We start from the raw sequence: 43,471 nt of genomic DNA, 5'->3' as shown, positions 1-43,471 counted from the left end.
TTATGTAATCGAATTTTACCATGAAGGAGAAGTTACGATAGGCTTAGCTAACGAAAGATAAGATATATTGATGAACCCCCAACGAGTAACCAACACTCGTCTGGGGTTTTTTCGTGTAATAGGCTTGTCTCCCCCTGCAAGGGCATGGTTGGCTGAGTGTCAAACACAATAAGAAATGATTATTGACGGTTGGGCAGAAGCATTTGTTTAACCACTAATTTTAGGTATAAGTATAATCTTAGTAAGAGTTATTTATTAAATGAGTTGTAAAAAGGAGGAAGAAAGTGAAAAAACACATAAGGCTCACATTCCTGGTAATATTACTCGTCATCGGAAGTCTGGTTGTGTATGAGTTTTATCAGGTGAAGCACAATACATCATTATTGGTGAAAAATATACAATTACAATTAACCAAGCACGACATTGGCCAATTTACAAAAGTAACTGTTCACATTATTGGGGAGATACCCAAGGGGTCCACAAAACTAACGATATTCGCTGATAACAGATATCTTGAATTTAGTCCGAAATCTTTTCAAGAGGAAAACGGAATTACATACGAAGGACAAAAGGCAGGAGGAGCAGATACAATATTTTCCCTTACGCCCGATTTTGATGGAGATCTGACCATAAGCTACCTGAGAAAGGGAGAGATATACAATCCTCCTCTCATCTACGCTTATATCGAATCGCAAATTGACAGTTTCCTATTCCGAGATACGAAAGTTTGGAGTAAAATCTTTGAGCTTAAGGGCTAAGACTTCTTAATTTGAAAGAGTAATAACCAACAAAAAGCGTACGAAAAGAGCATCCTGGTGCCAGTAGTTAAGATTTTTATAACTGCCTTACTGAAACGCTTAACCAACGAGTTGCGCAATAATAGTAAAATCCAACTGGAGTGAGAAAATGAAAAAAGCCACGTATTTTCTTACTGCGATACTATTGATACCAGTAGCCATTATTGGATATCTTGCATTTACTCAAGAAAAGAAATACTACAAGATATCTGATTTTGCCCCTGCTGAATTTGTTGACATGCTGAAAAGGAACGAGCTGGATTTTAAGGTGGAACAAGATGGTTCCCTCTGGTTAAATGTAAACGATGAGGCTGATTATGTGGCTTGTTGTACCTAAGCTGGCTGACTTTCGAACAAGCACGCTAATTTGTTTACAGCATATCCCCGATTATATCTCCCTCAAGCCCAACAAAATCTGTAACAATTGATAAACAACTGGAAATGTGTGAAAATGGAGGGGGAGGAGGCGATTCCCGTGGAAAATATTGTGTTGTGGATCATAATCGCTGCTGTCCAATTCCTTATCCTGTATTGGGTTGTAAAACGCGCAATCGATCGTTCGGAAACCAGTTATGGATTGAAACGAATATATCAAGTGCTAATCGAAATTAGGGAGGAACTGAAAAAACGGAATTAGCAAGTACTATGATTCAGCTATGCAGCGATAAAACAGCCATGAAGCAGGGTGTTTGCATGAACGACTTTGCCAGCGTAGTCGTGTCCATGTTTCCGGATCATTGGAACATAAACGAAGATCCAAAAAGAGATTCCGACGCAAGTACGTTGTTAGTAGAACATTTCGACCTCATTTCTTCGCGGTTTCGAGCACAATCATTTATCCTCGACAGATTCCCGAAAACCATTGAAGACAACAACAAGGCCGCTTCCCTTGCCTTATCAAGGAAAAGATCGCGACTGCGATTCTGAATAAACTTCATCAGCATGACCGTGATCATGTATATATCGAAGAACTCGCTGACCTGGAAGTATTGCTGGAGCTGGGTCTGCGGGAAGCTGTTTCGACTGTATTTGTTTTTGAAAAGATGCAGGTATGTATCTGGTCAAACTATGATTTGAACATGCCGATGTTCATCGGAAATCCAGAAAGTATGGAAATGATTGGAGCCGTTGTAACAACAGAAGGTTTGTACCTGCGCGATTCGCATGGAGAATCGCGCTGGACTGTCAGCAAATGAACCGGCGTCCGCGGCCGCATGTGGTCCCATACGCCGGTTTTCCTTTTTCGGACATGCTTTTTTCGGCTGAGATGCCGGCTCCGACGATCAGGACGCGTTCAAAGAAATGACAAGGAATGCATGGTGAGATGTGCGCCATATAAGTGGACAATCATGTATAATGATCGTAAAAAATTTCCGTTTTTTGGAGTTTTGTAACTTCGAGTCGTGGGTGAGAGCAGATGAAAACGTTGACTGACCATCAACTGGAGTACCTTCTGTCTAAAACAGACGAGAAGCTGACACGTGTTGTCAAAGAGCTGGCAGATATCAAATATGCGTTGGACCAATCTTCCATTTTGGCCATTACCGATCATCGCGGCATCATTATGCACGCCAATGATCAGTTTTGTGCCATCTCGAAATATACACGGGAAGAACTGATCGGCCAGGATCATCGCATTTTGAATTCGGGGTACCATTCGAAAGAGTTCTTCAAGGAGATGTGGGCGACCATTGGAGCGGGGCAAGTCTGGCGCGGCGAAATACGCAATCGGGCAAAGGACGGTTCCTTTTACTGGGTGGACACCACCATTGTGCCGTTTGTAAACGAACAGGGGAAACCGTATCAGTACGTCTCGATCCGAAATGATATCAGTCTGCGCAAGAAAGCCGAAGAAGAGGCGAGGCAAAGTGAAGAAAAGTATCGCGTGATTGCGGAAAACTGCTCCGATTTAATTGCCATCATTGATTGCGAAGGCACGTTTCTGTACCTTTCTCCATCGCATCAGACCTTTTTCGGCGATGATGCAGGCGAGCTGGGGACAAGTCATTTGCTGCAATGGGTGCATGAAGAAGATCGCGAACTGGTGACGAATTATCTCAAGGAAATCTGTGCAGCGCGAAAAGCGTCATCTCTACTGGAATTTCGTGTCCGCACCAACAGCGGACGGGTCCTCTATCTGGAAACAAAAGGGAACCCGATCCTGGACTCGTGCGGCGATGTAAAGAACCTGGTGCTCGTCATGCGGGACGTAACGGAAAGAAAACAATGGGAACAAACCATTTTCCATTTGGCCTACCATGATACGTTGACGGATCTGCCCAACCGCAGGCTCTTTGTTGATCGCTTGCGAAAAGAAGTGTACCAGGCGAAGCGATTCCAGTCCCAATTGGCGGTCATGTTTCTCGACGTGGACCGGTTTAAGCAAATCAACGATTCGTGGGGACATGAAGTGGGCGATGTCATCCTCGCAGAGATTGCGAAAAGAATCAAGCAGTGCCTCGGGGAAAACGATGTGGTCGCTCGTTTGGGAGGAGACGAGTTTACCATCTTGCTGCCCCACATATCGGGCAGAGACCAGGTGGATCAAATCGCCCAGAGAATTCGCGAGCGGCTGGAAGAACCGCTGGAGGTTAATGGCCGACAGCACAATCTTTCCTGCAGCATGGGCATTGCTGTCTTTCCTGCAGATGGACGAGAGGCCGACGAGCTGCTGAAACGGGCGGATATGGCGCTGTATTTTGTGAAAGAACGCGGAAGGAATGGATTTGAATTTTTCCATCCGTCCATTGAAGAGAAATCGTTGGAACGCATCCTGTTGGAAAATGAACTGCGTAAAGCGATGGAGCACGAGCATTTCCACATTGATTATCAACCCAAATATGAGCTGCTGACCGGAAAGCTGGTGGGAGCGGAGGCGCTTGTCCGCTGGAATCATCCGGAATTGGGAAGAATCCCGCCCAACAAGTTTATTCCGATCGCAGAAGAGACAGGGCTGATCGTCCCGATCGGGGAATGGATTCTGCGCCGTGCTTGCGAGCAAAATCGAGCCTGGCAGGCAGAAGGGTACGCCCCTTTTCGCGTATCGGTCAATCTGTCCGTACGGCAGTTTTTTCAACCCGATCTGGTGGAGAGAGTCAGGGAGATTCTGGAGGATACCGGACTGGAACCGCAGTGGCTGGAGCTTGAGATTACGGAGAGCATCTTCGCGGAAACGGACAATGCGGTCCCGATCCTGCAATCGATTCGCGATCTGGGCGTCCATATTTCGATCGATGACTTTGGAACGGGCTACAGCTCGTTCAGCTACGTCAAACATCTCCCGGTCGACACGATAAAAATTGACGCTTCCTTTATTCGGGATGTGCACACGAACAAGGAAAGTCAGGCGATTGTCCGGGCGATCTTGACCATTGCCCAAACCCTGCACCTGAATGTGATTGCCGAGGGTGTGGAAAGGGAAGAGCAGTTGGCTTTCCTGCATGCAGAAGGCTGCCGCGAAGGACAAGGCTATCTGTTCAGCAAACCAATCCCGCGTCAGGAAATAGAAACCTTGCTGAAAGCGGCTGAGGCGTGACCACACACGTCGAACTCGTCAGGTTTATTTTCCGAACGATCAGGGTATCTGCAGGAGAGAGGTGAAATCATGGAACTGCATATACCCAATTTCAAGGCGCTGCAGAAGGAACGTGCCAAACAATTAATTGAAGAAGTCCTGGCGCTGAACAATTCAGCCGACAGAGTGACTGTGAAACAGTTCATTTTCATCCTGAACGAACTGTTGCGAATAAAGGGGATCGTCTCGCCGGTGTCGGAAGTGATGATTGTCGTTTCACAGAAAAAGCCCGATCTGTATCATGCGGCACGACTGTCGATCTCGCAAGCCAGCCATTTGAAAATGCTGTTTGAAATCAGAGGAGATGCAGCGTTGGCTGAAGAACGGTTGCTGGCATTTTGTTCAGGCATCGCAAAAGCGACATGACAGCAGTCACTCGGAAATCGAGTGGCTGTCAGCGTGTAGTCAAAGTTCGCGGCGCATGGGAGATCGGGCCCGCTCGCTCTCTTGACGCCCAGTACAGAAGCGGATGAAGTTCGCTCCAAAACGAGACGCGGGCAGGGGACAAACATCTGGGTGTTTCGATGAAGTGAGACTTGTGTCCCCTGTTGATTCCCGCGTCTTCGTTTTTCCGCTGAGTCGGTCGTCAAAGGAGCTCGCTTGGCCCATCCCGCCATGCGATGCCCATTGTCTTCCGCTTCGGTTGATGAATGGGCAGGCCTTTCGGCCTGGAAATCATTTTTTGTGGACGCTAACTCAATGAACCGTTTGTCTTCAGTCTGGCAGTCACTCGGAAATCGAGTGGCTGTTTCTTTTGCAGCGGCCACGTACTCTCAATCACTTATCCACAGTTTGTTAATAACTCTGTTGGTAAATGTGTGAATACTTTTATTTCATGCACAATCAAGTCGTTGGAATCGAGCGGAACGGTTTTCTTGTGCCTGTTGTTGGTCTGTCACTGACCGAAAGCAGTCCAGAGCGTATGTGGTATAAATTGTTGATGGCCAATATAATTGACTGGTGCCATAATACGAGACAGCATGATATCAAAGTCATAGAATCGGGAAAAGAGTCATGAAACGAAGCATTGGTATTGCCGCATTAACGCTGATTCAAATCGCGCTGACAGTCTGGCTGGTCATGCAGGTGCCTGTGAGCGTCGCCTGGCTTGTATTGGTAGCCGCTGCCCTGCTGTACGGTCTGTTCCTGTACTTGTCCCCACTCGGCTCCTTCACCTTGCTGGTCGCCGTCATTTTGCTACACGCCTTTTTTGCTGTGGCACAGGGATGGAAATTGGGGTGGGACATTGGTACGCAATCCCAATCCATCGTATATCAGCTTGCGGTGTTGGTGCTGATGGCTGCGTCATGGGCGCAGGCGACTGAGCTGCGCAGGTGGGCACGTCAATATGAGGAAGCGCAGCGGCAGATTGCCGCGCTGCGCAAAATGGACGAGGCGGTGTCTGTGCTCAGTGCAAATGAGTTTAAGGACCGCTTGAAAGCGATCATGGTCTCCCTGCGCCGGCGAAACGAACCGGGCATGATTGTGTTTGTGCCCGTTCCTTCATACGTTGACGGGTTTGGCGGTCAGCGCTACACGCCGGAAACGGTGCTGCAGGTGGTGGGAGAGGCGGCGCTTAAGTCCGTGCGCGATCAGTTTGACATTGTGGGACGCATTTCGCCCTCGACGATCGCGATTGTGCTGCAGCGCTGCGACCGGGAAGGGGCTCATCGCATGCTGCGGCGGTTTCACCGGCTGCTGCACCAGCAGCGCAGGATTCGCGCAGACCTGGTCATGTCGTGGGTGCGGCTTGAAGACTTGTTCGTGTTCCAGGACTGGTCTGCGGTGGAGGCCCTGCTGGAAGAATGGAGTGCGGATTATGACGCATCCGTGCAGCGGAGAGGAGTTCCTGAACCGTGTCAGTGATCCTGCCTGTTATTGCGGCCTTGTTTTGGCTGCTGCTTCTCTATTATTCGGTGCTGTGTGTCGCCGGTCTTGCGTTCCGGTCAAAAACGGCTCCATCCCCTCCGCTTGACGAATACCCCAGCGTCGCCATTCTCATCGCCGCCTACAATGAGGAAAAGGTCTTGGCCCAGACGCTGGATGCCATGGCGAGACTAAAGTATGACGGGCCGCTGACGGTGTATGTACTGAACGACAGTTCCTCCGACGCCACCGGGGACATCGCCGACTATTACGCGTCGATGTTTCCCCACATTCGTCATGTCAAAGTCCCCCCGGGAACGCCGAAGGGAAAGGGACGGGTGCTGAACTACGGTCTGACGCTGGCGCGGGAACAATACATCGCCGTGTATGACGCCGACAACCAGCCGGAGCCGGACGCCCTGCGGCTGTTGATCGAGGCGGCCGTGCAGACGCCGGGGGCGGCAGGGGCTGTCGGCTACGTGAAAACCCTGAACGCGGAGAAAAACGGGCTGACGCGAATGATCGCCCTGGAGTTTGCCGTCTTCCAACTGCTGATGCAATGCGGACGGTGGTATTTGTTTGGCTTGGGAACGCTGACCGGAACCAATCTGGTGGTGAAGCGCGAGGCGATTGTCGCCGCTGGCGGCTGGGATTCGTCCGCCCTGGCCGAGGATGCCGACCTGTCGATCTCGCTTGCCGCTTTGGGAGGGAAGCTGCCGATTGTACCGCAGGCGCGCTCATGGGAGCAGGAGCCTCAGACATTTGCCGTGTGGCTGAGACAGCGAACGAGATGGATGCAGGGCAACTTGCAGTTGATCGGTAAAATGTTTGAACAGCCGGCGTGGCGCGAGCGGCACGTTGTTTTGCACGCGGTTCACATTTTGTCCATCTACATTGTGTTTGCGGCTGTCTTGTTCATTTCCGATGCGTGGTTTCTGTTGGGCGTGCTGGGGATCGTCCACACGTCGTACACGGTCCCCCTGCTCCTGCTGTGGTTTGAGGCGTGGCTGATCTACGTGATCCAACTCTTGAGCGCGGAAGTGGCGGACGACATGGCAAGTCCCGTCAATCTGGCCGTCTCCTTTATCATGTATGTTACCTATTCGCAGCTGTGGCTGTTCCTGCTGGTGCGCGCCGCTGTCCTGGAGTACAAGCGTCGGCGCGTGAACGTGGAGCCGGTATGGGACAAGACCCTCAGATTTTAGACAGGCGATATTACTGGCCCTTCGTCGTTTACCGGCGAAGGGTATTTTTTTGGACACAGTGGTGAGCCGGGCGAGCGCATGACAGGGGGCATTGACCATTACGCGTTCTCGTGGTAGTTTGATACTATCTTCTCTTTGGTATTTTTTCCTATCTGACAAGGTCGTGAGCGAACAGTCTGAGACGCAAGTCCCTATCAATCGGAGGAGTAGAGACATGAGATGGACGATTGGCAGAAAAGTAACCGCCGGATTTTTATCAGTCGTACTTCTTTTGGTAATGGTAAGCGGCCTGTCACTTTACTTCCTCAATAAAGTGGACAGTTCGTTCTCTGAAGTCATGAACCGAAGAGCTGTCATTCTCTTGAACGCGAAGAACATTCAAGTGAACGCGACCCAACTGAACAACAGTTTGCGAGACTATTTGCTGACCCACAATGCAGCATCGCTGCAGCGAGTGGAGGATACAAGCAAGACGTTGTCGGAATTGGTCTCAATCTCCATGGAACTGGCCGATACGCAGGAAACCAAAGTGTATCTCAGCCAGATTGAACAACTGAACAAGCAGTTCCAAAAATCGAAAAGTCTGATCGTTTCAGTAGGGAACGAGCAGGCTCTGGCCTTTGCCACGACCTCATTGTTTCCGATTTCACGGGATATGCAAACCATCGCGGAACAGATCAGTGAACGACAGCAGAAGCTCATGACCCAGGCCACTCAGGAAAACGCCGCGATGGTAAACAGCGTGGAGATAACGGTATGGGTGATCAGCGGGATCGCGGTCATCCTGGCGATTGGCATTGGCTACGTGGTATCCCGACTGATTTCGCGGCCCGTTGTGCGGCTCAAGTCCTCGGTTGAAACGATTGCGTCCGGCGACCTGACGGCAGACGATCTTTCTGTAACCAACAAAGACGAGATCGGGGAACTGGTTCATTCCTTTACGGTCATGAAAAACAATTTGCGCGGCTTGATTCAGCAGGTGCGCATCAGCGCCGAGCAGGTGGCTGCTTCCGCTGAAGAGCTGACAGCCAGTGCGGAGCAAACAAGTAAAGCTACGGAGCAAATCGCCTCCACTGTGCAGGAAGTCGCCTCAGGCTCCGAGCAGCAGGCCGTCAGTGTGGGGCAAAGCGCCCAGATTGTTCAAGAGATGGCGCAGGGAATCCAACAAATTGCGGCAAACGCCCAGCAGGTATCCGCCTCGTCCATACAGGCAGCCCAGGTGGCAGAGGAAGGGAATCGGGCGATCCAAACCGCCGGCGAACAGATGGGATCGATTCACGACAAGGTGAACGATCTGGCAGCAGTCATCAAGGAATTGGGCGAACGTTCCGCAGAAATCGGCCAGATTGTTCAGGTGATCTCCGACATCGCCTCTCAAACCAATCTGTTGGCGCTGAACGCAGCCATCGAAGCGGCAAGAGCGGGTGAGCACGGGCGGGGATTTGCGGTCGTTGCCGATGAAGTGCGCAAACTTGCGGAGCAGTCGGCGGCGTCTGCAAATCAAATCCACGACGTCATTTCGTTGATCCACGGGCAGATGGAGAAGGCGGTCACTTCCATGGATCAGGTAAAAGATGAAGTGAACGAAGGAATGGACGTCGTGACCCAGGCAGGGACGTCTTTCGCGCACATCCAGCGCTCCGTGAATGATGTAGCCGTGCAGATTCAGGAGGTTTCCGCCAGCGCGCAGCAGATGTCGGCGTCTGTGGAAGAAATCGTGCGTTCCATCACCTTGATCCGGGAAGTGGCGAATGAAACGGCCGCTGGAACGCAGAATGTGTCTGCCGCTGCGGAAGAGCAGTTGGCCTCGATGGAAGAAATCTCGTCTTCCGCCCTGGCGCTGGCAAAAATGTCTGAGGACTTGCAGCAACATATTTCGCGTTTTCGGGTGTAGAAAAACGTGTTGGAAAAGAACCTCATCGTTATTGATGGGGTCTTTCTGTTGAGTCTGCCTCTTGACATCTTGAAGCACTCGGACAGCTTCGTGATAAAATTGAGAAAGAGTCGCATTAGCTACCCGCTTTCGAATACTTTCTCGGGAGGGAACGAAGATGAATTACCGTCGTCTCGGAAACTCGGGATTGAAAGTGAGCGAAATCAGCCTGGGAAGCTGGCTGACGTACGGAGGCTATGTCGGCAGGGAGGAGGCGATCTCCACCATCGACAAGGCCTATGAACTGGGAATCAACTTCTTCGACACAGCCAACATTTACATGAAGGGGGAAGCGGAGAAGGTGGTCGGTGAGGCCCTGCGGAAGTATCCCCGCGAGTCGTACGTGTTGGCGACCAAAGTCTGGGGACCGATGGGCGATCGACCCAACGACCGGGGATTGTCCCGCAAGCACATCATGGAACAGTGCGAAGCGAGCCTGAAGCGGCTCGGTCTCGATTACATCGACGTGTACTACTGCCACGCCTTCGACAACGACACCCCCATGGAAGAGACGCTGCGGGCGATGGACGATCTCGTCCGGCAGGGCAAGGTGCTGTATGTCGGTATCAGCAACTGGACAGCGGCGCAAATCGCCGAAGCATTATCGATCATGGACAAATACCTGCTGCACCGGATCGTGGCGAATCAACCGCTGTACAACATGTTTGCAAGAGAGATTGAGAAGGAAATCATTCCGCTGTGCGAGCGAAACGGCATCGGACAGGTCGTCTATTCGCCGCTGGCGCAGGGCGTGCTTGCCGGCAAGTACCGAACGGTGAATGAGGCACCTGCGGGCAGCCGGGCGGCCGACAAACGCGGCAATCAGACAGTGAAATCGTGGTTGAAAGAAGAGAACCTGCACAAGGTGGAGCGTCTGCGTCCCATCGCCGAAGAACTGGGGCTTTCCTTGGCCCAGCTTGCGTTGGCCTGGACGCTGCGCCAACCGAACGTCTCCAGCGCGATCATCGGAGCGAGCGTGCCCGAGCAGGTGGAACACAACGTGAAAGCCTCCGGGATGACGATTCCGGACGAGACGCTGGCCACTATCGACAAGATTCTGGAACAGGCATGATGCCATAACCCGGCGCCCCATTTCCGTGGGGCTTGCTGTTTTTTAGCCGGCCCTCTTTCCTCTATCAAGTTCCCGCCGATTTGCCGATATGGTAAACAGAGCATGTATTACTTCTGGTGCAAGCGGGAGGGACATTCGATGAAAAGATGGCTGTCTGCAAGTTTGGTGCTCACCCTGCTGGCCTGTACGCCGCTGGCCGCGGTCCATGCGGAAAAACCGGTAAAAGAAGTCCAAAAAGGGAACGGTGGCGGTCAAGTGGACAAAGACGCCAAGGGAAAGGGCAAGGACAAGGGAAAACCGGATAAGGACAAGCCTTCCGGTTCGACCGCAGGAGGCGTGTCTCCAAAAGAAGCCGTCCAGCAAGCTGTCAAGACCAAGAAGGAACTGATCGAACTGCGTCAGCAGTTGAAGCAAGTCAAAGAGGCAACGGAAGAACTGAAAGCGAAATACGAAGAGCTGACCAGGATGCTGGAGCAGCAGTCCGAACTGAAGCAGGCGCTGGACGTTCAAAAAGAACTGCTCAACCGCTTCTATAAACCAGGCGATCAGAAACTGTTCGACAAGCTGGGCGAACTGTACGAGAAAACGGGCGACACGTCGCTGAAGACGTTTGTCAATGGAAAAGAAGTCGTGATGGACACCGCCCCGTTCGTGGAAAAGGGACGCGCCCTGGTGCCTGTGCGTGCCATCGGCGCTGCGCTGAAGGCCGAGGTGAAGTGGAACGGGGAGACCCGCACCGTCGAAGTGGTGCGCGGCGACAACAAGATCACGCTGTATCTCGATTCCGGCGAAGCGGAAGTGAACGGGGAGAAGATCAAGCTGGAGACCCCGCCGGTGATCAAAAAAGGCCGCCTCTTTTTGCCGCTCCGTTTTATCGGGGAAACGCTGAAGGCAAAAGTCGGTTATCAGGAGAAAGGGGATCTGATCATCATCGAGGATGGCAGCCTGACGGGAACCGACGATATTGACACCACACCGGAGACACCGGCACCAAGCGGAGAAGGGGAAGAACCAGCGCCCTCACCGGCAGCAGACGCGAGCGAAGCGTCAAACACATCGGAATCCGCTGCCTCAGAAACGGCACCAACCGGCGAGGCTTCCGAATCGGCCGGCTCCGGCACACAGACGGTGACGACGCCGTAAAGACAACACTCTGAGTCGAAACGAGAGGGCGAACCATACGCAGGTTTTGCCCTCTCAATTTGTTTTAGAAGGCACCGTGCCCGCATCCAACACGCGTTCCAACGGATACCAAGTTTTCGATGTTGCATTAAGGGCTCACTGTGCTATAGTTGAGTACGAACAGCATCTCTATAAACCTTTACATATAGATGTAGAGAAAAGTTGGGAGAGACGTTATGTTATCCTTTTTGAAAAACATATTGGGGAAAACGCCGACGCCGGAAGATGTGAAAAAACAGGTGCAGGAGGAGTCGGTATTGCCGGTAGCGGATACCGACGTGTCCGAGAAGGCGCCGGAGCAAAAAGAGACGGAGTCCAAGGCGGCTGGCGTGACTACATCCCTGTCGCTGCACGAGTCGTGGGAAAAGCGGCTGACTACGCAGGAGAAATACGCGTTGTCGTTTATGGCACAGGAACTGCCGCCGCTGCAGGAGGGGAATATTTCCCTGGCCGGCATTTCGCTTGTCCCGCACGATGACGGTGTTCAGGTGACGGCTTTCCTGCGCAACGGCACCAACCGGCCTCTGCGCCTGGGGGAGATGCCGCTGGTCGTGTTGTTTGGGGATCAGCAGTTGTTCACCCGACAGACGTTTGACCTGGGAGAGCTGGGCGAAATTCCGCCGTTCGCGGCCAGACCGTGGACGTTTGTGTTTAAGCGGGAGTACTTCCTGCAGGTAAACGTTTTGCTCACCAACTGGAAGATTGCGTTTGAGCTGGCACAGAAAAAATTGGTGCTGCCTCAGCAGTTGGAACTGGAAGAGTCGTGGATCAAGGCGCTGACGGACGAGCAGAAACAGTCCCTGATCGAACTGGCCAAACGGCTGCCGCCGCTAAAGGAAGGGGAAGTCAACATTCAGAGTGTACAGCTTCGCCGGGCGGAGGATGGTGCACTGCACGCGATGCTTTTGATCCGCAATGGGTCGACGCAATCGCTGTCCATCGAAAAGCTGCCGCTCGCCCTTTACGACGCGGCAGGAGACAAGGTGGCGGAAGGGCTGTTTGAACTGGGGGGGTTGACCGTCAACGCCAATACCAGCAAACCGTGGATGTTTATCTACCCCAAAGAAAGTGTGTTGAAGGATGACGCGGACTTCTCTCGCTGGAAGGTGGGCGTGCCGCAGGGGTAAAGCGGGCGTTTAATCGCTTGCGGCCATTTGACCCCGCCCGCCGAAAAGTCTTATCATAGAGAGAAGCTTCATATGTGCTGCGGTCAGGAGAGGAGGATGCAGATGTTTTCCTTTTTTAAGAATTGGTTGAACAAGGAGCAGGGAAAAACGCGCTCCATGGAAGAGTTGAAACAAGAGATTCAGGAAGATGCGGCTGTCGATTTTGCCGAACTGAGCGAACAGGAGGCGGAGGTTGAAGCAGGGGAGTCCGTGCCGGCTGCGGAGGCCGGGAACCAGAAAGTGAGGACGGACCTGTCCCTTCACCCGGCCTGGGAGCAGCAGTTGGACAACGAGAAAAAGTACACCCTCCGTTTTCTGCAGGCACAACTGCCGGATGTGCCGGCCGGAAGCATCAGCGTGACCGGATTCAGCCTGATTCCGAATCCGGAGGGCCTTACTGTGGCAATGTTTGTCCGCAATGGTCTGGATCAACCAGTGCGGTTTAAAGACATTACCCTGGCGATCTATCTGGATGACAAGCCGTTTGCTCGTCAGCGGGTTGACCTGAGCGGAATGGGATCGATCCCGCCGCGCAGCAGCCGTCCGTGGGAAGTATTCTTTCCGGAGGGCACGTACCTGCATGAGAATTTCAGATTCTCACGCTGGAAAGTGATGATGAAGGCGCAGGCCAACCCTTACGTCTGGCCCAAACATCTCGACCTTGACCCGCAGATGGAAGCACGCATGACCGAACGGCAAAAAGACCGCCTGGAGCTCTTGAGCCATTCGCTACCGCCGATTGAAGCCGAAACCGTTGAGGCTACCGGCTTTGACATCGGCTGGACGAAAAGGGGAGAGCTGGTGGTGGCTGTACTGTTCCGCAATGGCTTGCCGGTAGACTATCGCCCGGGTAAATTGACGATCACCGTATCCGACACGGAGGGCGATGTGGTCGCAACCGGGATCATCGACGGCAGCAGCATTCGGGTCCGTCCGCGGACAAGTCGACCGTGGCTGTTTGTCTTCCCGGAAAATGCGGTGAAAAAGAAAAACGCCAGCCTGAAACGATGGATGCTGGAGGTTACCTGACCGCCCCTGCATTTGTTACCTGTATCCGCTGGTCGGGAAATGAGGAGGTTTTGACATGAGTTGGTTGCTGGAAAACTGGTTTGGCTCCAAAGAGAGCCTGGAGCAAGTGCGCGAAGATGTGCACAATCACCTGCAAAAGGAGTCTTATCTGGGCGTGTCCGGGATCGACAATCCGGAGCAGTCGTCCAATCGCATCCCGTCCAAGGAAATGGTCTTGAACCTGCACGGCCCCTGGGGCGATAAGCTGGATGAGCAGGAAGCCGAGCTGATGCAGTACATTCACGACGAGCTGCCGCCCGTGGTGCGGGACGAAGTGGGGATCTTCCCGTTCTTTACTCAGGTGACGCAGGAAGGGTACCTGGTGCTTACCTTTATCCGCAATGCCACCAGCCGCAACATGCTGTTTCAACGGCTGCCGCTGAGACTGGTCACTCCGGATGGAAAAGTCGTCGCCCGCAAAACGTTCCATCTGCTGGAGTTTGGGCCGGTCGGCGACAAGTCGAGCCGTCCGTGTGAGTTCCTGTTCCCGTGGAGCGAGTTTGAGGAGCTGCCGGATAAGGAAGTGCCGCTCACACTGGAATACAAGAAACCTGAGAAAACAGCCGAGCACCCGGAAATGCTGGGCGGAGAGCTGACCGAAGAGGAGCAGCAGCAGTACCAGGACAAGGCAGCTGCTCTGCCGGTTGAAGATGACCTGGTGGACCTGCAGGTGCTGGACATTTTGGATGGAACCAACAACGGCCTGAAGGTGGTCGTGCTGTTCCGCAACGGGCTGAACAAGCGTCTGGAATTTACGGAAGTGCCGATTATCGTGCACGACAAGGCTGGAGATGCAGTGGCCCGCGTCCACTACACGCTGGAAAACCTGAAGGTGGAAGCCAAGGGCAGCCGGATGTGGGCGTTTGAAATCCCGGCAACGTCGATCAAGAAAGAAGGCGTGAAAGCCGCTGATTGCACCGCTTTCATCCCCAAAGCCAAGCAGCAGAAAAAAGGACCGGCTGCGCCTAAAACTTCGCAGCCGAATGGCTTATTGCAATAACGAAACGTTTTAGAACCACCCCCTTTTGCCGCAGTGGCAGAAGGGGGTATTGCTGTTTGGGTGGATGACGTTCCAGGTATTGGATCAACAGGGTTGCGTTTCATCTGTTTGTTCCGCTATGCTAGATAGATAGAAATGGTAGAAAGTACAGAGAAGGGCATGTGACCCGCCACTACCTGATTCCCTGTGTTTCGCCGTCATGGGAAAAACAGGGGAGGAAGGACTGTCATTTTCATGAGGAGAGTTATCATTTTGGGGCTTGTGGTCGCCATCGGATTGGCGGCGGTGATCGCGAATGTCAGAACCGTGTCAGCGGCCGGAATCACGTCGGACCGGTACATCAACAACCAGACCCATCTCAAGCAGATCAAGGCGGACCAGGCGTGGAAAACGGTCAACAGCAACAATTCCATCATCATCGCCGTCCTGGATACAGGGGTGGATGCCAACCATCCCGATTTGAAAGGAAATGTACTGCCGGGGATCAATCTGGTGAATCCGGGAAAGTCTGCGCATGACGACAGCGCAAACGGACACGGCACGGCGGTGGCAGGGATTATCGCGGCCAAGGGGAACAACGGCATCGGGGTGTCCGGGGTGTTGTGGAACGCCCACATCCTGCCGATCAAGGTGCTGGACAAATACGGCCAGCAGGACAATATTGACGTCATCGCCAAGGGGATAAACATGGCGCTGGACCGGGGGGCCAAGGTGATCCTCATGTCGGTCAGCAGCATGTCGTACTCCAAAGCCTTGACGGAGGCGGTCCAGCGGGCGGAAGCGAGCGGAGCGGTGCTGGTGGCGGCCAGCGGCAACGAGAGCGACCGGGTCGCCTATCCGGCTGCGTATCCGACCGTGATCGCTGTCGGGGCGGTCAAAAGCAACAACCAACCGCTGAGCGAGTCCAATTCGGGGCCGGAGTTGAATCTGGTGGCTCCCGGCATGAACGTGTACACCACCAAGCCCGGAGGCAAATACGGCACGTTGAGCGGCACGTCGGCCGCTGCTCCCCAGGTAGCGGGGGCCGCAGCGCTGGTGCTGGCCCGCCGTCCCAACATGTCGCCGTTCGATGTGCGACAACTTCTGTACCAGACCGCCACGGATCTGGGCGAGCGCGGCTGGGACCGGCAGACGGGCTACGGCCTGCTCAATGTCGACCGGGCCGTCCGAAGCAACCCTTCGACGGATTTTCACGAGCCGAACAACAGCATGGGACAAGCCAGTCCGTTTCCCATCGAGTCGCAGATTCGCGGACGGCTCAACCAGTCCGACACGATTGACTGGTACAAGATGGATATTCCCTACGATGGCAAAGTGACGCTGAGGGGTTCTATATCCACTTCGATATCGTCCCCCATGGCCGCCACGTTCTATTCGGAAAATCGTACGCCTGTCACGTATTACATGGGCAACGGCGATACCCTGACGGTTCCGGCCAAGGCCGGACGCATGCTGATCAAACTGGAGCGAACCGGCGGGGTCAACGCGTTTACCTACGTGCTGACCAGCTCGTTTTCGATCAACCCGGACCGCTACGAGCGAAACAACAACATGGATACGGCGCGACCCCTGGTCGGGAATCAGATCAGCGTGACCGGCAATTTTCACGAGGAAGGCGATCAGGACTGGTTTTCCTACTACGTGCGTGAGTATGGCCGGCTGAACATTACGGTTACCCCTGACACCAAGCGAATGGATCTGAACATGCGCATCGGCAAACAGGGGCAGGGATGGGAAGAGTACGACACCTGGGACCGGGACAACCCGGTCGAGCGGGCACAAAAAGATGTGTCGCCGGGCAAGTATTACATACGCATCAGCGAATACTGGGGCAATCAGGTAAACGGGGAGTACCGGCTGGATTTGTCCTTCACGCCGGTTCGCAAGGACGTCAATGAACCAAACGATACGTATCGCCAGGCCTCTCAACTGGCCAACGGCACATTGATGACCGGCACCTTGCCGACCCATACCGATTCAGATTGGTTCCAATTTACCGTGGATTCGGAATCCTACGTCAGCGTTCGTGCGCCGTTTGTCCCCGTGTCCAAGGGGATGCGCATCGAGATCTACGGGTCCCATACCTTTAACTATGCGCTGGCTGCTACCGATCAGGTGGCCCAGTTGTCCGATCAAGGCAAGGAAGTCATCGGATTAAAGCTCAAGCCTGGGAAGTACTACATCCGATTGAGCAGTACGGTCCCGTTCAAATACGATGCCTACCGCCTCACACTGCACAAGGAGAAGCTGGTGGACGGCTATCGGGACATTGCCGGTCACTGGGCTCGCGCCGAAATCGCCCGGCTGACTCGAAAAGGGGTCGTCAAGGGATTTGACAATGCCACGTTTCAGCCGAATCAGCAGGTGACGCGGGCACAATTTGCCACCATGCTGATCCAAGCCATGCGGGCCAAAGGGCTGCCGGTGGGGGCGTATACGGGCCGCAATCCGTTTGGCGACCTGTCCAGCTCCCATTGGGCCTACCAGCCGCTTCTAATGGCGTATAAACTGGGGATTATGCAGGGGTACCCCAACCGGACGATCAAGCCGAACCAGCCCATCTCCCGGGCGGAGATGGCCCAGATGACCGCCCGCGCCCAGAACTTGCTTTTGACCAAGCACTCAAGGTCGTCATACCGTGACGTACCGATCAGCCACTGGGCGTCTCCGGCGATCGAGGCGCTCACCTCCAGAGGTTGGCTGAAGGGCTACGGGAATCTCTTCAAGCCGCAGGGACGCGCGACCCGAGCCGAAGTAGTCGTTCTGTTGGCCAGAGTCTACAAATTGTGATCAACAATTAAAGGAGAGGACATCGAGATGAACAAAGCGACAAAAGGATTGATTGCAGCTGCAGTTGTCGGCACGGCCATTTTTACTTCCCAAGCGATGGCTGACGGCGGAAGCGCCGGCGTGCCGGGTTCTGCAGACGACCCGGTCGTGACGAAAAGCTACGTCGATCAGCAGATTCAGCGAGCGCTGGGCAGCGCAGGCGGCGGGAACAGCGGATTGACCGTGGTGGAGCTGAATCCGGGCCAGACGCTGTACGGCTTTGAAGGGACGGAATTCATCGTCCGCACCGGACAGGTGCAAGCTGTCGCCGGCAACAATGGAGACGGTCTGACCGACATTACACAGGGGGCGGATCTCCGTGCCGGTGCACCGGTTTCCCACAATCACCTGCTCCTGATCGCCCGCTCCGACAACCGCGGATTGCGGCTGGATCCGAACTACAGCGGCGTGGCCTACATCATGGTGCGCGGCAAATACGAAATCCGCTAAGTGCATATTGACACCGAAGAGAAAAACCAGTATTCTATTATGCGAATGGATACTCTTATCCAGAGTAGGCGGAGGGACTGGCCCTATGAAGCCCGGCAACCGACTTGAGCGGTGCTAACCAGCAGAACGGAAATCTGTTCTGGCCGATAAGAGGTAAGGAACGCATCAAAACAAGCACCTTTTCCTCAAACGGAAAAGGTTTTTTTTTGCATGTGCCTTCGACTGATAAGAACCTGTTTCGGCCACCACACTATTTGTATGAGTCTAAAGGAGGTCGTACACATGGCATTGCAAAAAGGTCGTCGCCTGTTCACTTCTGAATCTGTCACCGAAGGTCATCCGGATAAGATTTGTGACCAAATTTCCGACGCCATTCTGGATGCGATCCTGGCAAAGGATCCGAACGCTCGCGTTGCTTGCGAAACGTCCGTAACCACCGGTCTCGTGCTCGTGGCGGGTGAAATTACCACCAACACCTATGTGGACATTCAAAAGCTGGTGCGCGACACGATCCGCGAAATCGGTTATGATCGCGCCAAATTTGGCTTCGACGCGGACACCTGCGGCGTCATCACTGCAATCGGCGAGCAGTCTGCCGACATCGCCCTGGGGGTTGACCAGGCCCTGGAAGCGCGCGAAGGCAAAATGACCGACGAGGAAATCGAAGCGATTGGCGCTGGCGACCAAGGGTTGATGTTTGGGTTTGCCTGCAACGAAACGCCTGAACTGATGCCGCTGCCGATCAGCATGGCGCACAAGCTGGCCCGTCGTCTGACCGAGGTGCGCAAAAACGGCACGCTCAGCTATCTGCGTCCGGACGGCAAAACCCAGGTGACTGTGGAATACGACGGCGACAAGCCGGTTCGCATCGACACCATTGTCATTTCCACCCAACACGCTCCGGAAGTGACGTTGGAACAAATCAAAAAAGACCTGATGGAACACGTCATTAAGCCAATCGTTCCTGCAGAACTGCTGGATGACGAGACCAAGTATTTCATCAACCCGACCGGCCGTTTCGTGATCGGCGGTCCGCAGGGCGACGCCGGCTTGACCGGACGCAAAATCATCGTGGATACTTACGGCGGCTACGCTCGTCACGGCGGCGGCGCGTTTTCCGGCAAAGACCCGACCAAGGTGGACCGTTCCGGTGCATACGCTGCTCGTTACGTAGCGAAGAACATCGTCGCAGCAGGCCTGGCGGACAAGTGCGAAGTGCAGGTAGCGTACGCCATTGGTGTGGCACAGCCTGTGTCCATCAGCGTGGATACGTTTGGCACCGGCAAGATCGCCGAGGAGGAGCTGGTGAAGCTCATCCGCAAGCACTTTGACCTGCGCCCGGCAGGTATCATCAAACAGCTTGACCTGCGTCGTCCGATCTACAAACAGACTGCGGCATACGGTCACTTTGGGCGTAATGACCTGAATGTGCCGTGGGAGAAGACAGACAAGGCAGAAGCGCTGAAACAGGACGCTGCCGGTCTGTTGAAATAACAACCGAGTAGGGAGAGCCTAGTGCACGCACTAGGCTTTTTTTCTTGGATAGGAATGGTAATCTGGTCATAAAGGAATCCGTTCTCTGGTGTCGAATCACTATGTAGGCTTAAGGAGGGATTTTGTTGCCGAAAAGGTGGCCCTTCTTCCTTTTCATTCTGGTGTCGTTCGGTCTGGTCGTGACTGCCGGACTGCTCGGGGGTGTGCATCTTCCAAATACCTACATGCCGAAAGTGCAACATTTTCCCCCGGTTCCTACGTCTATAAGCACAAGCGGGGATGATACTGCTGCAGCGCGGGAACGAACGGTAGAAAAAGAGGATGCCGTCGTACCCAGGCAGTGGTATCGAAATCGGGTGGTGGTGCTGACTTACCACCATGTGTCGAATCAATCGAACCAACGCTATGTGATTGACCCGGACCAATTTGCCCGGCATATGGCGTTTTTGCGCGAGAATGACCTGCATCCGATTTCGTTGTCGGAGTTTTTGCGTTTTGTCGACACTGGCGTGCTGTCTACCGACAACGCCGTGCTGATTACGTTTGACGATGGATACGAGAGTTACTACACGCATGCGTTTCCCGTGCTGCGGCAGTACCAGTTTCCATCCGTCAATTTTGCTATTGCAGGTCGGCTGCGGGACACCGCGGAGCGCAAGCGAGAAAATATGACGACACCGTTGACTCGCCAACAGATAAACGAAATGCTCGTTTCCGGGCTGGTGGATATCGGCTCACACACATACAGTCTGCATGAACAAGCCGCCAGCAACGAATGGGGAGAATGGGGGCCCGAGACTGCTCCCGTTTACATGGAGGATCTGCAGCGCTTGGAAAACGAGCAGGAATACCGGAACCGATTGTACGTTGACTTTACCATGTCCCGTGTCGGCCTGAGCGATCTGGTGGGCCGACCGGTGGAAACCATATCCTTGCCGTTCGGCTTTTTTAATGACATCGTTCTGCAGACCGCCCAACAAGCAGGCTACCGTTACGTGTTCAACTCCAATCCGGGAGTGGTGACACCCGGCGTCAATCCGCTTAAGATCCCGCGTTTTGACGTCGGCTCGCGCGAGATGGATACTGCCCAACTCCACCAGCTGTTTACGAAAGCGAAAAACGGATTTGAAGGAGAGCAGGAATGAACCAGGCAATCAGCATCAGCATGTTGGATGGAGTAATTAAACGAACGATTGAGACGGTGGAGGCAAGCAAGGCGCAAATCTTTGAGATTTCCGAACATGCACGCCAGCAGGGTAACACGTTAAAGCTGGAATTGCATGAATTGCGACAAGAAATTTCCAAAGTGATTCAGAAGGTGGATGCGCTGGAGCTCGCCTACCGCAAGTCGCGCAACCGGCTGGTGCTGGTGAGCCGCAACTTCCACACCTATACGGAAGAAGACATCCGCATCGCGTACGAGGAAGCGAGCCGGATCCAGGTAGAGTTGTCCATATTTCGGGAACGGGAAAACAACCTGAAGCGCAGGCGCAATGATCTGGAGCGGCAGCTTCGCAACCTGGAGGAGACGATCGAGCGGGCAGAAAAGCTTGTCACGCAGATGGGCGTTGTGCTTGGATATCTGACTGGCGACTTGAGCAAGGTCGACGAAGCACTGGAGACGGCCAAACAGCATCAGATGATGGGATTGAAAATTATTCAGGCCCAAGAGGAAGAACGGAAGCGCGTCGCGCGTGAAATTCACGACGGTCCAGCCCAATCGATGGCAAACGTGGTGCTGCGCTCGGAAATTGTAGAGAAGATGCTGAAAAATGACCGCATTCTGGAAGCGCAGATGGAACTGCACGAACTGAAAGAAATGGTCCGCATGAGTTTGGCCGATGTGAGGCGGATCATTTTTGACTTGCGGCCAATGGCGCTGGACGATTTGGGGCTGGTGCCCACGCTGCAGAAATACATTCAAACTTACGAGGAGCGAACGCAGGTTACCGTCGACTTGGTTGTGTTTGGAGTAGAGCAGCCGCTCAAAAGCTCCGTCAAAGCCGCCATCTTCCGTCTGGTACAGGAATGCCTGAACAACGTGGAAAAGCATGCGGGGGCCAACAAGGTCCAGGTGAAACTGGAGTTTTTGGAGGATGCACTGGTTCTCGTTGTCAAAGATGACGGGATCGGCTTTGATGTAGACCAGCTCACAGCCAAAGGAGGGTCTTTTGGGCTGTTGGGCATGAAGGAGCGGGCGCAACTGCTCGAAGGTACGATGGAGCTGCAGTCGTCGCCTGGAGAAGGAACGAAAGTGATGTTTCAAATACCGGTTAAATATTGAGTGCGAAATCGTACATAGGGAGGATGAACATGGAGAAAAGGCAGCAAGAAATCCGGATTGTAATTGTGGACGATCACCAATTGTTCCGTGAAGGCGTCAAACGAATTTTGGAAATGGAGAGCGACTTTCGGGTAATCGGCGAAGGCTCCGACGGGGAAGAGGCGTATCGCCTCGCTGAGGAGCACAAGCCGGATGTGATCCTGATGGACATCAACATGCCCAATGTCAACGGTGTCTCCGCCGCGGAACACGTCATTTCCGTAAGCCCGGATACCCGTGTGATCATCCTGTCCATTCATGACGACGAAGGTTACGTGTACCGTACGCTGCGTTCCGGCGCGTCCGGCTATCTGTTGAAAGAGATGGGGACGAACGATCTGGTGGAAGCCGTTCGCGTGGTGGCCGGAGGCGGCGCATATATCCATCCGAAAGTAACAGGCAAGCTGATTGAAGAATTTCGCCGCTTAAGCGAACAGGAAGGAGTGGCGGAACGGACGTTTGCGGCAGAGGATTCGGAGCCGGTCGATCCGAAGGTGATCGAGTCGCTGACCCGCCGCGAGCGCGAGGTGCTGCAGCTGATGGCAGAAGGGAAAAGCAACCGGGCCATCGGGGAGTTTTTGTTTATCAGTGAGAAGACGGTGAAAAACCACGTCAGCAGCATTTTGCAAAAGCTGAGCGTGCAAGACAGGACACAGGCTGTAGTCATTTCCATTAAAAACGGCTGGGTGAAACTGTAAAGAGGGAAGGCGGCTGCACCATATACAAGCCATCTGGCATACCTTGATTGCAAGAGGAGGTATGACCGTGATGGAAGAGTTGGTGGTGTGGCTGTTGGCGGCATATGGCTGCTCCTCTCTGCTGGTGACACTTGCAAACCGCTGGATCAGCCGCATGGCAGTGCGAGCGGACCAATCATGCGTGCATTACCGGCTGCTGCTCGGCAACTCTGAGCAGGTGCTGGAATACGCAGTCCGGCGGCTGCATGCCCGTTCGTATTGGAGCGGTACACCGATTCGCATCTCGTATGTCGATTACGGATCGACTGATGATACATGTGGGATCACGGCTGTGTTGAAACGGGCCGGCTGCCTCTGCGCCGACGAGGAGGAAGAGGTGGCCGACGCCCCGGCCGTGATCGTAGACCTTCGCCATACAGACGAGTGGGAGCGCGTGATATAACGCGCTTTTTTCTTTTGTCGTGCTGCTTCACGGTCCCGAAATATTTGCAGACAGCTGCTGTCTTTTTGCACACTGGTCTTGCAGAGACAAGGGGGACGGAGGCGGTAGTGTGCGAGAGTACCTGCTCTATGTAAAAGTGGGCGACGAGGCGGCGCACGTGTATGTGACGCCGTGTTTTACGGTGGATCAGATGTATTGGCGGGAGCGGGACGGCTGCAGGCTCCACGTCATTGGCAAAAGCCCATCGCTGGCGCTGGCCTTTTACCTGAGAGGGATGCTGAACGCGCGACTGCAGGGTCGGGATGTCGGGGAAGAGGAGATTGCCGCCATGCGGGAATGGGCGCTGGCACACGTCAGGGAAACCAACGCCTTGTACGGCCGGGAAGCCGGGGACATGCAGCCGCTCAGGGGAGAGTGGTTTTCGATTGAGGTGACCGGGGAAGACACGGAGGATTCCGATGGCCGGCAAACTGATGAGCGAGCAGATGCCGAAGGAAAGGCTCCGCCAAGTCCTGGAGCATCTCTGTCCGCCGGTGCCCTTCCCGATCTGCGCGCAGACAGTGAGCGGCTGCATCTGCTCTTGCAGGGGCGCGCTTTGCTGTTGGAAGAGCTGGACGGCTTTCTGCATCGGCGCGGCTGGACGGGAAGTCTGCGCACGGAATGCTTGCAGTGGCTGGTACTCGACGGGAAAGCGGAGTGGCGGCCGGGCATTGAGCTGTTCGTGAGACGCGACATATGGCGCCGGCGTTTGGCGATGCGGTGCGGACGCTGCGGCAGCGAGCGGGGGATCGCGCTCACGCTCTGCCACTCCTGCGGGCAGGGCTGCGCATACTGCACGACATGTTTGGACATGGGCAAAAGCAAATGCTGCACGCCGTATCTCTGCGTTCCCGGCAGACGCACCCGCTTTCGCCAGGACGGCGCGGCGGCTGCTCTCCAGTGGGAGGGGCGGTATTCGCAGATGCAGGCGGCTGCGGCGGAACGGGCCAGACGCTTCGTAGCGGCCAGCAGACCGGGGCCCGCGGCGTTTTTGATGTGGGCGGTCTGCGGAGCGGGGAAAACCGAGCTGTTGTTTCCTGCCATCCGGGAGACGCTGGCGGATGGCGGACAGGTATTGATCGCCACGCCGCGCAAGGATGTGGTGCTGGAGTTGGCCCCCCGCCTGCAGCGCGTTTTCCCGGCAGCGCGCGTGATCGCCGTTCACGGGTCCAGCCGGGAAAAATGGGAGGACGCTGACATTACTGTTGCCACCACCCACCAGGTGATGCGCTACTATCAGCGCTTTCCCCTGGTCGTTTTGGATGAGGCAGACGCGTTTCCGTACCACAACAACCCTGTCTTGTACCGGGCAGTTTCCCGCGCCGTTCAGCCCGGCGGGAAAACTCTGTATTTGAGCGCCACGCCGCCCCGCTATCTGCGAAAGCGGCTGGTCCCATCCGCCTTTCGGTTCCCGACCCACTCCGCTACTCACGTGCTGCTGCCGGGGCGGTATCACGGATATCCCCTGCCGGTGCCCAGGGTGTGCACGGTAGCTGCCCTGGACAAGCGGATGCGGCTGGGGCGTGCTGTACCGCCGCTGCTCGATGGCGTCAAGGCTTCCCTCGCGGCCGGCCGTCAGGTGTTCGTCTTTGTCCCGCGGGTGGAGGACGTTCCCCGGGTCCTGCAGTATTTGCAGGCCCGGCTGCCGGATCACGCAAACGCGCTGGCGGGCGTCCATGCCGCCGATCCGGAGCGGGAGCAGAAGGTACGCCTCTTTCGGGACAGGCGTTTTGCGGTGATGGTGACCACTACCATTCTGGAACGGGGAGTCACCATTCCGCGCAGTGACGTGATTGTCGTCGGGGCGGATGCCCCCGTTTTTGACGAGGCTTCCCTCGTCCAGATTGCCGGACGCGTGGGCCGTTCCGCTGACGCGCCGGAGGGAACCATACTGTTTATCCAGTCTCATCGTTCCACCGCCCCCTATGCTGCCATCAGGCAGATTTGCAGGATGAACCGTTTGGCGGAGCGGCTGCGGGAAAAGGAGGCGCGTTCATGCTGCGAGAGCCGTGTGTAAGCTGCGGCGGCCGGGTGACCTCGCGGGAGGAGACAGTCCGGCGCTTGTCTCTGGCCATAGCGCGCAGCGGCCGCTACCCGGCGGTCTACCGGCTGCTGGACGGACTGGGTCTGTGTGCCGATTGTCTTCGGCTCCTGCCGATCGTGGGCGAGCAGATTTGCGTCCAGTGCGGACGGGACATGGGCGGCCCAACGCTTCCCCTGCTGTCAAATCAGCAGAAGTGCGGGGACTGCGCATCTGTCGAGGAAGAACCGTTGTCCGGCAACCGTGGGCTGCTGGTCTACAACGAGTGGGGAAAAGAGATGCTCAGCCGGTTCAAATACAGAGGAGACGAACGCATGGCCGGCTTGTTTGCCGCTTTGCTGGCGCTGGCCTTTTACCGCTACTACGGATCAATTCGATTCCGGTGTGCAGCCGCTGTTCCCCTCCATGACAACCGTTTGCGGGAGCGCGGCTTCAACCAGGTGGAGCTGATGGTGCGGGGGCTGAGCAACCACATTGGCGTAGATGCTGTCCCCCTGCTGGCGCGGACGAGGCATACCCCGAAACTGAGCAGGCAGGGCGGGCGTACCGCGCGGCAGGAGAGCATGCGGGGAGCGTTTGAGTGGGTGGGTCCTGTGTCCTGTCGCAGCCGCGAGATGGAGATCACTGCGGATGGCGGCGGATCAGGTGTCCGTGTACGCGGGGATGCGTCGTACTGGCGGCAAAGAGTTGGCCCGGCATTACTTGGGCGTCTGTTCAAGGCTTCCGACGCCATTCTGCTCGTGGACGATATTTACACCACCGGCACCACGCTGCGTGCCTGCGCAAAGACAATTAGGGATCAGGTGGGGCATGGCTGCCGCGTCTATTCACTGACGGTCTTTCGGTAGCATCGAGCCTGCCTGTTTGCGACTGCCATCAAGGGCATCGACTTTAAAGGAGAAGATTTTCGTTACGGTTTTTCATATGGTTTTTCCATGCACCGCGCAGCCGGCAGCTCCGTTTTATTAATTTAAGAGACGGCCAACCCTCTCCATGTTTTTATTCTCTTCATAGCCATCTTGGAAAAAATGCGCTATGATGGAAGTACAACGGGTTGAACATCAAGAGCAAGTACGGGGAGATCAAAGGAGTTGTGCTTATGTCACTGGGCAAACTGTCTAACTGCTCACGCTGCGGTACCCTGTTTGTGCAGGTCGTTCGCGATATTTGCCCTTCATGTCATCAGGTGATAGAAAAAGAATATGAACGGTGCGCCTCTTTTCTGCGCAAGCGGGAGAACCGGGGGGCGACGATCTATCAGCTCAGTGAAGCAACCGGAGTTTCCATTAAGCAGATTACCCGATTCATCAAAGAGAGACGAATTTCGATTGCCAACAACCCCAACATGGGCTATCCCTGCGATCGATGCGGGTTTTTGATTCGCAGCGGACAGTATTGTGCCGACTGCACCAAGCATCTGCAGCGGGACATCGTGCTGGATCTCGACGTCGAGCGGCGTCTGGAAGAAGAAAAGCGGGCTCGCTTGTTAGAAGCTACATATCGAAGAAAGCAGAATCGTGACGAATAGTTTTCGCGGAAAAAACTAATCGTTTGCCGGTATTTTGCCGATGATACTACTAAAGAAGTATCATCGGTTTTCTTGTTATGATGAGGATGTGGAGCGATCCTGCTCCCAGTCTTTTATGTCTGTTTGGATTGAGAGGATGGTTTTTCAGATGCGTATTCAGGAACCGAACCGCACGGGAATGATAAATGCCTACAATAAAACGGGGCAGACGCCGGTTGGCAAAGGGCGCAAGCTGTCCATGGGCAAGGATGAAGTGAACATTTCAGCGGAAGCCCTGGAGATGCTGAAGCAGGTGGAGGACCCCGACTCTCCCGCGCGACGGGAAAAGATACAGCGCTTGAAAAAACAGGTGGAGGACGGGACGTATCGCGTTCCCAGCGACAAGCTCGCCGACAAAATCCTGTCCTTCTGGCGCAAGCTGTAAGGGACGCGTATGACGACCTCGAGGGGAAAGCTGAGGTGTCCTCATGACGAAGTGGCATGAACTCTACGAACTGCTCGACAACTTGATTCAACTGCACAAGGCGCTGTATACGCTTGCCGTACAAAAAAAGGACGTGCTGATCAAGGGTGACGTCGACGAACTGGTGGCCATCACCAAGCAGGAACAGAAACTGATCCAGGCTGTCGGCAGCGCCGAGGAAGCCCGCCAGGCTGTGGCAGCTCACTTGTTTGCTTCCCTGGGTTTCACCCGGGACAACGGCACGCTTTCTGACCTGATCAAGCTGACGACCAGCGCGGAAGAGAAGATGCGTCTGACCACGTACCGCGATGAACTGATGCGGATTGTCTCTGAACTGCGGGATGCCAACGAGCTCAATCAGCAGTTGTTGGAACAGTCCCTTTCTTTTGTCAACATGACGCTCAACCTGATCACAGATGCGCCGGAGGATGACTTTATCTACGGAAATCCGACGGCGGAGGCGTTCCGCGGAAGCCATCGCAGTTTTTTCAATACCAAAGCGTAAAAGAGGTGCAATCATGCGTTCAACATTTCATGGGTTGGAAGTGAGCAAGCGCGGGCTTATTGCCCAGCAAGCGGCATTGAATACCACCGGCCACAACATCGCCAACGCCAATACGGAAGGCTACACCCGGCAGCGCGTTAATATGGTTGCGACTACTGGCATTCCGTATGTCGGCCTGAACATGAGCAGAGAGGCCGGCTTGTTGGGTACTGGTGTGATGGTGTCAGATATCCAGCGTCTGCGTGAGGATTTTCTCGATCTCCAGTTTCGAAACGAAAACAAAATCCTTGGCTATTGGGACGAAAGGGTTGATGCCCTAGCCAAAATAGAGGCGATTTTGCAGGAGCCTTCCGAGACGGGGTTGCAAAAGGTCATGGACCAGATGTGGCAGGCGTGGCAAGATCTGTCCAAAGACCCGATCAACCCGTCTACCCGTGCTGTCGTGCGGGAGCGGTCCATTGCGGTAGCCGAAACATTTGCCAATCTGTACAGGCAGCTTCAGCAAGTCCAGCAGGACATGGATCACGTCGTCGGTGTCAAAGCGCTTGAGGTCAATTCGCTGGCCCAGCAAATCGCCGCTGTTAATAAGATGATCAACGACGTCGTGCCGCACGGGTATGTGCCAAACGACCTGTATGACCAACGGGACGTGTTGATCGACAAGCTGTCCAAGCTGGTGCCGGTAAAAGTTAGCTATGTGGAAAACGGCATGGTGGACATTCAGGTGGACGGCCGGGACTTGGTAAACGGGTATACCTCGGTTCCGGTGGCAGCGGTGAGAAATCCGCAGACCGGTCTCAATGAATTTACCATTGGCGGGGTCAGCTTCAAACCGACATCTGGCGCAATCACTGCCATATTGGAATCGCGGGACGTGCTGATTCCCGGCACGATGGAGCGTCTCGATCTCCTCGCCATTAATCTGACCAGGGAAATCAACAATGTGCACAAGTTGGGATACAGCATCAACGACATTAACGCCGGTGGCGGTTCGTCCCAAATCCCGTTCTTTGTTGACAGGATAAGTGGCGGCACTGCGGATCCGACCGGAGCTGCCAACATCGCGATCAACCCGGCCATTTTGGCCAGTCTGGATGCCATCGCCGCAGCCAGACCGGAGCCGGACGGCAGCGTAGTGGCAGGCAATAACGAAAACGCCTTGGCCATCGCTCAGATCAAATTCAAGATCATCCCTGCAGGAGCAGGTCCCACTGACTTCAAAGAAGCGACAACACTGGACGATTATTACCGGTACACCATTGGCGAACTGGGCGTAAAAGGACAGGAAGCCATCCGCAATCAGAAAAACTCGGAAACCATTGTCAACATGGTGGCGGCACAACGCGAATCGGTGTCAGGCGTCTCCATCGACGAAGAGATGTCCAATCTGGTCAAGTACCAACACGCCTACAACGCCGCAGCGCGTTCCATCACAGCTGTTGACGAAATCTTGGACAGGATCATTAACGGCATGGGCCGAGTCGGTCTGTAACGTCGTTAGGGAGGGTAACACATGGCTGTTCGCGTAACGCAAAACATGCTTAACCGCAACATGCTGCGAAATCTGTACAATTCGATGGGCAACATGGATAAACTGCAGGAACAGTTGTCGTCGGGGAAAAAGGTCTCCAAACCTTCTGATGACCCGGTGATTGTGACGAGGGGAATGTTTTACCGCTCCTCGCTGATTGAAAACGACCAGTTCGCAAAAAATACGACGGAAGCGCTCAACTGGCTGGATACCACGGACCAGGCACTGGATGAAGTGGGGAACGTGTACAAGCGCGTTCAGGAATTGGTGGTGGCCTCCGGCAACGGCACCCTGTCCAATGACGACTTGAAAATGATGGCCATGGAAATCGCTGAACTGAAAAACCACCTGGGCAATATAGCCAACCAGACGGTGAACGGGCGGTATATTTTTGCCGGGACAGATTCCACCAGACCGCCTTACGATACCGCGTCTGGCCAGTTTACCAACACGAACAGCTCGCTGATTAGACTGGAAATCAGCGAGAATACGTATGTGCCGATCAACATCAACGCGCAGAATGTGTTTAACAATCCGGCCGGGAACAACATTTTTACCCTGCTGGACAACATAGTCACGGAGTTGAACAATGGCAACGCTGCGACGGCATACACTGACCAATTGAAACAGCAGGCTGATTTTGTACTGACCGAACGGGCCGCTCTGGGGGCACGAGTCAACCGGCTGGAACTGGTGGAAGACAGGCTGTCCAAAAGCGAGGTCTCCATTACCGGGTTGATGTCCAAAAACGAGGATGCGGACATCGCCGAAGTAATCACCCAACTGAAGGCACAGGAGAATGTTCACCGGGCCGCGCTGTCTGCCGGGGCGAGGATCATCCAGCCGTCGTTGGTTGATTTTCTGCGATAATATCAAGGGGTAGACGCACATGCCCATTGCTTCCTTGCGAATGGAGAGCACGATGGCGCGGATCGGAATCTCCGTTCAAAAACCTGTGCAGGAAATTCAGCAGCCGCATGCTGACCTCCAGCTTCGACAAAGGCCGGCCATCCTGCAGATCAGGCAGGACCCCGGCGAAATCACAATCGACTCCAGCCGCGCCCGATACAGCCTCGGGCTGCGAACACCGCTGCAGTTCAGCGACGACAACGCCGCTTTCGGCAAACAGCAGTGGCTGGAAGCGATCGCCCGCATCAGTCAGGAGGGGGACCAACTGCGGGCGATCGAAAACCGGCAGGACCCCATCCCCGAACAGGCGGCTGACAGGTTCGGCATTACCCCCACACCCTTGCCGACCCCGCTCTATCCCGACGAAGGGGTGGACATTGGGTTTCGTCATGGCATTACGTTGATCAATATCCAAAAACAAGGATTTGAGAACCATACCCAAATCCGACCACCCGTGTTAAAATACACGCCGGGAAAAGCGCAGATATACATGCAGCAGTACAATCGGCTGAAGATAGAAGTCGTCGGCCTGCAGGTTGATCGGTTGATGTGAAAAGGAGAAAGGCATATGACAACTGGCCGTAAGATGGAGATTGGAAAAGTATACTTTGAAGAAGGGGTGCCAGGTTTTCCGCACCTGCAATTTTTTCAGATCGTCCAGGAAGACTCCGAAATTCCCTTTCTCCAGCTCTTGTCCATGGAAGATGAGAAGGTAGGATTTTGGATCATTGATCCCTTTCTGTTTTTCGACAACTATGAATTTGAAGTAAAAGAGCCGATCAAGCAAGCGCTGCATATTACAGACCAATCTTCCGTAACCATCTTTACCATTGTTACTCCTCGTGAAAACGGAATCACTGTCAATCTCAAGGCCCCGATTGTCGTTAATTTGGATAATCGAATGGCCAAGCAAATGATACTGGATGAGGACTATGAGGTGCGCGCTCCTCTATCCAGAAGAGAAAACCCTCCGGGAGGTAGATAACTTATGTTGGTACTATCACGGAGGAAGAATGAGTCCATCATGATTGGTGACAGTATTGAGGTTACAGTCGTGTCTGTTGACGGTGATGTCGTCAGAATTGGAATAAAGGCGCCGCGAGACATAGACGTTCACAGGAAGGAAATCTATACTGCCATCCAGGAGGAGAACAAGGAAGCCTCGCACATAAAACATGATTTGTCAGCAATAGTAAGTTTGCTTGGAAAAACGGATAAAGATAAATATGAATAATTTAAAGAAGGAGAGGCTTTGCCCTTTATGAAAAGCCTCTCTTTTTTTGTTAATTTTTTATAAAAATCGCCATTCCGGCCAGGGAGTTTACGTCTAACGTATTCAGAAGTTCCAAACAATAGCTTAGATATTTATTATTATGCTCTACGACCCTGCCAATTGATTGGATGCAGGTGATGACGTGAGATTCATTGAAGGAGTCTCGGTAGTGACCGGCGATCCCAATTAGATGCATTTTAATAATACCGTAATGAAGAATGAGTTTTACATAATCCTCCATGCACTTATTATTGGAACCAAGCGGGAACAGATTTTTAAAGATATAATTGACAAGATAGTTTTCTAGAATATATTCGTGTTGATCCATGAAAGGTTTGTAGTAATTGTGATAAGCAGATTGATAACGACTGGAAATGTCCTCCAACGGGGCATCATCAGAAAATCCGATACCGGAAAGAAAGTCAGCATGACATTGCAAGTACCTCTTGTGGTGCAAGCCTAATAGCAAACGAATGTCAATAATTTTTTTCAGAAATTTAATTTGCAGGGTGGGTTCAATTGGAATTTGGTTCAGGCTATCGATCAGACTCCCTTGTTCGATCAATGTATGATAATTGTCAACCAGAGTGGGAATGGCAGTGTGCTGCTGTTCTTCGACAAGGCGGTCGACATCCTTCAAAAAAATGCCCAATAATATAAGCCGGTCAGCCAAACTGTAGCGTCGCTGTTGGATGAGGCTGATCGAAAAGATACGTAAATTCCAGAAATAGCTAGAAAGATTATAGGCCTCATTGCCGACTTTTAGGACGCCATTTAAGGCCATTTTCTTGTCTGCTTCCTCTATTATTTCGTCGAATTCCATTTTTTCGGGGTTCAATAGGGCCAGCCGCGCCGCTTCAGGACAAGACAAGGTCAAGGACTTTTCAATCGTGCCGTTTACAATATTGGCGACACGGGGATAGGAGCTGCAAACGTTTGATAAGTATTCTTCCCCGAGCTCTAGTTGAATCTGACAAAGCCTGTCTTTGGTTAGCATAGGGCAGGAGTGGTTGTCGTCGAGTTTAATATGGGCATAGTTTTTTTCTGTAGCATTTTTTCGAGTTCTTCTGATACTTTCATTCAGTAATGTTTTTACAGAGGCGTTTTTTACCTGCTTGTACTTCAGATAGGTTCGCTTGTCGATATCTACTCGCCACCCGACACAGCAGGTATCTTCACACTCAGAGCCAATGCATGAAAACTTCCGCAAGTATTGGGGGACAAGGGTAACGTTTTTGTGTTCCTTCATGGTGCAGGCCTCCTTCTTCATCCATATGTATTGTATCGGCTAAAATAAACAAACTGCTAAGTTCAAAGATATGAAGTACGAGGAAAACATTTTTTGAAAAAACCTCTAAATCTTTTGTCGAAGCTCGCCGATAACACTAGTGTAGGGGAAATGGGCAAGCGCGCGATTGCTTCAAATCCCGTCAATTTAGAGTCACATGGATGTGACTGTCACAATCAAGGAGGAAAAAGCAGATGATTATCAACCACAACCTGTCTGCAATGAACACCCATCGCCAACTGGGCATCAACACCGGCAACCTGGCAAAGAACGTAGAGAAGCTGTCTTCCGGCTACCGCATCAACCGCGCCGCTGACGACGCTGCCGGTCTTTCCATCTCCGAGCGCATGCGTTCCCAAATCCGCGGTATGGAGCAAGCTGCACGCAACGCGCAAGACGGTATCTCCCTGGTTCAAACTGCGGAAGGTGCGCTGCAAACGGTAAACAACATCCTGGTACGCATTAAAGAGCTGACTGTTCAAGCTGCTAACGGTACCTATGACCAAACTAACGATTTGGCTCGTATCAACGAGGAAATCGCTGAACTGGCAAAAGAAGTGGATAACATCAAGACCAACACCAAGTTCAACGGAATCACGCTCCTCGATGGTTCCCAAGACATCACCCTGCAAATCGGTATCGAATCTGCTCAAACATTGACCTTGACGGCAGTTAGCTTTAATATCACTTCTATTGCAAGTGATCTCAATAGTGCCGCCTATGTCTATGCTGACCAAAATGCAGCCAATGCCAAACTGCAAGACATCGAGGATAAGATTAACCTGGTGAGCGCAGCTCGTTCTTATCTGGGTGCAAACCAAAACCGTCTGGAAAACACCATTAACAACCTGAACATCACTGCAGAAAACCTGCAAGCTGCTGAATCCCGTATCCGCGACCTGGATATGGCGAAAGAACAAATGGCGTTCACGAAGAACAACATTCTTACTCAAGCAGCTCAAGCCATGCTGGCGCAAGCCAACCAACTGCCGCAAGGCGTTCTGCAACTGCTGCGCTAATAGAATCAAAAAAAGAGAGCAAGTATTTCTTGCTCTCTTTTTTCCTAATTGACGAAAGGAACGGGAATATGAAGCTGTCAGCTTGTGTCATTGTGAAAAACGAAGAAAAATGCCTTTCCACATGCCTGGAAAGTGTGAAAAACGTTGCATCCGAAATGATCGTTGTCGATACCGGCTCGACAGACCGGACGGTGGAAATTGCCCGACAATGTGGTGCGTCTGTCTATCATTTTGAATGGATTGATGATTTTTCTGCTGCCCGGAATTTTGCACTTTCCAAGGCAACGGGCGATTGGATCATCTTTCTGGATGCAGACGAACAGCTTGCAGCGGAGAGTGCCCCCCAACTCCATCAGGTCATAAAACAAGCACAACGTGAACAATACGACTTGATTGCCGTTATGTTAACCAATTACGATTTGTCCAACAACCAGCCTATCAGTGCCTCCCCGCAAGTACGTCTTTTTCGCAATGATCCGGATATCCGCTATGTAGGTGCTATCCATGAGCGAGTGGTAAGTGATAAAGCCCCTTTGAACGTACTGTTTGCGACTGACCGTGTTGTCGTTTATCATAGCGGGTATTCTCGTTCTACAGTGGCGGAAAAAGAAAAAAGCAAGCGAAATCTTGCCCTGCTGTTTAAAGAATGGAATCAAAATCCGAAAAGCAGCGATGTGGCCTTTTATATATCGGAGTCATACCTAATTGATCACAAATATGAGGAAGCATTGCAATTTGGCCATAAAGTGCTGCAGTTTAAAAATGCAACGTTATTTGGCCTGTATGAAAGAAATTACGTCAATATGATTAACTGCATGATCGCATTGGATTATCCGATCGAAAAACGATTGAAACTTATTCAGGAAGCGATTCATGCCTACCCGAATTTTCCTGACTTTTATTTTTTCCTGGGAGATGTCTATCGGAGGCAGAATCGATTCCACGATGCTGTAGAAGCGTTTGCATCCGGTATGCAGCGATTGACGGACTCGGTCACATCACAATCCAGTGCCTACTTTACCAGCACCAAGGTATTGACCGTGATGGGACAACTTCTTTATGCCGTTAACGATTTGCCGGGATGCGTTGAATGTCTTGTTAAAGCTCTTCGCCTGGACAAATACAACTATCGGGCGCTGCTTGAATTGGTGCGCGTTTTTTCTATGCATGAAAATCCGGAGAATATTTCTCCTTTCCTGTCGAGGATATATGATTACGGCAATGTAAAAGATGTGCTGCTGCTTGTAAATGTTTCCCTTGAAGCCAACAATGGGGCTCTTGCCGATTATTACATGAATTTGGTAAGGGATGATCAGAGAGAACAACTATCCTCCCACATTGCCAAGCTGCACCTTTTACTAGGTCATTATTCGGATGCATTGGTTCTCTACCGTGAACGGTACAAAAAAGAAGGCGCGACTCATGATGCGGTTCATGCTATTGCGGCAGCACTGGCTGCAGGGAGTGAAGAGGCATTGCGTGACCTTTTTCCTTCCTTGCCGCAATCGTTGCAGGCTCTCTTATTAAAAGAGTCTGCATCCATCCAAAAAGATGACCTGGTTTTATTGATGGACATATTCGTCAGGCTGAATAAATGGGAGGAGCTGCTTGGATATGCTGACCTTATTGTAGAACAGGGCGTTTTGTTGAAAACGGCTGAGATTTGCTTTCAACAAGGGGCATTTGGATTCGCGTTTGAATTGTATCAATACTATCTGGAACAACATGGGGAAATCGACGCCCAGACGCTTTGCGCCATTCTGATCAAAATGGCGGATTGTGCCATGCGCCAACAGAATTGGGAACTGGCGCTCCAGCTATTGCAGGAGGCCGAATCCGCAAATCCCCGCGAGTATTGCGTTTATGAACGGCAAATTCAACTCTATGTGAAAATGCAGGAACGGGACCGACTGATGAACGTTATCCTCAAAGCGATGAATTATTTCCCCGAATCGTCTTACCTTCGATCTTTATCTGTTAACGTAATCAATCACTAATTGTACCGAATTTACGTCGGAGGTTGATGATCGATGGGTACCATTAGTCTCACGATGATTGTTAAAAATGAAGAGAAGAACATAAAACGATGTCTGGACAGTGTGAAAGACTTGGTCGATGAAATGATCGTAGTCGATACTGGGTCAACCGATCAGACAAAGGAGATTGCGCTGCGATGTGGAGCCAAAGTATTTGATTACGCCTGGACGGATAGTTTCGCAGATGCGCGTAACTACGCCCTGCGGCAAGCTAGCAGTGATTGGATTCTAGTCCTTGATGCGGACGAATACATGGTGAACACCTCCCGCATGTTGATAGACAACTTTATCAACTCAAAAAAAGCAATCGGAAGAATTATGATTGTGAGTAAGTACGTGCATGAATCCGAAGTCCGTTATTTGCGGCAGTGGGCATCCCGCCTGTTCCCAAGAGGTGTATATTATCAGGGAAGAATCCATGAACAGATTGTATCAGAGTTACCCCACGTCCGAACGGGGATTGAGGTGCATCATGACGGATATTATCAAACAGACAAAACGGATCGAAACCTGCCCCTCTTATTGAAAGAGTTGGAAGAGAGGCCCTATGATCCGTATCTTTTACATCACATCGCCATTAACTACAAAAATAAAAAAAATTACCAAGCTGCAGATCGGTATTTTTCGCAGGCCTATCGGAAGTTAACCCGAGAGGAAGGGTTTTATCCCACACTGGTTGTTGATTACTTGTACAACACGATCGCGAATGGGAATCTGGAAGATGGCATGGAAATTATCATGAGAGAAAGGGAGCACCTTGAAAAATTCCCTGACTTTCACTTTGTGGCAGGCTTGTTTTTCTTGGAATATGTTCAAGAAGACATTCAAGGAAGGCTTGAGATGCTCGATTGGGTAGAACAGGCTTTTCTGACCTGTCTTGAACTGGGGGAATCTGAGCGCAGTGACAGTGTTGTGGGAGTGGGAAGTTATTTGGCTGCCTATAATTTGGCTGTCGTTTATGACATTTTCGGGATGACGGATAAGGCCAAACATTACTATCAAGAGGCAGCAAAACTAAATTATCAGCCAGCCATGACCCGCCTGAAATTATTAATGTAATTCAGGGCAGCTCCCTAAATGTATCTCAATTATTGCTGGAAAGGTGCCGATACATACAGTATAGGGATGTTTAGGGGGAATTAGTGATGGAGATTAGTTCCAAGGCTCAGATTAGCATACCTATCCAAAAAAGTGCGGATTTTCCCAATTCTGTGATTGCGGGAAGTCCATCTGTGGCCGAACGGACGCATACTGTATCCAAGGAACAGCTGGTAAAGGAAATCGAAAGCCTTAACAAATTTATCCAAACAACTAGTACCCACTTGAGATTTACCTTCCATGAGGAACTGAACGAGTATTTTGTTCAAATCGTTGATGACCAAACGAATGAAGTGATTCGTGAGGTTCCTCCGAAAAAAATTCTTGATATGGTTGCAAAGATGCACGAAATGATCGGTCTGTTAATTGATGAGAAACGATAGGAGGTTTTGTTATGATAAGTCCGATTCGCCTTGGGGGAATTGCATCAGGACTTGATACAGATAAGATCGTCAGAGACCTGATGAAAGTTGAGCGGGAGCCGCTCAACAGACTGAAACGTAAAAAACAGCTGGAAGAATGGAAACGCGACAGTTATCGAGAAATGAATGCACTTCTGCTTGAACTGCAGAAGTCGCTGGACAATCTGCGCTTCGCAAGTAATCTCAATAAGAAAAAAGCTGTTTCGAATAATGATGCAGCTGTGTCTGTGACAACGAAGGGAACCCCTTCTTTGAGCAGTTATACCATTAAGGTTACTCAGTTGGCACAGCCTGCTGTTCCTCCAAGTGCAGCACTGTCCGTCGATTCGTCCATTACAGATTCCAAGACACAAATTGGAAGCGACTTTTCTTTCTCCATTTCGACCAGCAAAGGATCTTCCGCCACAATTACGGTTTCGTCAACGGATACCATCGACAGTATTATTGCCAGAGTTAATCAGACCGGCACAGGGGTTAAGGCATCCTTTTTGAACAATAAACTGGTGTTTACGTCAAGTGACGGAAGTACATTCGATATAAACGTTTCAGGAGATGGCACCGTACTTGGAATGGGTCCAGATGGAACCACCACAAACTCGACGGCCGGGCAGCCTGGAACGCCGGGAATTGTGGAAATAAACGGAGTGACACATAGTATCACAAGCAATACCTTTACGTATGACGGTATGGAAATTAACCTCAAGCAGGTAACGACCGATCCAATCGTTATTAGTGTTCGTACAGATGAAGACGCCGTATTTTCGATTATCAAAAGTTTTGTCGACAAATACAATGAGGTCATTGAAAAGATAAACAATAAAATATCCGAGAAAAAATACAAAGGGTACGAGCCGTTGCTGGACGAAGAAAAGCAGGAGCTTCCTGAAAAAACGGCTGAAAAGTTGGAGAACATGGCCAAAAGCGGCATTCTCCTGCGAGACTCGATTCTGTCTAGTGGCCTTGATGCGATGCGGTTTGCTTTGTCTAACAAACTGGAGGGGGCAGACTCAGCGTTTGACACCTTGAGTGAGATTGGTATTACCGGTTCCCCCTATGGCAAATATGCGTACATGGAAAAAGGCAAATTGTACATTGATGAGACAAAGTTGCGGAAGGCAATCAGCGAAAATGGAGAGAAAGTAATTAACCTGTTTACCCAATACAGCAGCACGAAAAATTATAATGAAACCGGATTGGCTCAACGATTGTATGACGAGATTGGTAAGACTATCAAATTGTTGACAGACAAAGCGGGAAGTTCCACAAATCCGGTTGATGACAGTGTTATTGGACGCAGTATCGACAGCATTAACAGGGACATAAATCTATGGGAAGACCGTTTACAAAAGATTGAGGATCGGTATTGGAAGAGGTTCACTGCCATGGAAAGTGCTTTGGCCAAAATGCAATCACAAAGTACGTGGTTTATGAACTTGTTTGGCGGTCAACAGTAAGAGGGGGATGCCGATGTTGCATAATGCTGCACAGACCTATCAAACGAATCAAGTAACAACAGCAACTCCGGCTGAGTTGACGCTGATGCTGTATAATGGCGCACTCAGATTCTTAAAGCAAGCAAAGTCGGCACTGGAATCAAATGATTATGAGACAGCCAACAACAGTTGTATACGGGTACAAAATATTTTGTATGAGTTGATGGATACCCTGAATGATGCCTATCCGATTTCCGAACAGTTCCGTAAGATGTACGATTATATGCTGCGGCGTCTGATTGAGGCCAACGTGAAAAAGGATATTTCTGGACTCACCGAAGTTGAAGACTTTTTTCAGCAATTTCGGGATACATGGAAGGAAGCAATGATCCTGGCCAAACGTCAAGGGTAGGATGTGATCACAATGCCCGAGCAGATAGAGATGTTGGCTAGTCAGATCCTTCAGGTGACACGAGAGTTTCATGAGGACGTGTGCCAGGAAGAATCTGATGCCACATGGGACAATTTTTTGGAGCAACGACAAGTATTAATGACGTGCATTGATGAGGCCATTTCCCAGGGCGGCCAATTAAGCATGATAGCGCGTCAGTACTTGCAGGAAGCACATAGCCTTGATCAAACCATACGCCGTTTGATTATGGAGCAGAAAGAAACGGTTCAGCAAAAACTAAATGAACTTCAACAGCACAAGTCCGCCTTTGATAAATATAACTACACTTACGGAACTACAGCTTACGGCGCATTCTTTGATGTAAAAAAATGATGATAAGGTCAGCCAGTACAACATCTGGCTGTTATTTTTTTAAGAAGAGGTTTGGTAAGAGAGTAAATATTTCTGTCTAAAATTCCGATATTACTAATGGGGTATCGATAAATGAAAATTCCGATGAAAGCGAGTCTTTCTGTGGGAAAAGCAATGGCTTCCTAGCTGTTGTTTTTTCATATATTCAGAATTTAGGAGGGAAAATATGGGGATTGTTAAGAAGAGTGTCACTTTTATGTTGGCACTGCTTCTTGTTCTTGTCGGAACCCCGCTCAAGCCTCTTCATGCAGCTGTCAATGACTACATGTCGGTCAGCAAGAGCGTAAATCCGACGTCCATCTCCACAGAACAAGAAGCGGAAGTATCTCTTAGCATCAAAGGTACGCCACCGGTAAACGTGGTACAGCCGAACGATGTTATTTTGATTATTGACAAATCGGGAAGTATGAGACCCGAGTACAACAACGGTGAGGATAAGATTACCGCTGCAAAAGAAGCAGCAAAAGGGTTTATTGACCTGATGGATTTTTCCAAACATCGTGTGGGAGTTGTTGATTTTAGTTCAACGTCAACGATCGGATCATTTCCACTGACAACCAATGCAGCAGAAGCCAAGAGTTACATTGACAAAATCTATGCAGACGGTGGTACTGCAACCGGTGCTGCCATTGACAAGGCAATTGCTCTGCTCGAGAATCATCGACCAGAGGCTCAACCGGTTATCGTAATCATGACTGACGGTGATGCTACCGAGCCTCAGGGAAATGCTTACCAGTATGCTAAAGAACGAGCGCAGGTGGCCAAAGAAGCAGGAATTATTTTCTATACCATCGCGTTGTTGAAATCTACGGATAATCCTGATACCAGTGGGCCCAACCTGCTGCTGAAAGAAATGGCAACGACGGCCGCCCATCATCATTTTGTATTAGGTTCTCAAGGATTGGAAGAAATCTACGCGGCGATCGTAAAAGAAATTGGCCTGGCCTCCGCTTATGATGTGACCGTAACCGACGTTGTGGGACCTGATTTTGAAATTGTACCTGGGTCTTACGAAAATAACATACCTAAACCGGAAGTAACGGGTAATACGTTGGTGTGGAAGTTTGCTGAACTGAAAAACGATACACTGACGTTTACCTACAAAATCAGACCAAAGGATCCGGACAAGACAGGATTTTTACCTATCACGAAGACGGGAAATGCGATTATTACCTACAAAGACTATGCCGGAGCAAACCGCAGCAAATCAATTCCCAATGTCAATCTCAAGGTAACATATCCGGCTCCAATCGTCACCTCTATCGAACCAAGCTATGGACATCCAGATGGTGGAGAAACCGTTGTCATTAAGGGTGACAAATTCAGACCAAACGCCACGGTCAAATTTGGGGATTTCAACGCATCGAACGTAATAGTCATTAGTGCCAATGAGATTACAGCGGTAACACCTCCGGGTAAGCAAGGCAGCGTAGTGGTGAAAGTCACGAATCCGGATGGTCAATATGGCACCATTGGTTACAGTTACAAAACGGACCCGATTGTCACTTCGATTGACCCCAACAATGGTCCGTTGGCTGGCGGCAATACCATTTATTTTAACGGCAAATACTTCATGAATGGCATTACCGTGACCATTGGGGGGAAACCGGCACCTGTTACGGTCTTTACCTCCTCGACCTATTTCCGGGTTACCGTACCGGAAGGGGATGCACCGGGAGCTGTCGATGTTGTTCTAACGAATCCGGATGGAACGACTGTAACGGTACCCGGGGGATATACCTATAACGCTCCGCCGGTTGAGGAAATTTCCATTTCGTACATTTCGCCAACTACCGGCGAACTTAAAGGCGGCGAGTTGGTCTTTATACAAGGAAAGAAATTTGATCCGGCAGTCAAAGTCTATTTCGGTGAGAAAGAAGCAGCTATCCACACCTACTATTCTGCCGATCGCGTTGCTGTGATTGCACCAGCGGGTGATGCAGCCGGTGTGGTCGATGTAAAAGCTGTAAATCCTGACGGTAAAGCGGCAACGTTAGAAGATGCCTATACCTATAAACCGGCACCTGTTTTGCCCAAACCGGAAATCTCTTCGATTACGCCCAACAGCGGGTTGTTGGCGGGAGGAAACAAGGCAGTAATTTCGGGAAAGAATTTCCAATCCAAAGCCAACGTTTTCATTGGGCCTACTAAAGCAACTGTAACGTATCTGTCTAGTTCGCAAATTAACATTGACGTCCCGGCGGCGGCTGCTCCCGGAGAAGTCGATGTCAAAGTGGTAAATCCGGACAATCAAGAGGCTGTACTCCCCCTTGGTTACACGTATTTGGAACAACTTCCTCCTGAGCCGCCTGTCATTACAAATATTAACCCCGCAAGTGGTCCGCAAGCGGGGGGAACCGACGTATACATCGATGGGAAAAACTTTGAAAACGGGTTACAGGTATACTTTGGAGGACAGGAAGCAACTATTGTTCAACATTATTCAAAGACTCGTGTCCTGGTAAAGGCGCCTGCTTCCAATGTGGCCGGACCGGTGGATGTTAAGATTGTAAATCCGAATGGCGATGAGACGGTCAAGACAGAAGGATATACGTATATTGCGCCTCCGCCTCCTGCGCCACCAAGCATTACAAAAATATATCCGGCCAGTGGTCCAATGGAGGGAGGAACCGATGTTTATATTGATGGCAAGGAGTTTGCCAGCGGATTACAAGTGTACTTTGGCGGGATCGAAGCGCCAGTAACCCAGTATTATTCCAAAACGCGCATTTTGGTCAAAGCACCGGCTTCTTCAGTCGCAGGTCCCGTGGAAGTGAAGATCGTAAATCCAAGCGGTTTGGAAGCAGTAATAGAGGATGGGTATACCTATATTGCTCCACCTCCTCCTGCACCGCCAAGCATTACGAAAATCTATCCGACCAGTGGTCCAATTGCCGGTGGAACTGACGTTTACATCGACGGTAAAGAGTTTGCCAGCGGTCTGAAGGTGTACTTCGGTGATGTTGAAGCACCTGTCACCCAATACTATTCCAAGGTTCGGGTATTGGTAAAAGCCCCAGCTTCGTCAGTGGATGGGCCAGTAGACGTAAAAATTGTGAATCCAGATTCTCAAGAAGGCGTTCTTCCTGGAGCATTTACGTATATTGCTCCCAAGCCAGAACCGGTAGAAATCACCAAAATTTCGCCTGATGTAGGACTAACCACAGGCGGCGAATTGGTATATATCGACGGTGTCAACTTCAAAAAGGGAGCCGAAGTCAAATTTGGAGACATTCCTGTTTCTCTTGATTACTACTACAGCAGTTCCAGGGTGAGAGTTAAAGCTCCGCCTTCCAACGGTTATGTAGGTCCTGTTGACATTACGCTTACCAACCCTGATGGGCAAACGTATACGTACCCGAATGGGTATACGTATCAGGTGCCAATTCCTGTGATTACGAAGATTTATCCCGCGAATGGTCCGATGGCTGGCGGCACGGAAGTATATATTGACGGGAAAAACTTCCATCCAGACATGACTCTGACTGTTAACGGAACACCGGTCAATATCGCTACGTATTACAACAGCACCCGTTTTCGCTTTATTACGCCGAGCAGCTCGGTATACGGTCCAGTAGACGTAGTAGTAACTACACCGGATGGACAAAGTGCAACAACTACTTTCACATACGATAAACCACCGGAGCCGCAACCTCCGAAAATTACCAAGATCTATCCGACGAGCGGACCCGTCGCTGGTGGAACGCTTGTATATATTGACGGAACCGATTTTGATCCGGGAATGAAAGTCTATTTCGGCGATGTAGAGGGGGAAATTAACCATTATTATCATTCGAAGCGGTTTATCGTCAAGTCACCCCCTGCAGCTGGACCCGGTATCGTCGATATAAAAATCGTCAATCCGGACGGTAGAGAAAGTAATACGATGCCATTTGAATACAAATAAAAATTTGATATGTGGATCATAAAAGGTTGGACCAAAGCCTTCCTGGGGGCTTTGGTC

At 51.7% G+C, this 43,471-nt stretch carries 40 protein-coding genes and 1 riboswitch; of the genes, 39 read left to right on the top strand and 1 reads right to left on the bottom strand.

Translation table 11 applies throughout. The features are described from left to right. Positions 1-284 precede the first annotated feature (284 nt). From KDN35_RS17850 to csrA, 31 genes are all read left to right on the top strand, one after another. Positions 285-758 (top strand): hypothetical protein, encoded by a 474-nt coding sequence (locus KDN35_RS17850; protein WP_212133464.1) that lies wholly within the window; start codon positions 285-287, stop codon positions 756-758. A gap of 148 nt (positions 759-906) precedes the next feature. Beyond that, the gene (locus KDN35_RS17845) at positions 907-1,134 is read left to right on the top strand and encodes a hypothetical protein (protein WP_212133463.1); all 228 of its coding nucleotides are present in this window, start codon (positions 907-909) and stop codon (positions 1,132-1,134) included. A 308-nt stretch (positions 1,135-1,442) separates the two neighbouring features. After that, positions 1,443-1,724: a hypothetical protein gene (locus KDN35_RS17840; protein ID WP_212133461.1), complete on the top strand. Its 282-nt coding sequence runs from the start codon at positions 1,443-1,445 to the stop codon at positions 1,722-1,724. Positions 1,725-1,786: 62 nt separating this feature from the next. Next, on the top strand, positions 1,787-1,993 hold the full coding sequence (locus tag KDN35_RS17835; RefSeq protein WP_212133459.1) for a hypothetical protein: 207 nt from the start codon (positions 1,787-1,789) through the stop codon (positions 1,991-1,993). Positions 1,994-2,214: 221 nt separating this feature from the next. After that, a complete protein-coding gene (locus KDN35_RS17830; RefSeq protein ID WP_212133457.1) occupies positions 2,215-4,332 on the top strand; it encodes a bifunctional diguanylate cyclase/phosphodiesterase in 2,118 nt (705 codons plus the stop codon). Between the two features lie 69 nt (positions 4,333-4,401). Continuing rightward, complete coding sequence (locus KDN35_RS17825) at positions 4,402-4,737, top strand: hypothetical protein (RefSeq protein ID WP_171564159.1); 336 nt, start codon at positions 4,402-4,404, stop codon at positions 4,735-4,737. Between the two features lie 648 nt (positions 4,738-5,385). Further along, positions 5,386-6,237 (top strand): GGDEF domain-containing protein, encoded by an 852-nt coding sequence (locus KDN35_RS17820; protein ID WP_212133455.1) that lies wholly within the window; start codon positions 5,386-5,388, stop codon positions 6,235-6,237. Beyond that, positions 6,228-7,442, top strand: coding sequence for a glycosyltransferase family 2 protein (locus KDN35_RS17815; protein ID WP_171564161.1), 1,215 nt, complete (start codon positions 6,228-6,230; stop codon positions 7,440-7,442). Before KDN35_RS17820 ends, KDN35_RS17815 begins: the two co-directional genes overlap by 10 nt. Before the next feature lie 214 nt (positions 7,443-7,656). Then, positions 7,657-9,336 (top strand): methyl-accepting chemotaxis protein, encoded by a 1,680-nt coding sequence (locus KDN35_RS17810; RefSeq protein ID WP_171564162.1) that lies wholly within the window; start codon positions 7,657-7,659, stop codon positions 9,334-9,336. A gap of 157 nt (positions 9,337-9,493) precedes the next feature. Further along, positions 9,494-10,447 (top strand): aldo/keto reductase family protein, encoded by a 954-nt coding sequence (locus tag KDN35_RS17805; RefSeq protein ID WP_171564163.1) that lies wholly within the window; start codon positions 9,494-9,496, stop codon positions 10,445-10,447. A 138-nt stretch (positions 10,448-10,585) separates the two neighbouring features. Continuing rightward, positions 10,586-11,590 (top strand): copper amine oxidase N-terminal domain-containing protein, encoded by a 1,005-nt coding sequence (locus KDN35_RS17800; protein ID WP_212133453.1) that lies wholly within the window; start codon positions 10,586-10,588, stop codon positions 11,588-11,590. A 215-nt stretch (positions 11,591-11,805) separates the two neighbouring features. Beyond that, complete coding sequence (locus KDN35_RS17795) at positions 11,806-12,756, top strand: accessory Sec system S-layer assembly protein (protein ID WP_212133451.1); 951 nt, start codon at positions 11,806-11,808, stop codon at positions 12,754-12,756. Positions 12,757-12,858: 102 nt separating this feature from the next. Next, the gene (locus KDN35_RS17790) at positions 12,859-13,824 is read left to right on the top strand and encodes an SLAP domain-containing protein (RefSeq protein WP_171564166.1); all 966 of its coding nucleotides are present in this window, start codon (positions 12,859-12,861) and stop codon (positions 13,822-13,824) included. 55 nt (positions 13,825-13,879) lie between these two features. Continuing rightward, positions 13,880-14,863: an SLAP domain-containing protein gene (locus tag KDN35_RS17785; RefSeq protein ID WP_171564167.1), complete on the top strand. Its 984-nt coding sequence runs from the start codon at positions 13,880-13,882 to the stop codon at positions 14,861-14,863. A gap of 234 nt (positions 14,864-15,097) precedes the next feature. Further along, positions 15,098-17,653, top strand: a complete 2,556-nt coding sequence (locus KDN35_RS17780; RefSeq protein ID WP_171564168.1) for a S8 family peptidase — start codon at positions 15,098-15,100, stop codon at positions 17,651-17,653. A gap of 27 nt (positions 17,654-17,680) precedes the next feature. Beyond that, a complete protein-coding gene (locus KDN35_RS17775) occupies positions 17,681-18,142 on the top strand; it encodes a hypothetical protein (protein WP_171564169.1) in 462 nt (153 codons plus the stop codon). Between the two features lie 52 nt (positions 18,143-18,194). Next, positions 18,195-18,295, top strand: a riboswitch (SAM riboswitch). 135 nt (positions 18,296-18,430) lie between these two features. After that, positions 18,431-19,636 (top strand): methionine adenosyltransferase, encoded by a 1,206-nt coding sequence (gene metK, locus KDN35_RS17770; RefSeq protein WP_171564204.1) that lies wholly within the window; start codon positions 18,431-18,433, stop codon positions 19,634-19,636. A 125-nt stretch (positions 19,637-19,761) separates the two neighbouring features. Beyond that, positions 19,762-20,781 carry a polysaccharide deacetylase family protein gene (locus KDN35_RS17765; protein ID WP_249179184.1) on the top strand — a complete coding sequence of 340 codons (1,020 nt, stop codon included), beginning with the start codon at positions 19,762-19,764 and terminating at the stop codon, positions 20,779-20,781. After that, positions 20,778-21,920 carry a sensor histidine kinase gene (locus KDN35_RS17760; protein ID WP_171564170.1) on the top strand — a complete coding sequence of 381 codons (1,143 nt, stop codon included), beginning with the start codon at positions 20,778-20,780 and terminating at the stop codon, positions 21,918-21,920. The genes KDN35_RS17765 and KDN35_RS17760 overlap by 4 nt, the downstream gene beginning before the upstream one ends. Positions 21,921-21,949: 29 nt before the next feature. Then, complete coding sequence (locus tag KDN35_RS17755; RefSeq protein WP_171564171.1) at positions 21,950-22,657, top strand: response regulator; 708 nt, start codon at positions 21,950-21,952, stop codon at positions 22,655-22,657. Between the two features lie 70 nt (positions 22,658-22,727). Then, the gene (locus KDN35_RS17750) at positions 22,728-23,099 is read left to right on the top strand and encodes a glycosyltransferase family 2 protein (protein WP_171564206.1); all 372 of its coding nucleotides are present in this window, start codon (positions 22,728-22,730) and stop codon (positions 23,097-23,099) included. A gap of 109 nt (positions 23,100-23,208) precedes the next feature. Further along, positions 23,209-25,155 (top strand): DEAD/DEAH box helicase, encoded by a 1,947-nt coding sequence (locus KDN35_RS17745; protein WP_230077477.1) that lies wholly within the window; start codon positions 23,209-23,211, stop codon positions 25,153-25,155. Then, positions 25,134-26,027 carry a ComF family protein gene (locus tag KDN35_RS17740; RefSeq protein WP_212133449.1) on the top strand — a complete coding sequence of 298 codons (894 nt, stop codon included), beginning with the start codon at positions 25,134-25,136 and terminating at the stop codon, positions 26,025-26,027. Before KDN35_RS17745 ends, KDN35_RS17740 begins: the two co-directional genes overlap by 22 nt. Positions 26,028-26,278: 251 nt before the next feature. Continuing rightward, complete coding sequence (locus KDN35_RS17735; protein ID WP_212133467.1) at positions 26,279-26,707, top strand: TIGR03826 family flagellar region protein; 429 nt, start codon at positions 26,279-26,281, stop codon at positions 26,705-26,707. 148 nt (positions 26,708-26,855) lie between these two features. Then, on the top strand, positions 26,856-27,131 hold the full coding sequence (gene flgM / locus KDN35_RS17730; protein WP_212133447.1) for a flagellar biosynthesis anti-sigma factor FlgM: 276 nt from the start codon (positions 26,856-26,858) through the stop codon (positions 27,129-27,131). A 43-nt stretch (positions 27,132-27,174) separates the two neighbouring features. Further along, positions 27,175-27,675, top strand: a complete 501-nt coding sequence (locus KDN35_RS17725; RefSeq protein ID WP_171564175.1) for a flagellar protein FlgN — start codon at positions 27,175-27,177, stop codon at positions 27,673-27,675. 13 nt (positions 27,676-27,688) lie between these two features. Beyond that, positions 27,689-29,167 (top strand): flagellar hook-associated protein FlgK, encoded by a 1,479-nt coding sequence (gene flgK, locus KDN35_RS17720; protein WP_212133445.1) that lies wholly within the window; start codon positions 27,689-27,691, stop codon positions 29,165-29,167. 21 nt (positions 29,168-29,188) lie between these two features. Next, entirely contained in the window at positions 29,189-30,076 is an 888-nt protein-coding gene (flgL, locus tag KDN35_RS17715) for a flagellar hook-associated protein FlgL (RefSeq protein ID WP_212133443.1), read from the top strand. A gap of 19 nt (positions 30,077-30,095) precedes the next feature. Then, positions 30,096-30,668 carry a DUF6470 family protein gene (locus KDN35_RS17710; protein WP_212133441.1) on the top strand — a complete coding sequence of 191 codons (573 nt, stop codon included), beginning with the start codon at positions 30,096-30,098 and terminating at the stop codon, positions 30,666-30,668. A gap of 15 nt (positions 30,669-30,683) precedes the next feature. After that, positions 30,684-31,100, top strand: coding sequence for a flagellar assembly protein FliW (locus KDN35_RS17705; RefSeq protein WP_212133439.1), 417 nt, complete (start codon positions 30,684-30,686; stop codon positions 31,098-31,100). Between the two features lie 3 nt (positions 31,101-31,103). Continuing rightward, the gene (csrA, locus tag KDN35_RS17700; protein WP_212133437.1) at positions 31,104-31,349 is read left to right on the top strand and encodes a carbon storage regulator CsrA; all 246 of its coding nucleotides are present in this window, start codon (positions 31,104-31,106) and stop codon (positions 31,347-31,349) included. Between the two features lie 49 nt (positions 31,350-31,398). Here the strand turns inward: csrA and fliB are convergent, their stop codons facing one another. Continuing rightward, a complete protein-coding gene (gene fliB, locus KDN35_RS17695; protein ID WP_212133435.1) occupies positions 31,399-32,637 on the bottom strand; it encodes a flagellin lysine-N-methylase in 1,239 nt (412 codons plus the stop codon). Between the two features lie 233 nt (positions 32,638-32,870). Here fliB and KDN35_RS17690 point away from each other — a divergent pair, with 233 nt between their 5' ends. The 8 genes from KDN35_RS17690 (at position 32,871) to KDN35_RS17655 (ending at position 43,414) form a co-directional block, all read left to right on the top strand. Continuing rightward, positions 32,871-33,695, top strand: coding sequence for a flagellin N-terminal helical domain-containing protein (locus tag KDN35_RS17690; protein WP_212133434.1), 825 nt, complete (start codon positions 32,871-32,873; stop codon positions 33,693-33,695). A gap of 68 nt (positions 33,696-33,763) precedes the next feature. Then, positions 33,764-35,692 (top strand): TPR domain-containing glycosyltransferase, encoded by a 1,929-nt coding sequence (locus tag KDN35_RS17685; protein ID WP_249179183.1) that lies wholly within the window; start codon positions 33,764-33,766, stop codon positions 35,690-35,692. Positions 35,693-35,725: 33 nt separating this feature from the next. Then, positions 35,726-36,790: a glycosyltransferase family 2 protein gene (locus tag KDN35_RS17680; protein ID WP_249179182.1), complete on the top strand. Its 1,065-nt coding sequence runs from the start codon at positions 35,726-35,728 to the stop codon at positions 36,788-36,790. An 86-nt stretch (positions 36,791-36,876) separates the two neighbouring features. Then, positions 36,877-37,212, top strand: a complete 336-nt coding sequence (gene flaG, locus KDN35_RS17675) for a flagellar protein FlaG (protein WP_212133431.1) — start codon at positions 36,877-36,879, stop codon at positions 37,210-37,212. 11 nt (positions 37,213-37,223) lie between these two features. After that, positions 37,224-38,705, top strand: a complete 1,482-nt coding sequence (locus KDN35_RS17670; protein WP_212133429.1) for a flagellar hook-associated protein 2 — start codon at positions 37,224-37,226, stop codon at positions 38,703-38,705. A 13-nt stretch (positions 38,706-38,718) separates the two neighbouring features. Beyond that, entirely contained in the window at positions 38,719-39,096 is a 378-nt protein-coding gene (gene fliS, locus KDN35_RS17665) for a flagellar export chaperone FliS (RefSeq protein ID WP_212133427.1), read from the top strand. Between the two features lie 12 nt (positions 39,097-39,108). After that, the gene (gene fliT, locus KDN35_RS17660; protein WP_212133425.1) at positions 39,109-39,468 is read left to right on the top strand and encodes a flagellar protein FliT; all 360 of its coding nucleotides are present in this window, start codon (positions 39,109-39,111) and stop codon (positions 39,466-39,468) included. A 205-nt stretch (positions 39,469-39,673) separates the two neighbouring features. Next, positions 39,674-43,414, top strand: coding sequence for an IPT/TIG domain-containing protein (locus KDN35_RS17655; RefSeq protein ID WP_212133423.1), 3,741 nt, complete (start codon positions 39,674-39,676; stop codon positions 43,412-43,414). Positions 43,415-43,471: the final 57 nt, after the last annotated feature.

It is taken from the genome of Brevibacillus sp. NL20B1 (genome assembly GCF_018195675.1).
Lineage (GTDB): Bacteria > Bacillota > Bacilli > Brevibacillales > Brevibacillaceae > Brevibacillus > Brevibacillus aydinogluensis.
Note: the sequence above shows the minus strand (reverse complement) of the source record. Positions and strands in the feature narration are given on the sequence as shown.

Bases quoted from the DNA above. Each gene is read 5' to 3' on its own strand.
- KDN35_RS17845 (WP_212133463.1), top strand. From the start codon at position 907: ATGAAAAAAGCCACGTATTTTCTTACTGCGATACTATTGATACCAGTA.
- KDN35_RS17840 (WP_212133461.1), top strand. From the start codon at position 1,443: ATGATTCAGCTATGCAGCGATAAAACAGCCATGAAGCAGGGTGTTTGC.
- KDN35_RS17830 (WP_212133457.1), top strand. From the start codon at position 2,215: ATGAAAACGTTGACTGACCATCAACTGGAGTACCTTCTGTCTAAAACA.
- KDN35_RS17825 (WP_171564159.1), top strand. From the start codon at position 4,402: ATGGAACTGCATATACCCAATTTCAAGGCGCTGCAGAAGGAACGTGCC.
- KDN35_RS17820 (WP_212133455.1), top strand. From the start codon at position 5,386: ATGAAACGAAGCATTGGTATTGCCGCATTAACGCTGATTCAAATCGCG.
- KDN35_RS17810 (WP_171564162.1), top strand. From the start codon at position 7,657: ATGAGATGGACGATTGGCAGAAAAGTAACCGCCGGATTTTTATCAGTC.
- KDN35_RS17805 (WP_171564163.1), top strand. From the start codon at position 9,494: ATGAATTACCGTCGTCTCGGAAACTCGGGATTGAAAGTGAGCGAAATC.
- KDN35_RS17800 (WP_212133453.1), top strand. From the start codon at position 10,586: ATGAAAAGATGGCTGTCTGCAAGTTTGGTGCTCACCCTGCTGGCCTGT.
- KDN35_RS17795 (WP_212133451.1), top strand. From the start codon at position 11,806: ATGTTATCCTTTTTGAAAAACATATTGGGGAAAACGCCGACGCCGGAA.
- KDN35_RS17790 (WP_171564166.1), top strand. From the start codon at position 12,859: ATGTTTTCCTTTTTTAAGAATTGGTTGAACAAGGAGCAGGGAAAAACG.
- KDN35_RS17785 (WP_171564167.1), top strand. From the start codon at position 13,880: ATGAGTTGGTTGCTGGAAAACTGGTTTGGCTCCAAAGAGAGCCTGGAG.
- KDN35_RS17780 (WP_171564168.1), top strand. From the start codon at position 15,098: ATGAGGAGAGTTATCATTTTGGGGCTTGTGGTCGCCATCGGATTGGCG.
- KDN35_RS17775 (WP_171564169.1), top strand. From the start codon at position 17,681: ATGAACAAAGCGACAAAAGGATTGATTGCAGCTGCAGTTGTCGGCACG.
- KDN35_RS17760 (WP_171564170.1), top strand. From the start codon at position 20,778: ATGAACCAGGCAATCAGCATCAGCATGTTGGATGGAGTAATTAAACGA.
- KDN35_RS17755 (WP_171564171.1), top strand. From the start codon at position 21,950: ATGGAGAAAAGGCAGCAAGAAATCCGGATTGTAATTGTGGACGATCAC.
- KDN35_RS17750 (WP_171564206.1), top strand. From the start codon at position 22,728: ATGGAAGAGTTGGTGGTGTGGCTGTTGGCGGCATATGGCTGCTCCTCT.
- KDN35_RS17740 (WP_212133449.1), top strand. From the start codon at position 25,134: ATGCTGCGAGAGCCGTGTGTAAGCTGCGGCGGCCGGGTGACCTCGCGG.
- KDN35_RS17735 (WP_212133467.1), top strand. From the start codon at position 26,279: ATGTCACTGGGCAAACTGTCTAACTGCTCACGCTGCGGTACCCTGTTT.
- flgM (WP_212133447.1), top strand. From the start codon at position 26,856: ATGCGTATTCAGGAACCGAACCGCACGGGAATGATAAATGCCTACAAT.
- KDN35_RS17725 (WP_171564175.1), top strand. From the start codon at position 27,175: ATGACGAAGTGGCATGAACTCTACGAACTGCTCGACAACTTGATTCAA.
- flgK (WP_212133445.1), top strand. From the start codon at position 27,689: ATGCGTTCAACATTTCATGGGTTGGAAGTGAGCAAGCGCGGGCTTATT.
- flgL (WP_212133443.1), top strand. From the start codon at position 29,189: ATGGCTGTTCGCGTAACGCAAAACATGCTTAACCGCAACATGCTGCGA.
- KDN35_RS17710 (WP_212133441.1), top strand. From the start codon at position 30,096: ATGCCCATTGCTTCCTTGCGAATGGAGAGCACGATGGCGCGGATCGGA.
- KDN35_RS17705 (WP_212133439.1), top strand. From the start codon at position 30,684: ATGACAACTGGCCGTAAGATGGAGATTGGAAAAGTATACTTTGAAGAA.
- csrA (WP_212133437.1), top strand. From the start codon at position 31,104: ATGTTGGTACTATCACGGAGGAAGAATGAGTCCATCATGATTGGTGAC.
- fliB (WP_212133435.1), bottom strand. From the start codon at position 32,637: ATGAAGGAACACAAAAACGTTACCCTTGTCCCCCAATACTTGCGGAAG.
- KDN35_RS17690 (WP_212133434.1), top strand. From the start codon at position 32,871: ATGATTATCAACCACAACCTGTCTGCAATGAACACCCATCGCCAACTG.
- KDN35_RS17685 (WP_249179183.1), top strand. From the start codon at position 33,764: ATGAAGCTGTCAGCTTGTGTCATTGTGAAAAACGAAGAAAAATGCCTT.
- KDN35_RS17680 (WP_249179182.1), top strand. From the start codon at position 35,726: ATGGGTACCATTAGTCTCACGATGATTGTTAAAAATGAAGAGAAGAAC.
- flaG (WP_212133431.1), top strand. From the start codon at position 36,877: ATGGAGATTAGTTCCAAGGCTCAGATTAGCATACCTATCCAAAAAAGT.
- KDN35_RS17670 (WP_212133429.1), top strand. From the start codon at position 37,224: ATGATAAGTCCGATTCGCCTTGGGGGAATTGCATCAGGACTTGATACA.
- fliS (WP_212133427.1), top strand. From the start codon at position 38,719: ATGTTGCATAATGCTGCACAGACCTATCAAACGAATCAAGTAACAACA.
- fliT (WP_212133425.1), top strand. From the start codon at position 39,109: ATGCCCGAGCAGATAGAGATGTTGGCTAGTCAGATCCTTCAGGTGACA.
- KDN35_RS17655 (WP_212133423.1), top strand. From the start codon at position 39,674: ATGGGGATTGTTAAGAAGAGTGTCACTTTTATGTTGGCACTGCTTCTT.